The 45919-nt window shown below is 57.4% G+C and carries 40 protein-coding genes and 1 tRNA gene (1 of these 41 running past the window's edge); 17 read left to right on the top strand and 24 right to left on the bottom strand.

Translation table 11 applies throughout. The features are described 5' to 3' along the window. The 3 genes from D1841_RS18660 to D1841_RS03025 form a co-directional block, all read left to right on the top strand. A partial coding sequence (locus tag D1841_RS18660) for a hypothetical protein (protein ID WP_207709201.1) occupies positions 1-226 on the top strand: 226 nt, incomplete at its 5' end. A 201-nt stretch (positions 227-427) separates the two neighbouring features. Next, positions 428-1123, top strand: a complete 696-nt coding sequence (locus tag D1841_RS03030; RefSeq protein ID WP_160641931.1) for an HAD family hydrolase — start codon at positions 428-430, stop codon at positions 1121-1123. Next, the gene (locus tag D1841_RS03025) at positions 1120-1452 is read left to right on the top strand and encodes a nucleotide pyrophosphohydrolase (protein ID WP_160641930.1); all 333 of its coding nucleotides are present in this window, start codon (positions 1120-1122) and stop codon (positions 1450-1452) included. The genes D1841_RS03030 and D1841_RS03025 overlap by 4 nt, the downstream gene beginning before the upstream one ends. Positions 1453-1670: 218 nt before the next feature. On the opposite strand, the gene D1841_RS03020 is transcribed toward D1841_RS03025, so the two are convergent. Then, positions 1671-4241, bottom strand: coding sequence for an alpha-L-rhamnosidase (locus D1841_RS03020; RefSeq protein ID WP_160641919.1), 2571 nt, complete (start codon positions 4239-4241; stop codon positions 1671-1673). A gap of 180 nt (positions 4242-4421) precedes the next feature. Between D1841_RS03020 and D1841_RS03015 the strand changes: the two genes are divergently transcribed. Continuing rightward, the gene (locus D1841_RS03015) at positions 4422-5951 is read left to right on the top strand and encodes an alpha-N-arabinofuranosidase (RefSeq protein ID WP_160641918.1); all 1530 of its coding nucleotides are present in this window, start codon (positions 4422-4424) and stop codon (positions 5949-5951) included. A gap of 102 nt (positions 5952-6053) precedes the next feature. Here the strand turns inward: D1841_RS03015 and D1841_RS03010 are convergent, their stop codons facing one another. From D1841_RS03010 to D1841_RS02990, 5 genes are all read right to left on the bottom strand, one after another. Continuing rightward, positions 6054-6836, bottom strand: coding sequence for a hypothetical protein (locus D1841_RS03010; RefSeq protein WP_160641917.1), 783 nt, complete (start codon positions 6834-6836; stop codon positions 6054-6056). Positions 6837-6885: 49 nt separating this feature from the next. After that, positions 6886-7737 (bottom strand): ABC transporter ATP-binding protein, encoded by an 852-nt coding sequence (locus tag D1841_RS03005; protein ID WP_160641916.1) that lies wholly within the window; start codon positions 7735-7737, stop codon positions 6886-6888. Next, the gene (locus tag D1841_RS03000; protein WP_160641915.1) at positions 7727-8128 is read right to left on the bottom strand and encodes a GntR family transcriptional regulator; all 402 of its coding nucleotides are present in this window, start codon (positions 8126-8128) and stop codon (positions 7727-7729) included. The genes D1841_RS03005 and D1841_RS03000 overlap by 11 nt, the downstream gene beginning before the upstream one ends. A gap of 151 nt (positions 8129-8279) precedes the next feature. After that, entirely contained in the window at positions 8280-8768 is a 489-nt protein-coding gene (locus D1841_RS02995) for a GNAT family N-acetyltransferase (protein WP_160641914.1), read from the bottom strand. Between the two features lie 106 nt (positions 8769-8874). Further along, entirely contained in the window at positions 8875-9627 is a 753-nt protein-coding gene (locus D1841_RS02990) for a M15 family metallopeptidase (RefSeq protein ID WP_160641913.1), read from the bottom strand. A 142-nt stretch (positions 9628-9769) separates the two neighbouring features. On the opposite strand from D1841_RS02990, the gene D1841_RS02985 reads away from it, so the two are divergent. The 6 genes from D1841_RS02985 to D1841_RS02960 all read left to right on the top strand — a co-directional run bounded on the left by D1841_RS02985 (position 9770) and on the right by D1841_RS02960 (position 15111). Continuing rightward, on the top strand, positions 9770-10417 hold the full coding sequence (locus D1841_RS02985; RefSeq protein ID WP_160641912.1) for a gamma-glutamyl-gamma-aminobutyrate hydrolase family protein: 648 nt from the start codon (positions 9770-9772) through the stop codon (positions 10415-10417). Between the two features lie 155 nt (positions 10418-10572). Next, positions 10573-12348 (top strand): phosphoenolpyruvate carboxykinase (GTP), encoded by a 1776-nt coding sequence (locus tag D1841_RS02980; RefSeq protein ID WP_160641911.1) that lies wholly within the window; start codon positions 10573-10575, stop codon positions 12346-12348. Between the two features lie 293 nt (positions 12349-12641). Beyond that, on the top strand, positions 12642-13670 hold the full coding sequence (locus D1841_RS02975; RefSeq protein ID WP_160641910.1) for an aldo/keto reductase: 1029 nt from the start codon (positions 12642-12644) through the stop codon (positions 13668-13670). Between the two features lie 129 nt (positions 13671-13799). Then, a complete protein-coding gene (locus D1841_RS02970) occupies positions 13800-14444 on the top strand; it encodes a hypothetical protein (RefSeq protein WP_160641909.1) in 645 nt (214 codons plus the stop codon). Between the two features lie 25 nt (positions 14445-14469). Continuing rightward, a complete protein-coding gene (locus D1841_RS02965) occupies positions 14470-14730 on the top strand; it encodes a DUF4160 domain-containing protein (protein ID WP_160641908.1) in 261 nt (86 codons plus the stop codon). Positions 14731-14742: 12 nt separating this feature from the next. Further along, positions 14743-15111 (top strand): DUF2442 domain-containing protein, encoded by a 369-nt coding sequence (locus D1841_RS02960; RefSeq protein WP_160641907.1) that lies wholly within the window; start codon positions 14743-14745, stop codon positions 15109-15111. A gap of 73 nt (positions 15112-15184) precedes the next feature. Here the strand turns inward: D1841_RS02960 and alr are convergent, their stop codons facing one another. The 12 genes from alr to D1841_RS02900 all read right to left on the bottom strand — a co-directional run bounded on the left by alr (position 15185) and on the right by D1841_RS02900 (position 33830). Continuing rightward, positions 15185-16372: an alanine racemase gene (gene alr, locus D1841_RS02955; protein ID WP_160641906.1), complete on the bottom strand. Its 1188-nt coding sequence runs from the start codon at positions 16370-16372 to the stop codon at positions 15185-15187. Positions 16373-16637: 265 nt separating this feature from the next. Next, positions 16638-18869, bottom strand: coding sequence for a DNA topoisomerase (ATP-hydrolyzing) subunit A (locus D1841_RS02950; protein ID WP_160641905.1), 2232 nt, complete (start codon positions 18867-18869; stop codon positions 16638-16640). A gap of 255 nt (positions 18870-19124) precedes the next feature. Next, complete coding sequence (locus D1841_RS02945; protein ID WP_160641904.1) at positions 19125-21110, bottom strand: type IIA DNA topoisomerase subunit B; 1986 nt, start codon at positions 21108-21110, stop codon at positions 19125-19127. A gap of 250 nt (positions 21111-21360) precedes the next feature. Then, positions 21361-23307 carry an ATP-dependent zinc metalloprotease FtsH gene (gene ftsH, locus D1841_RS02940; protein ID WP_201751201.1) on the bottom strand — a complete coding sequence of 649 codons (1947 nt, stop codon included), beginning with the start codon at positions 23305-23307 and terminating at the stop codon, positions 21361-21363. A 93-nt stretch (positions 23308-23400) separates the two neighbouring features. Continuing rightward, positions 23401-23937, bottom strand: a complete 537-nt coding sequence (hpt, locus tag D1841_RS02935) for a hypoxanthine phosphoribosyltransferase (RefSeq protein WP_160641929.1) — start codon at positions 23935-23937, stop codon at positions 23401-23403. Positions 23938-23976: 39 nt separating this feature from the next. Then, the gene (gene tilS / locus D1841_RS02930; protein ID WP_160641902.1) at positions 23977-25329 is read right to left on the bottom strand and encodes a tRNA lysidine(34) synthetase TilS; all 1353 of its coding nucleotides are present in this window, start codon (positions 25327-25329) and stop codon (positions 23977-23979) included. Further along, on the bottom strand, positions 25322-26701 hold the full coding sequence (dnaB, locus tag D1841_RS02925; RefSeq protein ID WP_160641928.1) for a replicative DNA helicase: 1380 nt from the start codon (positions 26699-26701) through the stop codon (positions 25322-25324). Before dnaB ends, tilS begins: the two co-directional genes overlap by 8 nt. 433 nt (positions 26702-27134) lie before the next feature. Then, on the bottom strand, positions 27135-27584 hold the full coding sequence (rplI, locus tag D1841_RS02920; RefSeq protein WP_160641901.1) for a 50S ribosomal protein L9: 450 nt from the start codon (positions 27582-27584) through the stop codon (positions 27135-27137). A gap of 16 nt (positions 27585-27600) precedes the next feature. Further along, positions 27601-27849 carry a hypothetical protein gene (locus D1841_RS02915; protein WP_160641900.1) on the bottom strand — a complete coding sequence of 83 codons (249 nt, stop codon included), beginning with the start codon at positions 27847-27849 and terminating at the stop codon, positions 27601-27603. A 38-nt stretch (positions 27850-27887) separates the two neighbouring features. Further along, positions 27888-29861, bottom strand: a complete 1974-nt coding sequence (locus D1841_RS02910) for a DHH family phosphoesterase (RefSeq protein ID WP_371721340.1) — start codon at positions 29859-29861, stop codon at positions 27888-27890. Between the two features lie 423 nt (positions 29862-30284). Beyond that, on the bottom strand, positions 30285-32354 hold the full coding sequence (locus D1841_RS02905) for a ribonuclease J (RefSeq protein WP_371721338.1): 2070 nt from the start codon (positions 32352-32354) through the stop codon (positions 30285-30287). Between the two features lie 498 nt (positions 32355-32852). Beyond that, positions 32853-33830, bottom strand: coding sequence for an asparaginase (locus D1841_RS02900; protein WP_160641899.1), 978 nt, complete (start codon positions 33828-33830; stop codon positions 32853-32855). A gap of 307 nt (positions 33831-34137) precedes the next feature. Between D1841_RS02900 and D1841_RS02895 the strand changes: the two genes are divergently transcribed. After that, positions 34138-34428, top strand: a complete 291-nt coding sequence (locus D1841_RS02895; RefSeq protein ID WP_160641898.1) for an RNA polymerase sigma factor — start codon at positions 34138-34140, stop codon at positions 34426-34428. Positions 34429-34707: 279 nt separating this feature from the next. Here D1841_RS02895 and D1841_RS02890 read toward each other — a convergent pair whose 3' ends face one another. Beyond that, positions 34708-35574, bottom strand: coding sequence for a stage 0 sporulation family protein (locus D1841_RS02890; protein ID WP_160641897.1), 867 nt, complete (start codon positions 35572-35574; stop codon positions 34708-34710). Positions 35575-35828: 254 nt separating this feature from the next. After that, positions 35829-35915 (bottom strand) — tRNA-Leu (locus D1841_RS02885). A 179-nt stretch (positions 35916-36094) separates the two neighbouring features. Between D1841_RS02885 and D1841_RS02880 the strand changes: the two genes are divergently transcribed. From D1841_RS02880 to D1841_RS02870, 3 genes are all read left to right on the top strand, one after another. Further along, the gene (locus D1841_RS02880; protein WP_160641896.1) at positions 36095-36814 is read left to right on the top strand and encodes a 5'-methylthioadenosine/adenosylhomocysteine nucleosidase; all 720 of its coding nucleotides are present in this window, start codon (positions 36095-36097) and stop codon (positions 36812-36814) included. 249 nt (positions 36815-37063) lie between these two features. Next, positions 37064-37681 carry a TetR/AcrR family transcriptional regulator gene (locus tag D1841_RS02875; protein WP_160641895.1) on the top strand — a complete coding sequence of 206 codons (618 nt, stop codon included), beginning with the start codon at positions 37064-37066 and terminating at the stop codon, positions 37679-37681. Further along, on the top strand, positions 37678-38205 hold the full coding sequence (locus D1841_RS02870; protein ID WP_160641894.1) for a flavodoxin domain-containing protein: 528 nt from the start codon (positions 37678-37680) through the stop codon (positions 38203-38205). The genes D1841_RS02875 and D1841_RS02870 overlap by 4 nt, the downstream gene beginning before the upstream one ends. Before the next feature lie 70 nt (positions 38206-38275). Here D1841_RS02870 and lexA read toward each other — a convergent pair whose 3' ends face one another. Beyond that, positions 38276-38857 carry a transcriptional repressor LexA gene (gene lexA / locus D1841_RS02865; protein ID WP_160641893.1) on the bottom strand — a complete coding sequence of 194 codons (582 nt, stop codon included), beginning with the start codon at positions 38855-38857 and terminating at the stop codon, positions 38276-38278. Between the two features lie 508 nt (positions 38858-39365). On the opposite strand from lexA, the gene D1841_RS02860 reads away from it, so the two are divergent. Then, positions 39366-40190 (top strand): peptidoglycan DD-metalloendopeptidase family protein, encoded by an 825-nt coding sequence (locus tag D1841_RS02860; protein WP_160641892.1) that lies wholly within the window; start codon positions 39366-39368, stop codon positions 40188-40190. A 160-nt stretch (positions 40191-40350) separates the two neighbouring features. Here the strand turns inward: D1841_RS02860 and D1841_RS02855 are convergent, their stop codons facing one another. The 3 genes from D1841_RS02855 to dnaJ all read right to left on the bottom strand — a co-directional run bounded on the left by D1841_RS02855 (position 40351) and on the right by dnaJ (position 44734). Then, a complete protein-coding gene (locus D1841_RS02855) occupies positions 40351-41673 on the bottom strand; it encodes an alpha-glucosidase/alpha-galactosidase (RefSeq protein ID WP_160641891.1) in 1323 nt (440 codons plus the stop codon). A 338-nt stretch (positions 41674-42011) separates the two neighbouring features. Then, positions 42012-43400 (bottom strand): MATE family efflux transporter, encoded by a 1389-nt coding sequence (locus D1841_RS02850; RefSeq protein ID WP_237076171.1) that lies wholly within the window; start codon positions 43398-43400, stop codon positions 42012-42014. Positions 43401-43585: 185 nt separating this feature from the next. Further along, positions 43586-44734, bottom strand: coding sequence for a molecular chaperone DnaJ (dnaJ, locus tag D1841_RS02845; protein ID WP_160641890.1), 1149 nt, complete (start codon positions 44732-44734; stop codon positions 43586-43588). A 203-nt stretch (positions 44735-44937) separates the two neighbouring features. On the opposite strand from dnaJ, the gene D1841_RS02840 reads away from it, so the two are divergent. Both D1841_RS02840 and D1841_RS02835 read left to right on the top strand, forming a co-directional pair. Beyond that, on the top strand, positions 44938-45192 hold the full coding sequence (locus D1841_RS02840; protein ID WP_160641889.1) for a putative signal transducing protein: 255 nt from the start codon (positions 44938-44940) through the stop codon (positions 45190-45192). A 239-nt stretch (positions 45193-45431) separates the two neighbouring features. Further along, a protein-coding gene (locus D1841_RS02835) for a QueT transporter family protein (RefSeq protein ID WP_160641888.1) crosses the window boundary here: on the top strand, positions 45432-45919 show its 5' portion. 49 nt of this gene lie beyond the right edge of the window; 488 of the gene's 537 nt are visible here — the first part of the coding sequence; the start codon lies at positions 45432-45434; its stop codon lies beyond the right edge, outside the window.

Below are 45919 nucleotides of genomic sequence, written 5' to 3'. Positions count from 1 at the left end.
AGTTTTGACAGATAATCGGGCATTTTCCCTGTTTTTCTCGGCGTTTTCCTCTACGTCTATTCGTCTGGTCGTCAGAGGAGGAAGGGCGCGGCGACCTGTTGCGCTGGTACAAAATCTTATGATTTTGGCCTTGCACCCCTTTTGGGGAATTGACCCCCTGTGCAGAAAGGATGTGCATTTGTATCAGATTTGGCCACCTTTGCCACTCGAAACCCGCTTAACCTAGTGTTTAAGCGGGTTTTGTTGTCTTATTTTATCCTGATTGTAACGGAGAAACGCCAAGATTTGAGGTTCAAAAGGCCACCACGCCTCTCTTTTGCCCTGCCTGCCCCTTGATTTTCCGCCAGCCCCATGGCATAATAGAGACGGCAGTAAAATATAGCGGAAAGGAACGGTGGGGCGCTCTTCTTTGGAAAGCCCCTGCCGTATGACGATTCTTATGGAAACCACGCCTTATAAAGCCTGTCTTTTCGATTTAGACGGCACCCTGGTGGACACCCTTTTTTCCATCGCACATTTCGGCAACGGGGCCTTGGAAAGCTTCGGTCTGCCTGCCATTGCCCCCGCCGCTTACAAGCGGCTGGTGGGAAACGGGGCGGACGTGCTGATTCAGCGGATGCTGGAAACCGTGGGGGCAAGGCTCCGACCAGAGGACGTGAAAGCCCTGCGGGCGGAATACGACCGCCGGTATGAGGCGGATCCCCTGGCCCTGGCAGGGCCGTATCCCGGCTTGCCCGACGTGCTGGCGCGTTTGCACGAGAGGGGCGTCCTGCTGGGGGTGCTGTCCAATAAGCCGGATAACATGACCCAGTATATTGCCAGCGCCTTTTATGGCAAGGTGCTCAGCCAGGTGCGGGGCCAGCGGGAAGGCTCCCCCAAAAAGCCAGATCCCGCTGTGCCCCTGGAGATGGCGGCGGCCTGGGGGCTTTCCCCCGGGGAAATCCTGTACATAGGGGACAGCGGCGTGGACATGGAAACCGGGAAAAACGCCGGGATGGATGCCTGCGGCGTGCTGTGGGGCTTCCGGGACGAGGAAGAGCTGCGGCGCTGCGGGGCAGTGTACCTTGCGGGGGATCCGGCACAGCTTTTGCAGGCGGCGCTGGGGAAAGGGAGGAAAGCATGAGCAGCTTTGGCTTTGAGGAGATGCAGGCAATCCAGAAGGAATTGCAGGAAAAATATTTTGACAAGTGGGGCGGGCTAAACCCACAAAAGGGCCGGGACTCCCTTTTGTGGATGATGATAGAGGCCGGGGAGGCGGCGGATATCATCAAAAAGCAGGGCGACAAGGCCATCCTGGAAAACCCGGAAACCCGCCACGATTTCATTGAGGAAATGTGCGACGTGATGATGTATTTTAACGATGTCCTGCTGTGTTACTCCATCACCCCGGAGGAGCTGACAGAAATCTACCAGGCAAAGCACGAAAGAAACATGAAACGCTGGACAACCTGAGGACCATAAAAGAACTCCCCCGCTCTGGAGGCGGAGGAGTTCTTTTATGGTTTTTAGGGCGTGTTCACATAAGATGAACATGTGGATTTTTGAGCAGGTTTTTGGCAGAATCAAGTCAAAAATTCGCAGATGTACTTTGCGTACCTCAAGAATTTTTGGCAAAGAAGATGGCAAAAAACCGCCAAAAAGACGCTTGCAAGCGCTTATGTGAACAGGCCCTAGAAGCTGTGCCGCCCGGGGCCAAGCCTTTCTGTCCTGCCGTCGGGCAGCAACAGGTCGGCCTCGCAGTCAAAGGGCACTGTGATGGTATACCGCAGGGCCTCCCCGTCATACCGCCAGCACACCTCATACCGGCCCGCAGCCGTATCCATGCCCATTTCCACAAAGCGGATGCGGGGATCCGGCATGGGGCGGATAGCGGCCCGCTTATAGCCGGGGGCCTCCTCGCAGGGGCTGATCCCCGCCATGTTCCGGTACATCCAGTCCGCAATGGAGCCATAGGCATAGTGGTTCAGGCTGTTCATGCCTGTGCCGCTGATGGAGCCGTCAGGCAGGATGGAGTTCCACCGCTCCCAGATGGTGGTGGCCCCCATCTTCACTTCATACAGCCAGCTTGGGAAATCGTCATTTAAAAACAGGGTGTAGGCCACGTCGTTTGCGCCGTTGTCGGAAAGCACCCGGCACAGGAAGGGTGTGCCGCAGAAGCCGGTGTCCAAATGCCAGTTCTTCCCCTCAATCCGTTTAATAAGCTGGGCAAGCACCGCGTCTTTCTTCCCTTCCGGGAAAATGCCGAAATAGAGGCTCAGCACGCAGGCAGTCTGGGTGCCCTCCATCCTGAAGCTTCCGTCCGGGTTAAAGTATTCCCCTATAACAGCCGCTCTGATTTTCTCCGCCAAGGCTTCATAATCAGCGGCGTCCTCTGCATAGCCCAGGGCCTTGGCAGCCTTGGCTGTAAGGGACGTGGAATAATAGTAGAAGCAGGAGGCGGTATACTGCAAATCCGTAGCGCCGAAGGGATCCTGGTCGTGCTCCAAATCCGTCTTTTTGTCCAGGGCCAGCCAGTCCCCAAGCTGCTCTCCCCGCAGCCACAGGCCCCTGTCCCCGTCCAGCCTGTCGTCCTTCCGGATACGCTCCACCCAGTTTTTCATCACATCATATTCCCGGCGCAGCAGGTTTACGTCCCCGTAATTTTCATATACAGCCCAGGGCATCATGGTGGCCACGTCGCTCCAGATGGCGCAGCCCTTTTCGTTGTTGTTCACCCAGGACTGGGGCTTGTCCTCATGGGCCACCTTGGGGCTGGGCACAAAAAAGGGTACAGCCCCGCCGTATGCCTTTTCCTCATGGGCCAGGTTCACCACAAAATGGTGGAAGAAGGCGGGCATATAGATGTTCTTGCAGGCGGTGGCGCTGATAATCGCCGCGTCCCCTGTCCAGCCCAGGCGCTCGTCCCGCTGGGGGCAGTCGGTGGGCACGTCCAGGAAATTATCAAACTGGCCCCACATGGCGTTTTGGAACAACCGGTTTACCCGGGGGTTGTCCGTCTCCATGGAGCCGGTGGGATCGATGTCTGAACGGATATGGCATGCTGTAAAGTCTTGCGGCTTTACGTTTTGCACGCCCTCCACCTTTACAAACCGGAAGCCGTAGAAGGTGAAATGGGGCCGCGCCCGGGCGGGCTTCCCGCCGCTGATATAGGTATATTCGCATTTAGCCGAGCGCAGGTTGTCCCGATAGAAGCAGCCTTCCTGCATCACCTCGCTGTAGCTGAGCTTTATTTCCGTGCCCTCCGGCTCGTCCGCGTGAAACTCCACCCAGCCCGTCATGTTCTGCCCAAAATCCAGCACCGTTTCGCCCTTAGGGGTGGTGATAATCTCCACCGGGGCAAACTCCCGCTTTTTCACAATCTTCGGCCCGAACCGGGCCACTAAGGGCCTGCCCTCCTGCCGCACCTCCACGCCGGAGGAGGGCGCGGCACATGCCGCCTCTGCCCATTGGGGCACAGCCTTCCTAGCGTCAAACACCTCGCCGTCATAGATATTGGAAAACTCCACCGGGGAGGGAAGGCTTTCCCAGGTTTCATCGGAGTTTATCACAAGGGACGTGCCGTCTGTGAATTCTACATGCAGCTCGCAGATGGCCTGCATGGTGTCCCCGTACAAATCCTTGTAGCGGTCAAACACGATTTCCCCCTTGTACCACCCCGGCCCTAATGCCAGGCCCAAGGCGTTTTCCCCCTTTTGCAGCAGGGCGGTCACGTCAAAGGTCTGGTATTCCAAATTGGCGTCGTAGCAGTGATAGCCGGGCAGCAGGTATTCGTCCCCGGCCTTTTTCCCGTTGACATACAGCTCATAAATCCCCACGCCGCAGGCATATGCCCGGGCAGACTTCACCTCTCCCGACAGGGAGAAGGCCTTCCGCAGCAGAGGGTGCCGCTCCTTATCCATATCCGCGGCAATCCATTTGGCCTGCCAAGGCTCATCCTCCTTAGCCGTTTCAAACCAGGCGCCGGCTGTGGCGCTGTCTCCCCCGTCCCCCCACACGGTAACAGCCCACACATACCGGGTGCGGGGCAAAAGCTCTATAGGGGCCTCAAAGCCCAAAGAGGAAATGTCCCCCCGCCTGCCGCTGTCATACACCTTTGCGCCCTCCGAGGTGTGAACTGTAACCTGGGCGCTGTCCTGCTTTTTGTCGGGGGTGTCCTGTGCCACCCAGGAAAAAATGGGCCTGCCCAAAAAGTGGCCCAGAGGGGTGGTGAAATGGTTTACCCGGAGGTTTGTAAGCTTCATGCGCCTCACTCCTTAAAAAAATATTTTTTATTCCCGTTTGGAAATTTACATGGCGGATGATTTGTATTATACTGTAAGAGTAGCACAAATCCGGGGAAAAAGGAAGGACGAAGCTTGCAAAAAGCTGCGACCAAACTTTTCCAAGACGCGGAATAATTTCAGCAGGAGGGATTTTAAAACATGAAAAGTGGTAAAAAATTTGCGCGCATCACCCTGGACAAGGATTTCCAGATAAGCCCCGTTGACAAACGCATTTACGGATCGTTCATCGAGCACCTGGGCAGGGCGGTGTACGGCGGCATTTACCAGCCGGGCCACCCCTCGGCGGACGGGGAAGGCTTCCGCCAGGACGTGCTGGATTTGGTGAAGGAGCTGGGGGTGCCCATTGTGCGGTATCCCGGGGGCAACTTTGTCTCAAACTTTTACTGGGAGGACAGCGTCGGCCCTGTGGCGGACCGCCCCCGCCGCCTGGAGCTTGCCTGGCGCAGCACAGAGCCAAACCTCATCGGGGTAAACGAGTTTGCAAGCTGGGCCAAAAAAGCGGAAACCCAGGTGATGATGGCGGTGAACCTGGGCACCCGGGGGATTGAGGCCGCCTGCAACCTGCTGGAATACTGCAACCATCCTTCCGGCACCAAGTACAGCGACCTGCGGATAAGCCATGGGATAAAAAACCCCCACAGAATTAAAACCTGGTGCCTGGGCAACGAGATGGACGGCCCCTGGCAGACAGGCCACAAAACCGCCTATGAATACGGCCGCCTGGCAGACGAAACCGCCAAGGCCATGCGGCAGATTGACCCCTCCCTAGAGCTGGTGGCCTGCGGCAGTTCCAACACCAACATGCCCACCTACCCCCAGTGGGAGGCCACTGTCCTGGAGGAGGCCTACGACAGCGTAGACTTCATCTCCCTGCACACCTATTACGGCAACCGCTTCCACGATACCGCCAATTTCCTGGCTCAGTCCGATGACATGGATCATTTCATCAAGACCGTTATCGCCACCTGTGATTTTGTCAAGGCCAAGAAGCGCTCCAAAAAGGACATCATGCTCAGCTTTGACGAATGGAACGTGTGGTTCCACGCAAACGAGGCCGACGACGACACCATGAAGAACCGGCCCTGGTGTGTGGCCCCCCCTCTGCTGGAGGATCGGTACGACTTTGAGGACGCCCTGCTGGTGGGCCTGATGCTTATCACACTTTTAAAGCATTCCGACCGGGTGCGCATGGCCTGCATGGCCCAGCTTGTAAACGTTATCGCCCCCATTATGACCGAGGAAAACGGTCCGGCCTGGCGGCAGACCATCTATTATCCCTACCTCCACGCCTCGAAATACGGCAGGGGCATTGCCCTGGAAACGGCCCTGCGCTCCTCCAGGCACGACACCCTGGACTACACAGACGTAACCGACGTGGACGCCGCCGCTGTGTGGGACAACGAAGGGGAAGCCCTCACCATCTTCGCCGTAAACCGGGATCTGTCCGAGGATATCACCCTGGAAGCGGATCTGAGAAGCTTCCCCGGCTACCAGCTTTTGGAGCACCTGGTGCTGGAAAACCCGGACATGGGCGCCGTAAACACAGCGGAAAAGGAAGCGGTCTGTCCCCATGCCGCCACAGACAGAAACCAGCTTGCAGACGGCATTCTGCACGCAAAGCTGGCCCCCGCAAGCTGGAATGTCCTGCGCCTGAAAAAAAGCATATAGTAAACGCGCTTGAAAACCGGTATAGCCTGTTCCCAGCCCGCGCCCCGGCGCAGATCAAAAAAGCGGCCCGCCCCGAAGGGAGGCCGCTTTCCTAACAGGTTCTTATTTCACCGCCGCCCGGCGCATCACCAGCCAGGTAAGGCCGGAGAAAACCGCCGTAAGCGCCAGGCATGTAAAGCACAGCCTGGGCAGGCTGGAAAGGCACATCTGGCATAAGTTTAACAGCAAAGACAGAAGCGTTTTTTCCAGCCAGGGGTTCACCTCCAGAAGGGCGCTGCCGGCAATCAGCAGGCAGGGCCAGCCAGCCCAGAGGATGATTTTCCCCACCTTGCCCAGACGGTAGTTGAAGGCAGTAATCAAATAGCCGAAGGCATTCACCGCCAGCAGCACAAAAAAGCTGAACACAATGGACAGCACCGCGGAAGCCCCGGAGGTGGATACGGTATAGGTGAAATCAGAGCTTACCACTGACGTGACGTCAGTGCAATAGCATATCTCATAGAGGGAATGGGCAAAAAAGCTGTTGGGGAAGGGCAAGCTCAACAGGGAAATAAGCAGGGTGTAAATTTCATCCGCCACAGCCATCGCCCCGCAGACAGTAGCCATAGCCCCCATCCGGGCCAAAAACTGGCTGCGGCGGGAAATCCCATGCTGGATGTTCAGCAGGAAGCTGTCCTTAAAAGCGCAGAGGGAGAGGATAAAAGAGAACACCATGGTCACAGCGGTAATGCCGCTGGAAGTGATGGTAAGGTCTGCGTCCGCCGCGTTTGCAAAAGGGAGGAACAGCAGGCTCAGCAAAACCATGCCCACCATCACGCCATAAAACACCAGGATAGCCATACGCTGGTCGTGTACCTGATAGCGGTAAGAGGAAAGGAGCTTCATAGTAATACCTCGTTTCTGTGAAAAAATAAATGCAGCACGTGCGGGATTCTCAGGAATTTGTAAGCTGGATAAACAGCTTCTGCAGATCCATGGGGCCAAATTCCAGGTCTTTGGCAGCTTCCCTGCCCTTTTCCGGAGCGCCCAGCACATAGGCTGTGCGCAGGCCGCCCAAAGCGTCCATCCCTATCACCTTTTTGCCCTGGATGTAGGCGTCCACCGCCGCGGCCCCGCCGGATACGGTGTAGCCCCCGGCCAGCAGGCTTTCCCGGGATTCCTGCCGCAAAATCTCCCCTTCCTTAATAATCACCACGTCCTCCACCAAATTTGCCACCTCTTCAATCAAGTGGGTGGAGAGCACCACCGTGAAAGGGTTCTCCGCATACTTTTCCAGCAGCCGCTTGTAGAAAAGCTCCCGGTGGTTGGCGTCCAGGCCCAGCACAGGCTCATCCAGCAGCACATAAGGCACGTTTACGCAAAGGGCCAGCACCAGCTTGAAAATAGAGCGGTAGCCTGTGGACAGCCCAGAGATCTTCGCCCCGGGGTTCAGCCCGAAATCCCCCAAAAGCTTCTCCCCATAGCTTTCATCAAAGCTGGGGTAAAAAGCCTTTGCCCAGCGGAAGGCCCCCTTTACCCGCATACTCTCCGGGTGCAGGGTGGTTTCGCTCATCAAAAAGATTTTTGCCTGGGCCCCGTCGTTTTCCATCCCGTTTTCCCTGTCCACAAGCACTGTGCCCTCATCTGGGAAAACCCGGTTTGTCAAAATGTTCAGCAGGGTGGATTTCCCCGCGCCGTTGCGGCCCAGCAGGCCGTAAATCTTGTTCTCTTCAAACACAGCGCTCACCCCTTTCAGGGCCTGCACCTGTCCAAAGCTTTTGGAGATGCCCTTCAGTTCAATCGCCATTTTCTACCCTTCCTTTCTCCGCGCTGTCAAATTCCAGCGCCACCATATCCAGCAGTTCCTGCCGTCCGATTTCCAGCCGCCGCGCCTCTGAAACCATGGCTTCCACAAAGCGCTGGGAAAAGTCCCCCTGGCGCTTTTTTTGCAGCAAAGCCCTGGCCCCCTCTGCTACAAACATGCCCACGCCCCGTTTTTTATAGGCGGCCCCCTGATCCACCAGCAGGTTTATGCCCTTCAAGGCCGTAGCCGGGTTGATAGTATACTGTACGGAAAGCTCTGTGATGGAGGGAAGCTGCCCCCCTTCCGGCAAAGCGCCAGAGATCACGGCATCCTCCAGGCTCTCGGCAATTTGCAGGAAAATGGGCTTTTCCCCGCTGAAATCTACCTTTCGCATGTGCGCCTCCTTTCTTGTTTAGTTAGTTACTTGAGTAATTAACCATGACAGCAGTATACCACTGCTTTCCACCCCTGTCAAGGGGCTGGGCAAAATTTTTTCCAAACAAAAAGGCGGCCGGGTTTCCCCCGCCGCCCGTCCGCCTGCCATTTTACAAATTCTTCCGGTAATACAGCACCAATTCCCCCTCTTCCTCCTGGGCCATAACAAACTCCCTGTAGCCCCAGTGGAGATAGATGCCCAGGTTCCGGGTTTCCTTTGCGTCCACCCCAATAGTCAGGGCTTCCAGGCCCCGCTTCCTGGCATAGCCCTCTAAAACCCCCACCAGCCTGGACATGTGCCCCTGGCCTTCCCAGCGCTTTTCCATGCGCAGGGCATTCACGTTCCCAACAGACTTCCCATCCGCCAAAGCCAGCCTGCCTTCTATGGCCCCGCAGGCAGGGGACAGCAGCAGGGTGGCCTCCCCTACAGGCTCCCCCTCCAGCACAGCGGCAAAGGTTATGCCCATGCCATTTTCGTTATAGGCGGTATATTCCCTGGCCCACTTGGCCCAGCGGGGATCTGCCGGGTTGGCCAGGACGTTCTTTTCCCATAAACAGGCCAGTTCCTCTTTTGTTGCGGCATGATAAACAGCTTCCATGTGTGTACCTCCTTCTGCGGCAGCAAAGGGCCTGCCGTTCCCATTATGCCACCGCCGCCCGTCCTTGTCAAGCCGCCCCTTTTATGCCCCGCAGTTTAGGCACGCCTCACCGCACCCCCTGCTTTTGCAGGTATACCACATATTCCTCCAGGCACAGCCCCAGCCGCTTCATCTCCCCCGCGTGTTTGCGCCCCACATAGCGGTAGTGCCAGCTTTCCTTGTCAATGCCTGTGATGGAAGCCTTTTCCGCCTGATACCGTTCTATAAAGCCGTAATCGGCGCTGTGCTCCTGCAGCCAGGCATATGCCTTTGTCTTTTCAAAGGCGTCGCTCACCTCATTGAGGTCAATGGCAAGGCCCGTGTGGTGCTCGCTGCATCCGGGCTGGGCAATGGTGCGCAAGGCGTCCTCTTCCGCCTCCTTTTCCCCCATGCCGGCCTTCCGGTTCTCCTCTATGGCCCGGGCAAGCACTTCCTCCTGCTCCTCCACACTGCGGTAACCCGAGGCCACCCAGAACCACACGCCCTCCTTTTCCGCGGCCCTGCACATGGCGGCATAGTCCTCATACATCGCTATATCCACCAGTTCGTCATCCACCATCCGGGGCGTAACCTGCCAGCCCTCCGGCAGGGGCGTCTGGCCGTTCACCAGCACCAGCAGGGGATCGGAAAGCTGGCGGCAGCCCCCAAAAGGCCCTGCCTGCGCCCCGGCCTGCACCGTCTGCTGGGCCGCGTCCCGGGCAGCCCGCTCTGCCTCCCAGCCCCCCAGCATACTCACCGCCATGGTCAAAAGCAGCGCGGCAATGATGATAAAAGCCGCCACCGGCTCGGTCAGGTGTTTGTCCTTCTTGTCCTTTTTCAAAATCTGCTTCCCCCTTCTGCAAAGCATACTCCCCTCTATTTTCCCAGTCCCCCGCATACAGTATAATAGGAAAAATCCGGCACAGATTTTGTGGAATCCCGGAACTTTCCGAAAAAATTCTCTTATAGGAGCTGACAACCCCATGAAAAAAGTTTTCGCATACGCTGACGCCCACAAACAGTCCAACTACGCCGAAGCCCTTCAAAGCTGCGGCATGGAGCCTGTGTTCTCCTCCGATCTGAAAGCCGCCCGGGGCTGCCATGGCCTGCTGCTCTGCGGCGGCAGGGACATAGAGCCTTACCGGTACGGCCAGGAAAACAAAGGCAGCAAAAATTTCGAGCCGGAGCGGGACGAGGCAGAGTTCCATCTGGTAAAGCGGTTTATGGACGCTGGCCTGCCCATCTTAGGCATCTGCCGGGGCCTGCAGGTGCTGAACACAGCCCTGGGGGGCGCCCTGGTGCAGCACCTGCCCACAGCCCGCGCCCATGCCTGGGAGGAGGAAACCGGGGACAAACAGCACCTGGTGCAGGCCCTGCCCGGCAGTTTCCTTTTAAAGCTTTACGGGGAACGCTTCCCGGTAAACAGCGCCCACCACCAGGGAGCGGATAAAATCCCCCCTGCCCTGTCCTTAGCGGCCCAGGCGGAGGACGGCGTCCCAGAAGCCCTCCAGTGCCCGGAAAAGGGCATATACGCCGTCCAGTGGCACCCGGAGCGCATGATGCTCTCCCGCCGCCGGGCAGACGCCGTAGACGGCACGCTGGTGTTCCGGTTTTTCGCCGGGCTTCTGTAGCGGGAAACACCCCGCCATGGTTGTAGATAATTTAACAAAAACCCGTTGATTATTTCCAGAACCTGTGATAGAATGGAAGCTGGGCAACAAGCGCCCAGATAGTATTTGCTTTTTCTTAAAAATTTTTGCCCTGGCGGCGAAAGGAGTTAATGGCAATGACCCAAAATAAGTCCGTTTTAAGCTGGATCGAAGAGATGAAGGCCCTGGTCACACCGGACAACATGGTGTGGATCGATGGCTCTGAGGAGCAGATCGAGGCCCTTCGCAAGGAAGCCTGCAGCACCGGCGAGATGATGAAGCTCAACGAGGAGAAGCTCCCCGGCTGCTACTACCACCGCACCGCTGTAAACGATGTGGCCCGCGTGGAAGACCGTACCTTTATCTGCGCCAAGAAGGAAGAGGACGCAGGCCCCACCAACCACTGGATGGAGCCTGAAAAGGCCTACAAAATGCTGTTCGACATTGCCCGCGGCAGCTACAAGGGCCGCACCATGTATGTCATCCCCTATTCCATGGGTCCTGTAGGCTCCCCCCTTGCCAAAATCGGCGTGGAGCTGACCGACTCCATCTATGTTGTGCTGAACATGTGCATCATGACCCGCGTGGGCGACAAGGTTTGGGAAGCCCTGGGCGACAGCACCGACTGGGTGAAGGGCCTGCACTGCAAGTGCGAAATCGATGCTGAAAAGCGCTACATCTGCCATTTCCCCGAGGACAACTATATCATCAGCGTGAACTCCGGCTACGGCGGGAACGTGCTCCTGGGCAAGAAGTGCTTTGCCCTGCGCATCGCTTCCTTCCAGGCCAAGAACGAGGGCTGGATGGCCGAGCACATGCTCATTCTGGGCATTGAGAATCCCAAGGGCGAGGTCAAGTATGTCTGCGCCGCCTTCCCCTCTGCCTGCGGCAAGACCAACCTGGCCATGATGATCCCCCCCGAAGGCTACAAGGCCAAAGGCTACAAGGTTTGGACTGTGGGCGACGACATCTCCTGGATGCGTCCCGGCAAGGACGGCCGCCTCTATGCCATCAACCCCGAGAACGGCTTCTTCGGCGTGGCTCCCGGCACCAACATGAAGTCCAACCCCAATGCCCTTATCTCCACCCAGAAGGGCACCATCTTCACAAACGTCGGCCGCAACCTGGACGACAACACCGTCTGGTGGGAGAGCCTGGACAAGAATCCTCCCGTCAACGCCCAGGAGTGGAAGGGGGCCGAGGTCAACGGCCCCGAGTATATTGCCGAGGGCAACAAGCTGGCCCATCCCAACAGCCGCTTCACCGCCCCCGCACAGAACTGCCCCTGCCTCTCCAGCGAGTTTGAGAACACCCAGGGCGTGCCTGTGTCCGCCATCATCTTCGGCGGCCGCCGCCCCGACACTGTGCCTCTGGTATACCAGTCCCGTAGCTGGAACAACGGCGTGTTCATCGGCTCCATCACCGGCTCCGAGACAACCGCTGCCGCTGCTGGCGCTGTAGGCGTTGTCCGCCGCGATCCCATGGCCATGCTGCCCTTCTGCGGCTACCACATGGGCGACTACTTCCAGCACTGGATCGAGATGGGCGAGACTCTGGGCGACAAGGCTCCCAAGATCTTCAACGTCAACTGGTTCCGTGTAGACGAGGAAGGCCACTTCATTTGGCCCGGCTTCGGCGACAACCTGCGCGTGTTGGAGTGGATTATCAAGCGCTGCGAGAACGAGGTAGACGCTGTGGAGACTCCCATCGGCTTTGTACCCAAGCCCGAGGATATCAACCTGGAGGGCCTGGATGGCTTCGATATCGAAACCCTGAAGGGCATTCTGGAAGTGGACAAGCAGAAGTGGGCCAAGGAAGCCGAGGGTGTAGAGGAATTCTACACGAAGTTCGGCGACAAGCTGCCCGCCGCCCTGCGCGAGGAGCTTGCCACCCTGAAGAAGAACTGCGAATAAGCAGCGTAACGCTTCTTTCAAAACCCATGTCCAGGGCGCTTCTGGTTAGGCCCTGAAACCCTTGTTCCTTCTTTTCAACCTCTTATCATATTTTGGGGCGGCGCCTTTCCGGCGCCGCCCTTTTCCTTTGCAAAGAGGGCTTGACTTAACCCCCCGTACAGGTGATAATATAAGGTAAGAACACTTTCAGAAAATGATAGTGTGAAAAATACTGAAGAAAGGAACGATACCGGGCACAAAAAGCCGCGTTTTCATGGCTCTTTGTGCGAATTCTGTATCACATGGTGATTTGTATGTCAACTGTTACATTGGGACGCACCGGGATTGTGTCCAACAAGAATGCCTTCGGCGCCCTGCCCATCCAGCGGGTAAGCCCGGACTATGCGGGGAAGCTCCTGCGCAAAGCCTATGACGCGGGCATCACCTTCTTCGACACCGCCCGTTCCTACAGCGACAGCGAAGAAAAAATGGGCTTGGCCCTGTCCGATGTCCGGGATAAAATCGTAATCGCCACCAAGACCCCCTCCACTACTGTGGAAGGCTTCTGGAAGGATCTGGAAACCAGCCTGCGCCTTCTGAAAACCGACTATATCGACATCTACCAGTTCCATAACCCCTCCTTCTGCCCCAAGCCCGGAGACGGCACAGGACTCTATGAGGCCATGCTGGAGGCCAAAGCCCAGGGGAAAATCCGTTTCATCGGCCTTACCAACCACCGGCTCCATGTGGCCCAGGAGGCTGTGGAGTCCGGCCTGTACGACACCCTCCAGTTCCCCTTCTGCTACCTTGCCACAGACAAGGATATCGCCTTAGTAAACCTGTGTAAGGAGAAAAACGTGGGCTTCATCTGCATGAAGGGCCTTTCCGGCGGGCTTATCACCAACTCTGCCGCCGCTTACGCCTGGCAGGCCCAGTTTGACAACACCCTGCCCATCTGGGGGGTGCAGCGGGAAAACGAGCTGGACGAGTTTATCAGCTATATGGAAAACCCGCCTTCCATGGATGACCCCGCCATCAAAGCCGTCATCGACAAAGACCGCAAAGAGCTTATCGGCAACTTCTGCCGGGCCTGCGGCTACTGTATGCCCTGCCCTGTGGGCATCACCATCAACCAGTGCGCCCGTATGAGCCAGCTCATCCGCCGCAGCCCCTCCGCAAACTGGCTCACCCCGGAGTCCCAGGCCATGATGATGAAGGTGGAAGACTGCCTGGAGTGCGGCCAGTGCAAATCAAAGTGCCCCTACGGCCTGGACACCCCCACCCTCTTAAAGCAGAACCTCACAGACTACAAGGACATCCTCTCCGGCAAAACTGCCATCTAACCGCCAGCTTGGGCCGGGCAAGGGCTTGCCCAAAGGCGCGGCAAGCCCTCCGGCGCTGCCGCGCCGCCGCCATGCCAGGGGCACGGCGGTCCGGCCCCTCCCCCCACCATCCATACAAGGAGGCGCTCCATGCCAAACCTCATCTATTTCCCAAGCTGCAACTTCACCAAAGCCAGCCCTGAAGCCGCCAAGCGCCTGCGGGCCTATCTTACAAAAACCATGCCCGCGGCGGGCTGCTGCCGGGTGGACAAAACCCCGGTGACAGAGGAAACTATTGCCGTCTATTTCTGCCAGGCCTGCCGGGAAACCCTGGAGGCCCGGGAAACAAACCGCCCCTCCGTCCAGAACCTGTTCGTATATCTGGACGCCCTGCCAGACTTTCCCTTCCCCGATTACAGCGCCCTCACCGTAAACGTCCAGGATTGCTGGCGGGACAGGGAGCACCCGGAAATCGCGGACGCAGCCCGGAGCCTGCTCCAGAAAATGGGCGTGCAAATTGTGGAAATGGCGGAAAACCGGGAAAAATCTGTCTATTGCGGCAACCTGCACTTTGAGCCGAAGAAGGCGGAAAACATTGCCCTGCTGGCAAAATATCCAGGCATCCCCCTGTGGCAAATCCCAGAGGAAGCCCAAATCCCCCTGATGAAAGAGCAGCGCGAAAAGTACACCTGCCCTCTCACCGTCACCACCTGCAACCGCTGCACCCGGGGCATCGAGGCCACCGGCGGCAGCGCCGTCCACCTGGTAGAACTGCTTATGGGTACATATAGTTAAGGCAACCCCAAAAAGGAGGAATTCTATGCCCACAATCTGCATGTTCCGAGGCATTAAAATCTATATCAATTGGCGGGAACACCAGCCTCCCCACTTCCATGCCACCTATGGCGGACAGGAGGTCATCGTCTCCATTCGGGATTTAGAAGCTATAGAGGGCGGGCTTCCAAACAAGCAGTTAAAAATGCTGCTGGGCTGGGCCGCGTTCCACCAGGAAGAACTGATGGAAAACTGGCTTCTGGCAGAAAAGCAGCAGGAACTGTTCCCCATTGAGCCTTTACGCTGAGGAGGTGCTTTTATGGCGCATACTGACGCTGCTTTTTCCAAAAGGGTAGAAGAATACCTGGATAGAGGTTTTGACCGCCGAAGCGCAGAATACTTTGCCAGTGGGCGGAAACGCATTGCCGCAGTCAAGGCCAACGATGATTTTTCCCTCACCATATCCTTTGACAGCCAGGAAACCCGCCTTCTGGACTGCAAGCCTTTTTTAAAGCCTGGAACTGTCTTTGCCCCATTCCTGGATCTGGAACGGTTCAAGAAGGTCTATGTGGATAGCGAGCACTGCATCGCCTGGGATATCAACCCGGAAATTGACAGTGAAAAGGTATGGTCAAACAAGGTGGAGTTATGCCCGGATGCCTGCTACATGGACAGCCAGCCCATCTGAAGAGAACATCCCCACAAAACAACTGCCCCCGGCAGCCTTCCGGCTGCCGGGGGTTTTGCGCTTCAACAAGCTTCTACACAAGCTGGTTATACACGCTGTCAATCTTCCCGCCCTTTATGTACACCCGGGGCACCCGCTTGGACAGGGCGCACACCACCTCGTAATTGATAGTGCCCTCCCATGCGGCCAGGTCCTCAGCCGTCACGGCGCCGTCCCCGTCCCGCCCAATAAGGGTGACAATGTCCCCGGGCTTCACAGAGGGCAGGGCGGAAACATCCGCCACCATCTGATCCATGCAGATCCGCCCGATAATGGGGCACCGCACGCCGCGAATGAGCACCTGCGCCCCGCCGGGGGACAAAAGCCTGGGATAGCCGTCGGCATAGCCCACAGGGATGGTGGCGGCCCGCAGCTCCCTGTCCGCCGTAAAGTCCCTGCCGTAGCTGACAGTGGCCCCAGGATACACGGTTTTCACATGGGACACCACCGACCGCAAAGACAGCACCGGCTTAAGGGCAGGCCGCCTGCGCACCTCCCCGGAGGGGTACAAGCCATAGAGAATCACCCCTGCCCGCACCATGTCCAAATGGGAAAGGGGATAGTCCAAAACAGCCCCGGAGTTGGCGCAGTGGCGCAGATCAAAGGAAACCCCCTCCCGCAGAAGGGCTTCCAGCAGCTCCTTAAAGCAGCCAAACTGCCGCATGGTAAAGGCATCGCCTCCCGCCCCCTCGTCGGCAGAGGCAAAGTGGGTGAAGGCTCCCTGGGGATACAGCCCCGGCAGGGTGCAGGCCTCTTTAATCTCCGCCACAGCGCCGCTGTCCCGCTGAAAATCCTGATAGCAGAACCCCAGCCGCCCCATGCCTGTATCCACCTTAATATGGATTTTCACCACAGCCCCGGCCCGCTGGGCATACAGCGACAGCTCCCTGGCATAGTCCAGGGAGAACACGCACTGGGAAATGTCAAACCGGGCCAAGGCCCCGGCCTCCTCCGCCGGGGTGAACCCCAGCACCAGCACCGGCTTTTTAATCCCGCTGTTGCGAAGCTGCAAAGCCTCCTCCATGTTGGAAACGGCAAACCAGTCCGCCCCCAGGGCTTCAAACTCCCGGGCCATGCGCACCGCCCCGTGTCCGTAAGCGTCGGCCTTAATCACGCAGCAAAGCTGGGCGCCTTCCCCGGCGCAGGCCCGCACTGCCTGGAAATCCGCCGCCAGCGCGTCCAAATCAATCTCCGCCCACGTCCGCCTGAGTATCTCCTTCATAGCCTTCAACCGCCCTCCTAAGACCTCGGAACTCCGTTCCGAACCTTGCAAGCCCTTTTGAAAAAGGGCTTGAGCCTAAAACTAATTTTTTATACTATATCTTATGGATATCTTTTGGGCGCTCTCTTTGAATAGCCGCCCTGGAATGTAATGAGACAAACCTCATCACCGAGTCCCACGCCGTCCACGCCATTTTGCACGTTAGTTTTTGGATCAAACCTTTTTTTAAAAAGGTTTGTGGGGTTTGGGGCAAAGCCCCAAGGCCTTACATGCTAAGCTGCTCCCCGCCGGTTTCCTCCCCGTCGGGCAGCGCCCCCAAAGCAGGCAGCTTTTTCCGGTAGCGGCCGGGGTTCTGCAAATCCCCCTCCGCAAAGGGGGCGCAGGAAAGCACCCGCTGGCCCTTTTTCAGGTTCATGGCCTGGACGCCCTGGGTGTTCTTGGTGGTCTTGGAAGCAATAAGCCCGGTGTGGAACAAAAGCATCCTGCCGGAAGAGGCGGTCATCAGCACCTCCCTGTCCTCCGGAAGATACAGCGCGCACACCAGCGGGGACTTATCCGAGTAAGCGTTTAAAAGCTTCCTGCGGTTTGTCTTGGTCTGATAGGCGGAAAGCTCCACCTTGGCGGCCTTGCCGTTTTCAAACACAAACAGCACAAAGCCGCTGTAATCCTTTGTCACCACCATGGCGGCAGTGCGCTCCCCCTCGTCCATCTGGGCCTTTGCCGGAATGTAATCCCCCAGGACGCTGGCCTTGGTGTCGTCGAAGTCAGAGGCCCGCAGCTTATACACCTGGGCCTTGTCAGAGAAGAACAGCAGCTCCGCGGCGTTGCTTGACTCCACCTGCCGGGCAATAGCGTCCCCCTCCTTCAGCTTCTGCTCCCCGCTCATGCGCAAAGATTGGGGCGTAATCTTCTTGAAATACCCCTCCTGGGTGAAAAACAGGTGTACCGGGTAATCGGGTATTTCCTCGGAAATTTCCGCCTCCTCCACCTCGTCTGCGTACAGCAGCATGGTGCGCCGGGGCTTGCCATATTTTTTGGCGATTTCCGTCAGTTCCGCGATGATAATGTTCCTCACCTTGGTTTTCGAGCCTAAAATCCCTTCCAGCTCCTGAATGTCCTTTTCAAGCTGGCTGGTTTCCTCTGTGCGCTTTAAAATATATTCCCGGTTCAGGTGGCGCAGACGGATTTCCGCCACATATTCCGCCTGCATCTGGTCAATGCCAAAGCCTATCATCAGGTTGGGCACCACCTCGGCCTCCTCCTCCGTCTCCCGCACAATTCGGATGGCCTTGTCAATGTCCAGCAAAATGGCCTGCAATCCCAAAAGCAGGTGCAGCTTTTCCTTTTTCTTCCGCAGGTCAAAGTGGGTGCGCCTGCGCACGCATTCCACCCGGAAGGCTGTCCATTCCTCCAAAAGGGCGCGCACCCCCAGCACCCTGGGGGCGCCGGCAATCAACACGTTAAAGTTGCAGGCAAAGCTGTCCTCCAGGGCTGTCATCTTGTAAAGCTTTGCCATCAGCTTGTCCGGATCCGTCCCCCTTTTCAGGTCTATGGTAATCTTCAAACCCTCCAGGTCGCTTTCGTCCCGGATGTCCCCAATCTCCTTGAGCTTCCCCTGCTTCACCAATTCCACCACCTTCTCCACAATCACCTCAATGGTGGCGGTGGGGGGAATCTGGGTCACGTCAATGCAGTTCTGCCCCTTGTCATAGGCATAGCGGCTGCGCACCTTAAAGCTGCCCCGGCCCGTCTCATAGATTTTCTCCATCTGGGCCTTGTCAAACACCAGCAGCCCGCCCCCGGGGAAATCCGGGGCCTGCAGGGTTTCAAACAAGTCCGCCTGGGGATCCCGCAGCAGGGCAATGGCGGTTTTGCACACCTCCGTAAGGTTAAAGGGGCAGATGTTGCTGGCCATGCCCACAGCAATGCCTGTGTTGGCGTTCACCAGCACTGTGGGGAACCCCACAGGCAGCAGCACAGGCTCCTGCATGGTGCTGTCATAGTTGTCCACAAAATCCACAGTGTCCCGGTCAATGTCCTTGAAAAGCTCGCGGCTCACATCGTCCAACCTTGCCTCTGTATACCGGGGGGCGGCCCAGGCCATGTCCCGGGAATAAAACTTGCCAAAGTTTCCCTTGGAGTCCACAAAGGGGTGCAAAAGCGCTTCATAGCCCCGGGAAAGCCGCACCATGGTGTCGTAAATGGCGGTGTCCCCGTGGGGGTTCAGCTTCATCACCTCGCCCACAATGGTGGCGCTTTTTTTCCGGCCCGGCCCCAAAAGCCCCATCTTATACATGGTGTATAAAATCTTCCGGTGGGAGGGCTTAAACCCGTCAATCTCCGGGATGGCCCGGCTTAAAATCACGCTCATGGCGTAGGGCATAAAGTTTTTCCGCAGGGTTTCCCCCACGTCCTGCTCCACAATCTCCCCCGCCCCGGCAATATACCCCTTTGCCTTCGGCGCTTTAGGCTGCTTTTTCTCTCTCTTTCCTGCCATCTTCTTCCTCCTTTGGGTTGGGCTGCCGCCCAAACCCGCTTTAAGAAACTTTTTTAAGGAAAGAAGTTCAAAAGATTGCCTTTGGCAACTTTCCTAAAAAATCTTCAAAAACCTTTCTGGGGCTGGCGCCATATATTGAACCCCCCAGCGCGCCTCCAGCCCCGCCCGCAAACCGGCGGTTCCTCCGGAACCGCCGCTGCCGCGGCCCAAGGCCGCGCAGGCGTGGGCTTCGTCCCCGCGTTTGCGGGCGGCGCTTCAGCTCACATCCAAATCATCCAAATACTCCGCCCCGTGCCGCTCAATATACTCCTTGCGCCCGTCCAAATCATTGCCCAGCAGCATGTCAAACATCTGGGCCGTATAGGCCGCCTCCCCGGGGTTCACCTTAATCAGCCGCCGGGTTGCGGGGTTCATGGTGGTCAGGCTCATCATGTCCGGCTCGTTCTCGCCCAGGCCCTTGCTGCGCTGGATAACCACCTTTTTCCCCTCCAGCTTCTTCAAAAACTGTGCCTTCTCCTGCTCGTCATAGGCAAAATACGTCTCGTCCTTGGCGGTAATCTCATATAGGGGCGACTCCACAATATACACCTTCCCCGCCTCAATCAGCGCCGGGGTCAGCCTGTAGAGCATGGTCAGCACCAGGGTGCGGATCTGGAAGCCGTCCACATCCGCGTCCGTGCAGATAATCACCTTGGACCACCGCAGGCTGTCCATGTCGAACACCCCCAGGTTCTTGTTGGCCTTGGATTTCACCTGCACCCCGCAGCCCAGCACCTTAATCAGGTCTGTAATAATCTCGCTTTTAAAAATCCTGTCATAGTCTGCCTTCAGGCAGTTGAGGATTTTCCCCCTGATAGGCATAATGGCCTGAAAGTTGGAGTCCCTGGCCTGCTTCACAGAGCCTAAGGCCGAGTCGCCCTCCACAATGAAAAGCTCCCGCTCATGCACGTCCTTCGAGCGGCAGTCCACAAACTTCGCCACCCGCCCGGTAATGTCCATCTTGCCGGTCAGCTTGCTCTTGATGTTCAGCCTGGTCTTTTCCGCGTCCTCCCGGCTGCGCTTGTTAATCAGCACCTGGCTGCAAATCTTCTCCGCGTCCAGGGGGTTCTCAATGAAATAAACCTCCAGATTGTGCCGCAGCATCTCCACCATAGCCTCCTGGATGCCCTTGTTGGTAATGGCCTTCTTGGTCTGGTTCTCATAGGAGGTCTGGGTGGAGAAGGAGGAAATCACAATCACCAGGCAGTCCTCCACGTCCTGATAGGTAATCTTCCCCTCGCTTTTGTTATACTTGCCGTTCTGCTTCAAATAAGCGTCAATCTGGTACACAAAAGCGTTGCGCACCGCCTTGTCCGGCACGCCCCCATGCTCCAGCCAGCTTGAGTTGTGGTAATATTCCGTCACATGCACCTGGTTGGAAAAGGCCGCCGCCACGTTGATCTTCGTGTTGTACAGGGGCATGTCCTCCCTGTCCCGCACCTTTTTCTCGCTCTGCCAAAGCTGCACCTGGGTCAGGCCGTTGTCTCCCAGCAGCTCCCGGGCATGATCCAAAATGCCGTTTTCATAGCAGAAATCCGTCTCCTCAAACACCCCAGGGGCCGTCTCATTGCGGAAATGGAAGGTAACCCCGGCGTTCACAACAGCCTGCCGCTTTAAAATGTCCCTATAATAGTCGGCGGAAATGTTAATGTCCGTAAACACCTGCAGATCCGGCTTCCATCTGATAATGGATCCTGTGTCCTTCTTCTTGTAAGGCTCCTTCTGCAGGCCCCCCACATTCTCGCCCTTCTCAAAGTGAAGGGTATAGCGGAAGCCGTCATAGCGGATATCCGCGTCCATATATTCCGAGGCATACTGGGTGGCGCACAGCCCCAGGCCGTTTAGCCCCAAAGAAAAGTCATAGTTCCCCCCGTCGTCGTTGTTGTTATATTTTCCCCCGGCATACAGCTCGCAGAACACCAGCTCCCAGTTATATTTCTCTTCTTTTTTGTTATAATCCACCGGGATGCCCCGGCCATGATCCTCAATCTGCACCCCATAGTCCAGAAACCGGGTAACCGTAATCTCCGAGCCATAGCCCTGCCGGGCCTCGTCAATGGCGTTGGAGAGGATTTCAAACACCGAGTGCTGGCACCCGTCAATGCCGTCCGAGCCGAAAATCACCGCGGGGCGCAGCCGCACCCGGTCGGCCCCCTTCAGGCTCTGTATGCTGTCGTTGCCATAGGCTGGTTTTTTCGCCATGCCAGTAAACCTCCTGTCCCGCAAGAAAAGCCTGCTGCAAAGCCAGAAGCTCTGCAACAGGTCGTTTTCCTACCGCTATTTTCAGGGTGTTCCGTCCGGGCCGGCGGGGCTTCGCCCCACACCCCACAAGCCCTTTTTCAAAAGGGCTTGACCCTAAAAAAATCTGGAATTTCCAAAGCCCGCCTGTCCTTCTGCCATAGGCCCAGCAGGCAACCTAAAAGCAGGCAGCACGTTGGGGGTGCAGGGGAAATTATTCCCCCTGCCCAGGTTCGAGGTCTTGCCCTTCCTCCCCGCCGCCTTCCCCATCAGGGGCAGGCAGGGCCTCAGGCTCTTCCTCCGGCTCCTCCAAGGCAGGCTCGGCAGAGCCGCCGGGCAGCAGGTTTCCGGACATAACCTCCAAAAACGCTTCCGCGTCCAGCTTTTCCTGCTCAAACAGCACGCCTGCCAGCCTGTGCAGCTCATCCATATGCTCCTTGAGGATTTCCTCTGTCTGCTGGTAAGCAGTGGAAATAATCCGCTGGATCTCCCCGTCTATCTCCGAAGCGGTCTGCTCGGAATAATTGCTCACATGGCCCATTTCCTTGCCCAGGAAGGGGTTAGAGCCGTCCTGGCCATAGGTGATAGGCCCAAGCTTGTCGCTCATGCCATACTTTGTTACCATGGCCCGCACAATCTTGGTGGCCCGCTCAATGTCGTTAGACGCCCCGGTGGAAATGTCGTCCAGCACCAGGGCTTCCGCCACCCGGCCGCCCAGAAGGACAATCAGCTCTTCCAACATTTCGTTGCGGCTCTTATACGATCTGTCCTCTGTAGGCAGGTGCATGGTATAGCCCCCTGCCATGCCTCGGGGGATAATGGAAATCTGGTGTACAGGATCCTGAGTCTTGCAGTAGTAGGAAGCAATGGCGTGGCCTGCCTCATGATAGGCGGTCAGCTTCTTTTCCTTCTCCGTCATCACCCGGCTCTTTTTCTCTGTGCCCACCACCACCTTGATGGTGGCCTCCTCAATCTCCTCCATGGTAATGGCCTTGCGGTTCTTCCTGGCGGAAAGGAGGGCCGCTTCATTTAACAGGTTCTCCAAATCAGCCCCTGTAAAGCCAGCGGTAGACTTGGCAATGGTGGAAAGCACCACGTCCGGGGCCAAAGGCTTGCCCTTGGCGTGTACCCGCAAAATCTCCTCCCGGCCCTTAATGTCCGGAGAGCCTACCATCACCTGCCGGTCAAAGCGGCCCGGCCGCATCAGGGCCGGATCCAGGATGTCCGGGCGGTTGGTGGCGGCAATCATAATCACGCCTTCGTTGGCGCCGAAGCCGTCCATCTCCACCAGAAGCTGGTTCAAAGTCTGCTCCCGCTCGTCATGACCGCCGCCCAGGCCCGCGCCCCGCTGGCGACCTACCGCGTCAATCTCGTCAATGAAGATAATGCAGGGCCGGTTCTTCTTGGCCTTGTCAAACAGATCCCGGACGCGGGAAGCGCCCACGCCCACGAACATCTCCACAAAATCAGAGCCGGAAATGGAGAAGAAGGGAACCCCTGCCTCCCCTGCCACCGCCCGGGCCAGCAGGGTTTTGCCTGTGCCCGGAGGGCCAACCAGCAGCACGCCCTTGGGGATCCGCGCCCCCAGGGTGTTATACTTTGCAGGGTTCTTCAAAAACTCCACAATTTCCCTAAGCTCTTCCTTTTCCTCGTCGGCCCCGGCCACGTCGGCAAAGGTGGTCTTGCGCTTCTCGTCGCTCATCTGCTTGACCTTGGCCTTGCCGAAGTTCATCTGCTTGTCGCCGCCGCCCATGCCCCCCAGGTGCCGCATCATGAACACCCAGAAGAAAATCAGCGCGCCGAACAAGAGCAGGGTGGGCAGAAGGCTTATCAGCCAGCTTGTTTCCGCCGGGCGGATAATGTCCTGCACCATCTTCTTGTCCGGGTGGGCCGCGTTATAGGCGGCAATGTCGTCGCTGGCGTCCCGGTAGAACAAATCCACGCTGGGCAAAGCAAAGCCCACCTTGGTGGGGTTGTTTCCCTCCAGGGTCAAAAGCATCTCCCCAGTACCCAGGTTCAACTGGTACTCCGCCACCTGCCCCCTCTCAAAGAGATCCAGAATGTCGGAATACTTGTAGGTTTCCTGCTGGCTCCCGCTGTTTCTGAACAGGAAGAAGATGATAAAGAGTACCACCACCGGAATCCCCGCGTACAGCAGCATGTTGCGCAGCCTTCTCTTGTTACCGTCCAAAGCTCGTCCTCCTAAGTTACTAAACTTTCATTGCAAATGTTTCTATATAATATGCCCCCTGCCTTATTCGTACACCTGGGGTTTTAAAACCCCCACAAAAGGCAGGTTGCGGTATTTTTCCGCGTAATCCAGCCCGTAGCCCACAATAAAGGCGTCGGGTATCACCGAACCCACATAGCTTGCCTGCACGTCCACCTCCCGGCGGTCGGGCTTGTCGAAGAGGGTGCATACCCGGATGCTGTTGGGGTTCCGGCCTTCCAGCAGTTCCATCAGGTAGTGCAGGGTTTTGCCGCTGTCCAGAATGTCCTCCACCACAACAATATCATACCCCTCCAAGGGCAAGTTCAAATCCATGTTAATTTTTACCACCCCAGAGGTTTTCACGCCGGAGCCATAGCTGGACACTGCCATAAAGTCAATGCGGGCCGGGATGGAAATCGACCGCATCAAATCCGCCATGAACACCACAGAGCCTTTTAAAACGCTTATCAGCAAAAGGTTTTTGCCCTTATAGTCCCGGCTGATCTCCTGGCCGATGCGCTCCACCATCACGGCGATCTGCCGCTCGGTAAACAATACGTCCTCAATATCCTCCAGCATTTCCAGTCTTTCCTTCATTTTCCCTCTCCCCTTTTCCCGTCACGCCTTAACAGCAACCATCAGCGCGTCTTTTCCTCTTTCTGCACCAAAGCCCTCCGCCGGGCCTATGCCCTCGCAGAACACGATCTGCCCGGAAAGCTCCAGCAAAAGAACCCTGTCCCTGGCCCAGGGCGGCACGCCCTTTTCCCGCAGCACCTGCTTCAAGGGCTTGGAAAGCCCCCGGCCCCTGGGGGAAAACCTGTCCCCCGGCTTTCTGGTGCGCACGAAAAGCTGCCCGGCCTGGCCTTTAGGGTATATTGTAGCATAGTCCAGCCCGTTTTTGAATAACAAATTTTGAATTTTTCCGCTGTTTTGGCTGTTTTCGCCGGAAATTTTTGTGAGAACCAGCCCTTTCCCCCCGGGCAGCGGGGTTTTCCCCAGTCCCGCGGGCAGGGAAAAGCCCTCCGTCCCTGCCAAATCCCCCGCAAAAAAAAGCCCCAGCCCGCTAACAGCCTGCACGCCCCCGGGCAGGGAAAGCCCCCCGGCACAGGCAAGCAGCTTTTCCGCCAGGGCCACATGCTTTTCCTCCAGGTCATGGCACCCTGCCGCTGTGAGATACTGCCGCAGCGCCCGGCTTCTCAGGCTCTCATGGGCGCAAAGCAAAGCCTCGCAGCACAGCCCAAAAGGCCTTCTGGCTTCCTCCAAAAGCTTTGCGGCCTCCCCCTCCAGAAAATCCCTGTCCAGGGAAAGCTGCTCCATGGCCCTGCCGCAGGCCTCCAGGAACCGGGGGTTCAGCTCCTTCAAAACAGGCACCGCCTGGCGCCGCACCCGGTTGCGGGCATAGTCCAGTGAGAGGTTGCTGCTGTCCGTCACAAAGCTTAGGCCATGCCTTTCGCAGTACGCCTCCACCTCCCGGCGGCTCACTCCCAAAAGGGGCCGGATAACCTTCCCCCGCCTTTTGGGTATGCCGCACAGCCCGGCGAGGGAAGTCCCCCGGCACAGGTGCAAAAGCAATGTTTCCGCGTTGTCGTCCGCTGTGTGGGCGGTGCAGATGCAGTCCTGCGCCCCTGGTGCCAGGGAATCAAAAAAAGCATACCGAACCTGGCGGCCGCATTCCTCCAGCCCCAGGCCCCTTTCCCGGGCAAGCTTCCCCACATCCGCCTGCAAAACCCGGATTTCCACCCCCATCTCCCGGGCAAAGTCCCGGGCAAAGGCTTCGTCCCCGTCGCTTTCCGCCCCCCGCAGGCCGTGGTTCACATGGGCTAAAAGCAGGCGCTCCCGCCCCACCCGCCCCAAAAGCCAGTGGGCCAGGGCCGTAGAGTCCGCCCCCCCGGAAAAGCCCGCCACCACCCGGCCCTGTAAGGGCAGCAGGGCCGGGTCGGCCTGCCGCAAGGATGTTTCCGCCTTATTCATGCCGGATAACCTCCCGGGCCGTAAAGCGCATAAATTCGCCCTGCCAGTGGGTGAGGATGGTTTTCGTCTCCCCGTGGCGGTTTTTCGCCACAATAATCTGGCACTCATTCTGGTCCGCGTTCTCGTCCGGCACATCCATGCCGGTCTGGTAATAGTTTTCCCTGTGGAACAAAAGCACAATGTCCGCGTCCTGTTCAATAGAGCCGGAGTCCCGCAGATCCGACAGCATGGGGGTCTTGTCGGCCCGCTGGGTGTTGGCCCGGGAAAGCTGCGCCATAGCCACCACCGGGATGTTCAAATCCTTTGCCATCAGCTTTAAGCTTCTGGTAATCTCTGAAATCTCCTGCACCCGGTTGTCAATCCGCTTGGGGCTGTTCATAAGCTGCAGATAGTCCACAATAATAATGTCCACATCTTTCAGCCGCCGCACCTTGGCTTTCATCTCCGGCACCGTAATACCGGGAGCGTCGTCAAAATAGAGGTTTGCTTTGCTCAAAATGTCCCCGGCCTCAATGAGCCTGGCCCATTCCTCGTTTGTCAGCTCCCCTGTGCGCAGCTTGCTGCCCTCCACCCGGGCCTCTGAGGAAAGCAGCCGGGCCGCAAGCTGTTCCTTGCCCATTTCCAGGGAAAAGAAGGCCACCCGCCGCCCTGCCGCCACAGAGATATGCCGGGAGATGTTCAGGCCAAAGCTGGTTTTGCCCATGCCGGGCCTTGCCGCCAGAATAATCAGATCCGAGCGGTTCAGCCCGGTAATCACGGTGTCCAGCTCCCCAATGCCTGTGGGCAGCCCCTTATATTTGTCCTTGTCCGCGGAATTAAGCTGGTCAAGCCTGTCAAAGGTGTCTAAAAGGATTTCCCGCACAGGCTGAAGCCCGATGGTGCTTTTCCCCTGGCGGATGTCGAAAATACGCTGCTCGGCGGCGTCCAGCAAAATGGAGGACTCCTCCGCCCCTTCGCTGGCGTCGTCCAGAATCCGCCTTGCCGCCTGCATCAGGGTGCGCACGTCGAACTTGTCCCGCACAATTTTGGCGTATGCCTCCACGTTGCTGATAGAGGGCACAATCTGCACAAGCTGCGCCAGATACACCTTCCCCGTATCCTCGTCGAACCCCTCATATTCGTGAAGCTTTTCCAGCACCGTCACAAAGTCCACCGGCTGGCCTAAGGTAAACATCTCCAGCACAGTTTCATAAATCTGCCGGTTCGTCTCCCCGTAGAAAAACTCCGCCCTGGGCAGAATCTCCGCCACTGTCGGCAGGCAGGAGGAATCCAGCAGCACCGCCCCTAAAACGCTCTGCTCCGCCTCCAGGCTAAAGGGCACCCGCAGCCCCGGCTGGGCCTGTGTGTCCAGATATCCCGTCTCAAAATCCATGCGCCCCTCCAAGGTCGCGGGGCTTTGCCCCACACCCTACAACCCCTTTTAAAAAAGGGGTTGACCCTAAAACTAATTTCACTATCTTCATTTATTTCCCTGTCCTTTGGGTACAGCCAATTCCCATCAGGAACATCCATCCCAAAACCGCCGTACCATGCACAGCGGGAACCGCAGCCATTTCCGCCCGGTTCCCACCCTGTAAATCTTTTTCTACACGCCGTCTCCGGAATCACCCAGGGTGCGCGACGGCCCGCCTGAAAAACTCTCCTCTCACGTTCCCCGCATCTCAGGTCAAGCGTCACGCTTGCCGGGAGCAACCCAAAGCACGCGGCATCCCATTAAGCGCGGTACAACGTAACGCAGCGAACTCATTCCGCAAACCAGCGCGCAGCGTATGCGTCGCGCGCGTCCCCGCGTCTCGGATGCAACGTCACGTTGCCTCGCAGACGGCGACGCTCATGGTGGCGGAAATGCCGTTATAAAACTTCACATCGAAGTTATACGTACCAAAGGCTTTGATGTCGCCCTCCAGCACAATCTTCTTTTTGTCCACCTCCACATGAAGCTGCCTGCCAATCTCCTGGGCAATCTCCCTGGCTGTGACGGAACCGAAAATCTTCCCGCCCTGGCCTGCCTTGGCATAGATTTTAACGGTCTTGCCTTTTATGGCATCCGCGTTCTTCTTTGCCTGCTCTGTCTCCGTCTTGATTTTATACTCCTTGGCAGCTTCCGCGTTCTTCAGCTCGTTCATAGCCTGGGCGTTTGCCTCCTTGGCAAGCTTCCGGGGCAGCAGGAAATTCCTGGCATACCCGTCAGACACATTGCAAAGCTCGCCCTTCTTCCCAATGGACTTCACGTCCTGCAATAAAACTACCTTCATCTTCTGTCTCTCCCTCCTATGTCTCTAAACCGCGTCCCGGCAACCCCGCGCCTTTGCCCCTGCCTCTGGGGGCTTCGCCCCCAGGCCCCGGCTTCCGGCCTGCCCGCCCTGGCTGCGCCCGGGCGGGCAGGGGCCTCTCCGGGCACAGCCGCGCTTCTTTCATCATACCGCAAAATTCCCCTGCCGTCAATTCCCGCAGGGCAGAAACCACCGCCCGGCCCCGGAAATGCCCGGAAAACACAGCGTCCCGCGTCTTAGGGTGCAAAAACGCATTGCTCCGCAAAGCGTTTCGTCACGCTTCCGTCACGCTTGGCTTACTTCTGAAAGCTTCTGATCCAGCGCCCGCAGCAGGGAACGCTTGGCGTCCTGCATACTGATATTTTTAATCTGCGCCCCGGCCATGGTCAAGTGCCCGCCGCCGCCGAATTCCTCTAAAATAAGCTGCACGTTCACATCCCCCAGGCTCCGGGCGGAAATGCTCACGTCCGACCCCACCTTGTACAGCACAAAGGAAGCCCGCACCCCTAAGATGGTCAAAAGCTCGTCTGCGGCCTGGGCCGCCGCCACCCGCAAATCTTCATATTCCCAGGTGGAGGTGGCAATGGCGCAGCCCATGTAAATCTCCGCCCCGGACACAAGCTGGGCCTTCTGCTTGTAGTTGTCCAGGGTGCTGGAAAACAGCTTTTTCACTGCCACTGTGTCCGCCCCCCGCCTGCGCAGGTAAGCGGAGGCTTCAAAGGTACGCACGCCGGTTTTCAGCACAAAGTTCTTGGTGTCCAGCATAATGCCGGATAAAAGCGCCTCCGCGTCCACCCCGTCAATGGCGGAACCTTTGATATACTGCACCAGCTCCGTCACCATCTCCGAGGCAGAGCTGGCATAAGGCTCGTGGTAGAAAATCAGCGCGTTTTTAATGTGGGAAACCATCATCCTGTGATGGTCAATCACCACCACCCGCATGGCCCGCTGCAAAAGCTCGTGGCTCTCCACAAAGTTTACGGAATGGGTGTCCACCACAATCAGCAGCGACTTGTCCGTAACCGACTGCAGGGCTTCCAGGGGGCTGATAAACACATCCTCCTCCGGGTAAGCGTCCGCCACCATGTCTGCCACCGGGGCCGCCAGAGTGCGCGCCCTGTCAATGACAATATGCACCGGCTTCTCCAGGCCTTTTCTGATAACGGCCCACATGCCCACAGCCGCGCCCACGCTGTCCAAATCAGAATTCTTGTGGCCCATGACAAACACCTTGTCGCTGGCCCGCACATGATCCGTCAGCGTGGCGGCAATCACCCTGGTGCGCACCTTGTCCCGCTTCTCCACGCCCTTTGACAGCCCGCCGAAGAACTCGTATGTATCGCCCTCCGAACGCACTGCCACCTGGTCGCCGCCCCGGCCCAAAGCCATGTCCAGGGCCTGCCTTGCCCAGCGCTCGCTTTGGGCAATGTCAGAGGCCCCCCGGCCCACGCCGATGGAAACCGTGGCGCTCATATTGTTCTTGCTGTTTTTCACTTCCCGCACCTCGTCCAGCACCCGGAAGCGCTTCTTTTTCGCCTCCTCGATGTGGGCGTCGTCGGTTAAAAACAGATACCGCCCGTTGCTCAGGCGCCGGATAAAGCCGCCCATCTCCCCGGAAACCCACACGCGCAGGGCAGACTCCACCCCGGCGGTAATGCGGGACTCCTCGTCCCCTAGGCTGTCCCGGATAAGCTCATCCCGGTTGTCAAAGGCGGCAAGGCACACCACCGGCCGTTTCTCCCGGTATTCCTTGTTCACAGCCTTAAAATAGGTGTCGTCCACAAAGTACAGAAGATACCCTTCCTCCGCCCTTGCGCCATACACCGTATACTCCCGGCCCCGGTAGGCCACAGCCGCGCCCCGTTCCCCCATCACCTGCCGGAAGGTCTTGGGGTAGATATACTTTAAAACATTCTCCCCCTGGTAGGCCCCGCCCCGGCAGAGGGACTGCACAAAGGCGGCGTTTGCCCACACGATATCCCCCGCCGGGGCCACCACAGCCACAGGCAGGGCAAATTCCTGGAAAGCCCGCTCCTCCTCGGCAGACAGCACTCGCTTCACGCTGCGCACCGTTGTGGTGATGTTCCGGCGGTACAGATAGTCGGAAACGGCCACCGCCAAAACGGAAACCGCCGCCGCTGTACCCTCAATGATAAACAGCACCCTGCTGTGGGGCAGGCTTAAAAACGCCATCACCCCCATAGCCGCCGCCATCAGGTAGAACAGCGGCGATATAACCCAAACTTTTTTCCTCCGCACCTTCCTCCGCCCTCCTTCAGATGGCCCTCAAGCTTTGGGGGCTTCCAGGCTCTCGCCGCACAAGACCGTGGGACTCCGTCCCACCCCCTGCAAACCTTTTTGAAAAAAGGTTTGATCCAAAAACTAACCTTCCTGTTTTCTTAAAAACTGTGTGCTGTATACATTGGCTCCCCGAATTGCCCGCCCGTCGGCGGGCGGGCACAGTCCCGCACCCAAACACAAAGTTTTTTGAAGATTCTTAAGAAACGTTTTTACAAAAAAGTTTCTTAAGCCGCCGGAGGCTAAAACCAACGGCAGCTTTGCATAAAACGCGCTGGCTCGTGTAAGCCGCGAAAACTCTTTTCGCGGCGAATGGCCTACACCTAGCAGTGAGCAGCGAATGCGCTGCGAACGTCCCCGCGTCACAGATGCAACGTTACGTTGCTATACCTCCATCAAAATGGGCAGGATCATGGGGCTGCGCTGGGTCTTGCGGTACACATACCGGGAAAGCTCATCCTTCACGTTCTGCTTGAGGGTGCCCCAGTCCCGCACATGGCGGTCGGCGCAGTCCTCCAGCACCCGCTCCACCAACTTGCGGGCCTCCTCCATCATGGCTTCCGATTCCCGCACATACACAAAGCCTCTGGAGACAATGTCCGGCCCCGCGGCCACATGGCCCGTCTCCGCCTCCAGGGAGCACACCGCCACAATCAGGCCGTCCTCCGCCAGGTGCTTCCGGTCCCGCAGCACAATGCTGCCCACATCGCCCACGCCCAGGCCGTCCACCATCACGTCCCCGGCAGGCACGTCCCCAATCTGCCGCATGTAGTCCTCGTGGATTTCCAAAGCGTTGCCGATGTTGCCGATAAAGATATTTTCCTTGGGCATACCCATGGAAACCGCCAGCCCCGCGTGCTTCTGCAGGTGCTTTTGCTCCCCATGGACGGGGATGAAAAATTTCGGCTTTGTCAGGGCCTGCATCATCTTCAGTTCTTCCTGGCAGGCGTGGCCTGAAACATGCACCTCATACATTGTCTCATAAATCACCGTGCAGCCCTGCTTTAACAGTTCGTCCACCACTGTGCCCACAGTCTTTTCGTTGCCGGGGATGGGCCGGGCCGACAGGATAATAAAGTCATTGGGGTTAATGGAAACCTGCCTGTGGTCGGAAAAAGCCATGCGGGTTAAAGCCGACATCGGCTCCCCCTGGCTGCCTGTGGTAATCAGTACAATCTGCCCCGCCTCATAGCGGTTTATCATGCTGATGTCAATCAGCACCCCGGCAGGCACGTCCAGATACCCCAGCTCGCTGGCAATGCCAATGACGTTTATCATGCTGCGGCCGGAAAGGGCCACCTTCCTGCCATATTTCACCGCGCAGTTGATAATCATCTGCACCCGGCTGATGGAGGAGGCAAATGTGGCCACAATAATCCGCTTGCCCTCGGCCCGCATGAACAGGGAATCCAGGGAGTTGTTCACCGTCTGCTCTGTCTGGGTATACCCCGGGCGCTCAGCGTTGGTAGAGTCTGCCAGCAGGGCCAGCACCCCTTCCTTTCCCAGCTCCGCGAACCGGGCCAAATCGATCATAGCCCCCTCGGCAGGGGTAAAGTCAATCTTAAAGTCCCCTGTATGCACCAGCACCCCCGCCGGGCTGTGGATAGCCAGGGCCACCGCGTCGGCAATGGAGTGGTTCACGTGTATCAGCTCCACCCGCATACAGCCCATGGGAATATGGGAGCCTGCCGGGGTCACGTGAAGCTGGGCAGAGCCAGTCAGCCCATGCTCCTTCAGCTTCCCCTCAATCAGCCCGATGGTAAGCGCCGTGCCGTATACGGGGACGTTCAACTTTTTCAGCAGGTAGGGCACCGCGCCAATGTGATCCTCGTGCCCGTGGGTAATCACCACGCCCCGGATTTTGTCCCGGTTCTTCTCCACAAAGGTGAAGTCCGGAATCACCATGTCAATGCCCAGCATTTCCTCGTCCGGGAAAGAAAGCCCGCAGTCCACAATGAACATGTCCTCCTGGCACTCGTAAAGGGTGAAGTTCTTGCCAATCTCGTTCAGCCCGCCCAAAAAGTATGCCCGGATGGCAGGCTTCTGGGAGCGCCTGCCCCGCCCGTTCCGGCTTCCCCGCTTGTTCTGCTGGGGAGGCGGGAAAGCTTTTGCCGCCCCCTGCTGCTGCGAGAGGGCAATAGGCGCGCTGCCAATGGAGGGCCGCTTTGCCTTGCCCCGGGCCTCGCCCTTGGGCCTGGCTTCGTTCTTGGGCCGCGGGTCGTTTTTCGGCCGGGCCTCTCCCTTCGGCCTGGCTTCCCCTTTGGATCGTGCTTCTGTTTTCCGCTGATCCGCCTTCTGCCGCCCCCTGCCGGGCCACCAGTTTTTCTGCCCCTCCTGCTGCTGGGGCCTTCTGGGGCCTGCTATCTTTCCAATGCGGGGCGTTTCCCCCGTCCCGCCCGAAGCCTTCTCCGCCTTGGGCAGGGGCCTGTTATTCTTTTTTCCGTTTTCTGCCACTTCTTTTCCTCCTAATTATCATGCTCAAGCGGTTTCTCATCAGCAAGCGGCTTTGCCGCCGGTTCCAAAGGGGTTTTCCGCCCCTTTGCGTACCGCGCCGGCTGTTACGCCAGCCTGCCCTGGAAATACGCTTACCGTAACAGGGCTTTTCAGTATCTTTCCGCCCTTTGCGTCTGCGGATGCACGGAAGGATGTCGGCGCAAAAACCTCTCGCGCGCATAAAAAAGGAAGCACAAAACCGGGGCCTGCCCTCCCTGCCTGCAAGCAGGGACAGAAGCGGGCCGAAAAGCCGCCTTTTCACCTGATCGCCCCGCCCGGGGCCATCCTTCACGTTTTCCGTATCTATACACATGCGGCAGCAGCCGCAGTCATGCCGTTTCCATGCAGGGAAATCCTGCCACTATTCTTATTGTACCCTATCCCGGGCCTTCCTGTCAAGCGCCCTGCCCTCTGCAATACAGCATAGGCGGCTCCCCCGGGTTTTATGCGGGACAAACCCTAAAACAGCAGATCATAATTCACCGGGGTGTAAAACAGCCGGCGCGCCTCCTCCGGGTCGGCGGTCTGGCCCAGCACCCACATCAGCTTTGTCACCGTGGATTCCAGCGTCATGTCATAAGGCTCCAGCAGGCGGTAGCGCTCCTTCACCCTGTGCCCCACCTGATACACAGAAAGGTCGCTGCCCTCTTGGGGCACCTGGGTGGCCAGCACCACCGTCTTGCCCGCTTTCACCAGCATGTCAAGCTGCTGGAGGTACGCGTCCGGAATGCCCCCCACCCCATAGCTTTCGATAATCAGCCCGTCGCACCAGGCCCCCAGGGCGGAAAAAGCCTCTGGAGAAAGGCCGGGAATCAGCTTCAGCAGGGCCACCCGGTCATTCAGCTTCTTTGTAAACACAGGCTTCCCCGTCTCCCCGCAGGGCAAAAAGCGCACCACCCGGCTGTCCCGTATCTCCGCCAAATCGGGAAAATTGATGCTGGAAAAAGCGTTATAGCTTTTTGTCCTGGTTTTCCTGGCCCGCGTCCCGGCAATCACATGGCCCCCAAAGACAATGCACACCCCGCTGTCCCCGCAGCTTGCAAACCGCAGGCTGTCCAGCAGGTTCTGCCTGGCGTCGGTATCCTCCCGGTCAATGGGCTTCTGGGCGCCGGTGAGCACAATGGGCTTGCGGGTGCCCTGGATGAGGTAGGACAAAGCCGCGCCGGAGTATGCCAGGGTGTCGGTGCCGTGGCAAATTACAAACCCGTCGTAGCGGTGATAGTTTTCTTCCACCACCCCCGCCAGCTCCAGCCAATGGCTGGGAGCGATATTGGTGCTGTCAAGGTTCATGGGCTGAACCGCGTCCACCTGGCAGAACGTCCTGGCGTCCGGCACCCGGCCCAGCAGCTCCTCTGGCGGCAGGCCCGGTGCCAGCCCCCCTTCTGTTTTTGTGGAGGCGATAGTGCCCCCTGTGGCAATCAGCAAAAGCTTTTTCATACTTGCGCCTTTCCCCATATTATTATATAGTATGGTGCGGGGCAGTCATTTCCTAAAAGTTACAATAGGTTACAGAGATGACAATTCGTTTACAAAACGCCCCTCTTTTTCCAAAAAATCGACCGATTTTACCATTATTCACAATTTGTTCACAACCTGTTTTGCAGGATTTTTTGTGCCATCCTGCATTTTGCCTGTCTGCCCAGAAGAAACCTCAAACCCGAATTTTTGTTCCAGACCCTCTTGCGCTTTCCCCTTTCATCTGCTATACTGAAAACAGAACATCTGTTTGAAAGGAGATCCTGCCATGGAAACAAAGCGTATCCCCTGGGAAAAGGCCCAGTTTTTTTTGACAGAGGGCGGCGGCCTCCCCCAGGACAGCCCGCCCCCGGAAGCCGCCCTCCGGCTGCTGCGGCTGGCTGTCCGGCAGGAGCTGACCCCCCGGCAGCGGCAGTGCGTGGAACTGTATTTTTTCCAAGGCATGACCATGGAGGAAACGGGCAAAGCCCTGGGCATCGGCAAGGCCACAGTGTGCAGGCATTTGCAAAAGTCCAAAAAGCGCCTGGGCCGCGCCCTGTCCTATAGCAAACGCACTTGAAAATCCCGAAAAACGGCCCATGCGCCCGCAGGCCAGCCGGGTACATGGGTCGCAATATCATTATGAAATCTTCAAAGAAGCATTTATTTGAGAAGAATCAATATAGTACAGTTTCAATAAATCAAAAGTTTTGTCCACTTTTTCAAAATGTGGGCAAACGCAAACGCTGCGCGTTAGCGTCGCTTCAGGGTTCTTAGGAGTTGCTGTGCCCCGGTGGGGCGCAGCAACCGACCGAGCCGACAGGCGAGAAGAAGTCCCCTTCCCCGCCGGAGGCCAGCCTCAGTTTTCCAGATCCTTCAGCTCCTCAATCTCCTTTTTGTCCACCTTCACCCTGCCGTCCCGCAGCACCTTCACCTGGTCGGCGTGGAACACCTTGGGCGCCGCGTCCGGATCCTTGTCCAGCCGCACAGTGAGCTTCCGGGTCAGCAGGTTCGTGTCTATCACAACGCCCTTGCCGTCCGGGGTGGACACCAAAGCATTCACCTTGGGGGTGGTGCGCAGCAGATCCTGGTAGGCCTCCTGCTCATATTTCAGGCAGCACATCAGCCGCCCGCAGGTGCCGGAAATCTTCACCGGGTTCAGGGACAGGCCCTGTTCCTTTGCCATTTTAATGGAAACAGGCTGGAAGCCGCCTAAAAAGGAGCCGCAGCAGAAGGGCCTGCCACAGATCCCCATGCCCCCCAGCATTTTGGCCTCGTCCCGCACGCCAATCTGCCGCAGTTCAATGCGGGTGTGGAACATCCCCGCCAAATCCTTCACCAGCTCCCGGAAATCCACCCGCCCGTCGGCGGTAAAATAGAACAGGATTTTGCTGTTGTCAAAGGTGTATTCCACGTCCACCAGCTTCATCTCCAGCCCCCGGCTGGCAATGCGCCTTTCGCATGCCTTAAAGGCAGACTTCTCCTTTTTCCGGTTCTCCATCACCCGCTGGATGTCCTCCCGGGTGGCCTTGCGCACCATCTGGCGCAAGGGCTGCACAATGGATTCGTCGCTGATTTCCCGGTTCCCCATGGCAACCTCGCCGCACTCCACGCCCCGGGCTGTCTCCACAATGGCCATGTCGCCCTTTTCCAGGCGCTCCTGGCCTGGGTCAAAATAATATACCTTGCCTGTATTTTTAAAGCGTACCCCGATTACCTCGGCCATACACAGCTTCCCCTTTCCAAAGGGCCAAAGCCCTCCTAATATGCCCCGCCCCAAAGGGAAAGCAGGCCATATCACTTTACCAATATTGTAGCCGCCTGTCCGCCGCCTATCCCTCTCCAGGAGAGAATAAGCCGCCGCGCCCCCAAAGCCAAAGGGCTTTCTCGAAGAAAGCAGGCCCCAGCCAAAGGAACCGCTTGCTGAAAGCTACAGAAAATAAAGAAAACCTGCGGTGCGCCTATCGCCCACCGCAGGTTTGGTGCAGGTAACAGGACTTGAACCTGCATGAACTTGCGCTCATATGGACCTGAACCATACGCGTCTGCCAATTCCGCCATACCTGCATACCATATTCATCTGCGCCCTTTCCTGAGCGCTTGTTTATTATAGCACCTGCCGGTATAAAAGTCAACAGCTTTTGCAAATTTTTTTCGACTGCTTCCCCCCTTTTCCCCTGGCGCGATTTATGGTATACTGAGACGAAACGATTTTATGAACTAATTTATAAGGAGGATTATTTCCTATGGCTGAAAAACCTATCGGCATTATCGGCGCCATGGCGGCAGAAGTGGAGGCCCTGCTTGCTGCCATGCAGGAAAAAAAGGTGGAGGAATTTTCCGGGCTTGCCTTTCACAGCGGCACCCTGGAGGGCGTGGCCTGCGTGGTGGCGGAATGCGGCCCCGGCAAGGTGAACGCCGCCGTATGCGCCCAGACTATGGTGCTGCGGTACAGCCCCCGGCTTGTTATCAACGTGGGCGTGGCGGGAGGCGTGGGCCCTCAGGTACACATTGGGGATCTGGTGGTGGCTGCTGCCTGCGTGCAGTATGATTTCGACACCACTGCCATGGGCGATCCCCTGGGCACCCTGTTTATCCGCCACGCAAGCGGGGAAAACGAGGACATCCTGCTGCTGCCCTGTTGCGAGGAAGCTGCCGGGCTGCTGCTGGAGGAAGCCCGCAGTATTTATGGCGGCGCGCACTTCGGAGTCATCTGCACTGGGGATGTCTTTGTGGCTGACGCGGAAAAGAACCAGTTCCTGCAGGAAAAATTTGAGGCCCATGCTGTGGAGATGGAGGGCGGGGCTATTGCCCAGGTGTGCTATATGAACGGCGTGCCCTGCGCGGTGCTCCGGGCCATTTCCGATTGCGCCAACGACGATTCTCCTATGGATTTCCCAGCTTTCACCAAAATGGCCGCAGAAAAGACCGGAAAACTGCTGGGCGCGGTGCTGCCAAGGCTGTAAAGGCGCGTTACTTGTCGGGTTTTACATGTAAAGCCAAGGCCTTTACTGCATAAAAATCGTGTAAAGTTATATACCTTGTCATACTAGCTTGAAATATGGCAGGCAGGTTCTAAAGAGGGTGGCTGGTGCCGCTCTCTTTTTTTGCAGGCGCTCTATCTTCAAACATGCCCTAGCCCTTTGACAAAACGAACAATCGTTAGTATAATAATAGAAACTAACGGTTGTTCGTTTGGAGGGATGCGTTTGCAGATGAAAGAAAAAATTTTGTGGGAGGCACTGGGGCTTTTCTCCCAGCGGGGCTATGACGCAGTATCAGTGCGGGAGCTGGCAAGGGCTGTGGGCATTCGGGAAAGCTCGCTGTACCACTATTTTCCCGGCAAACAGGCCATTTTTGACAGCTTGGTGGAGTTATGCTGGGAAAAGGCCCAGGAATATTTCCAGGCACAGGGTCTGCCCTTCTCCGCCGAGGATGATCTTTCCATCTTCGGGCAGTCCAGCCTTGCCCCGCTGGGAGAAACCCTTGCCGGAATATTCCGGTATTTCTTTGAGGATCCCTGGAATAGCCAGTTCCGCCGGCTGCTGGTGGTGAGCCAATATGCCCACGAGCAGGCTGGGGCTGTGTATCAAAAACTGTATAGGGATTATCCTTTACAGGTGGAGGAAGAGATTTTCCGGCGGCTGATGGCAGAAGGCAAGTGCCCCCAGGGAGATCCTGCCGCCATGGCGCTGGGCTTTTACGGCGGGGTGTTTTTGCTGCTGCACACCTGTGAAAGCTGGGAGGAAGCCCAGCCCCGCTTTATGGCACATTTGCGGCAATTCACCCGGCAGCAGGGCTTTGCCGCCGGAACGGAGGAGGAAAACCTATGAAAACCCTGATACTTTACCACTCAAAAACAGGCTTTACCGCCCAATATGCCCAGTGGCTGGCCCAAGACTTGAGCTGCGCGTGTGTTCCCTACAAAAGCCGTAAAGCCATATCCCTTGACACATTTGACGCCATTGCCTTTGGCAGCGGCCTGCGGGCTGGGATTATTCCTGGAGCCAAGTGGTTTTTCAGCCAAGTGCCAAAGCTGGAGGGGAAACGCCTGGCTTTATTCTTTACTGGTGCCATGCCTCCGGATCCGGCGGGGATTGAACGGGCTGTCCAGCAAAATGTCCCTCCAGAGGCGAGGGAGCGGGTGCCTGTCTTTTATCTGTGGGGCGGGCTGCATTATGAAAAAATGGGCTTTGTGGACAAGGCCATGATGGCTGCTTTCCGCAAGATGCTTAGCGCAAAGAAAAACCCCACGCCAGAGGATCAGGAAGCCATCCGGATGGTGGCTTCTTCCTTCAGCAAGGCAGAGCGGGAAAACCTGCGGGAGCTGGAAGCCTATTTGCGGGTGGGCAGATAGCGGCTATACATGACAAGGCGTGATGCTTTACACAAGCATCACGCCTTGTCTGTTTGAAAGCTATTTCCCTTTACAGATACCGTATCACGGCAATAACCTTTCCCAGCAGGGAAACGTCTTTGGCGTAGATGGGGGAGAAATCCGGATTTTCCGGCTGCAAGCGGACGCGGCCCTCCTCCCGGTACAGGGTTTTTACGGTGGCCTCATCCTCCAGCAGGGCCACCACAATGTCCCCGTCCTCTGCTGTGGGCACCCGTTCCGCAATTACGTAATCCCCGTCCAGGATGCCTGCGTCCCGCATACTCAGGCCGCTGACATGGAGGGCAAAAAGCTCCTTGCCGGTTTTCTGGGGGAAGGGGATGTAGCCCTCTATGTCCTCCACTGCCAGGATGGGCAGCCCTGCCGTTACTTTGCCCATAATGGGCACCTGTACGGCGGCTTCGCTGCCTTCAATGCGGATGGAGCGGTTCAGCCCGGCTTCCCGGGTGATGTAGCCCAGCTTTTCCAGGGTTTTCAGATGGGCGTGGACTGTGGAGGTGGAGCGCAAGCCTGTGGCGTTGCAGATCTCCCGCACAGTGGGGGGGATGCCGGAGGGCATTTGCTCCCGTAAAAAATCAAAAACTTTTTGCTGGCTTTTCGTTAAGGGTTCCATAGCCATGCCTCCTGTGGAAAATGGGCAGGGGAAAGCGCCCGGATTATACGAGGGGTATAGCCCTATGAGAGGCCACACCAGGATTTCTTATTTGTATTATATCATATGTTCTCTGAAAATGAAACGTTTGTTTGAAAAGTTTTCAAAATTTTTCTGGTGCTTTTTCGACAACTTTCGGGAAAATTCACAAATCCGGCAGAATTTCTTTAAGGTTTATTCACAAGGCTGTAACAACTCTTTGGAAAAAAGGTTTATAATAGAGGCGTACTCAAAAGAAATGGACCGCACCTTTTCTTGAGATACATGTTCTATAGTGAACGCGCCCCAAAAGAGGCTGCCTCTTTTAGGCCGCGTGAACTAACCCTCCTCAATAATACCCCTCAAGCAAAAGGAAGAAAGGCCGAAAGTTTCTCGGCCTTTCTTCCTTTTGTGTATATTTCCTTTTTGGGCGGGCCAGAATACAGTTGCCATGCAAAATGTATTTTACTCCGAAAGGAATGGAACCACCATGAATGGAAAACGATTTTCAGAAGGTAAGGCAAGGCGCAACGGCTTTTATCTGGCCCTGGCTGTTTGTCTGGTGGCGGTGGGCATTGCCGCCTGGAGCACCTTTGACGCGGTGCAGGACTATCTTGGCCCGGAGGACGCCTCTACAGATCCCGCGCTGGTTGAGCAGCAGGAAGAGGACGTGCGCAGCGGCCAGAACGTCCTGAAAGACGACGATCCGGAAGCGGCTAAAAAGGAAAGCGCCAGCTCTTCCGTCCCCTCCGGGAAAACCTCCTCCGCTGCCTCGGCCGGGGCGAAGTTAGCCGGCAGCACGCCTAAGAAAATTACCCCCACCAAAAGCCCATCTCCCACTCCCGCGCCTGAGGAGAGCGAGGCTTCCCAGGTGCCCGCTACGGCCCCGCTCTATGAGATCAGCACGGAAATGCTGTATCCGGTGGCCTCCAAGCAGATTGACAAGGCCTACAGCTCCGGGGCGCCTATGTACTCTGAAACTATGAAGGATTGGCGCGTCCACGCTGGGTGCGACATTGCCGCTGAAAGCGGGGAGCAGGTGCTGGCCTGCGGCAACGGCATTGTGAAGGAGACGTATACGGACAGTATGCTGGGCAATGTCATTGTTGTGGAACATGGGGACTATATGTTTTACTACTGCGGCGTGGGAGAGGAATTCCTGGTGCAGCCGGAGGACGTAGTGTCCATGGGCCAGGCTATCGGCACCATCACCGCTGTGCCTGAGGAAGCTGCCCAGCAGCCCCACCTCCACCTGGAGGTGCGCCGGGACGGGGCCTGCATGGATCCCCGCAGCGTGCTGGAGGGAAAGAACTAGCTTTTGCTTCCGGGGTTTGCCTTTGGGGTTTTGCCTCCGGCGGCTTAAGGGGTGTTTTTGAAAAACACCCCTTAAGAATCCCCAAAAACTTTTAAGACGCACAAAACGGCAGGAAACAGCGGCGCATGCTGCCCGGTTCCCTGCCGTTTTACTGTGGTTTTTAGTGGTACTGGGGAAGCCAGCTTCCGTGGGTTTCGATTAAGTCATCCACCATTTTGATGATGGTGTCTATATCCAGCTCGCTGCCGGTGTGGGGATCCAGCATGGCGGCCTGGTAGATGTGCTCTTTCTTCCCGGTGACAGCGGCCTCGATGGTGAGAAGCTGCACGTTGATGTTGGTCATGTTCATAGCGGCGCACTGCACAGGCAGCCGGCCTACCCGGCAGGGGTGTATGCCCATGCCGTCTACAAGACAGGGCACCTCCACGCAGGCATCCTGGGGCAGGTTTTCGATTAAGCCCCCGGTGTTCAGCACGTTGCCGCCGATTTGGTAGGGATTCCCGGTGACGATGGCTTCCATGATGTGGGAAGCATACTCCCGGGAACGCTGGTGCTGAAGCTGGTGGTTTTGGCGCAGCTCGTCCCGCTGCTTGGCCCACTTCTCAATCTGATCCACGCAGCGGCGGGGGTATTCGTCCAGGGGGATCTGGAAGCGGCCGATAAGCTCGGGATATTTTGACTTGATGTAGAACATGTTGTACTCTGCGTTGTGCTCGCTGGACTCGGTGCAATAATAGCCGAACTTGTCGATGTAGTCAAAGCGCACCATGTCCTTGTGCTGTTCCTTTGCGTTCTTCTCCTTAGCCCGGCGGCGGATTTCCGGGTACAGATCATTCCCGTCCTTATCCTTGATTTCAAGCAGCCAGCCCATGTGGTTGATGCCGGCGATAAGCTCCTTGCGGCCCGGAAGCTTATCCTCCATATCCAGGGCCTTGAGAAGCCCTTCGCTGCACACCTGGACACTGTGGCACAGGCCTATGGTTTTGACATTTGTATAGCGCTGCATGTAGCCGGAGAGCATGGCCATGGGATTGGTGTAGTTTAAGAACCAGGCGTCCGGGCACACCTCTTCCATATCCCGGGCAAAGTCCGCCATTACGGGGATGGTGCGCAGGGTGCGCATGATGCCGCCAATGCCCAGGGTGTCGCCAATGGTCTGGCGCAGGCCGTACTTTTTAGGCACCTCAAAGTCGATGATGGTGCAGGGATCGTACAGCCCCACCTGGATGGCGTTGACCACAAAGGACGCGCCCCGCAGGGCTTCCTTCCGGTTTTCCACCCCCAGGTAGGTGGTGATTTTCCCATGGCCCCCCAGGGTTTCGTTCATGGCCCCTAAAATTTCCGCGCTTTCCGAAAGCCGCACGCCGTCGATGTCATAGAGGGCAAACTCCCAGTCCCGCAGAACCTCGCTGCACATGCAGTCTCCCAGCACATTCCGGGCGAACACTGTGCTTCCAGCGCCCATAAAGGTGATTTTTTTCATCTGCGTTTTTTCAGTCCTTTCCCGCGGCTTATAGTAAACGCACTTGAAAATCGGTAGATCCCGATTTTCAAGTTGAACGGCTGAGCCGCCTGGTTCAAAAGAGGTAGAATACCTCTTTTGAACTGCGTTAACTATAGCCGCTGTTTCCAACTGTCCTGACTATACCACACTCAAAGAAAAAGGGCAAGGCTGTTTTGACAAAAAGCGCTAAAACTCAAAACCCCGGAGACTGCCATCTCCGGGGTTCCGCTTTTGGGCGGGCACTTTATTTGGTTTTTGGATCAAACCTTTTTTCAAAAAAGGTTTGCAGGGTGTGGGTATGGAATCCCACGGCCTTGTTACAGCTTCAGCTTTGTCCACTGGCCCTTGCGGAAACGCACAAAGCTCATGAGGAACCGCACGCACTGGTCGCAGAAGGTGCCCAGCCACGCGCCGACAAGCCCCAGGCCCAGGGGATAGCACAGCAGCCAGCTTATGCCCGGGCGGATGCAGGTGACGCTTATGAGGGACACCATGGCGGTGAAGCGGGTGTCTCCCGCCCCGCGCAGGCAGCCGAACTGCACCACCTGCAGGATTTGGAAGAAGAGCATAACGCTTAAGACGCGCATAATCGTTGCGCCATAATCCAGGATGACCTGCTCGTTTGAGAACAGCAGGAACAGGGATTTGCCAAAGAAGAAATAAAACACCGCCACAACAAAAGCGCAGATCAGGCCGATTTTCTGGGCCACGCTGCCGTATATCTTGGCCATGTCCGGGCGCTTGCGCCCCAGGCTTTGGCCGATGAGGGTGACCGAGGCTACGGACAGCCCGTCTCCAAAGGTGAAAGACATGTGCATCATGTTCATGCCGATTTGGTGGGCCGCCAGCTCTGTGGTGCCCAGATGGGCCACAGTCATGGAGAAAAGCAGGAAGCCAATGCGCAGGCACACCTGCTCTACAAAAGCGCTGGATCCAACGCTTAAAAGGGAGCGGACGCTGAGCTTGTCTGCCAGCCAGCCTTTTACCGCGCCCAGGTAGACGAAGCCGTTCCTATGTAATACGGAGCAGATGCTGAGCACGCAGGCGCAGATGGTGCCAATCACTGTGGCTAAGGCCGCGCCCCGCACCCCCAGGGCCGGGAAGCCGAAGTTGCCGCCGATGAGCAGGTAGTTGAACAGCACGTTTACAATGTTGGAAATCAGGTTTGTGACCATGGCGATACGGGTGTTCCCCGCCCCCCGCTGGGCGGCGTTTAAAACCAGGGACACAGTGGAGAAAATCTGCCCGCCCATGATGATGCGCAGATAGTCCACCGCGTATTCGTGGGTGTCCGGCTGGGAGCCGACCATGGCTACAATGGGGCTTGCAAACGCCACAAAGGCCGCGCTTATCACTGCCGTAAGCAGGACGGTGATGAGCAGCACCATGCGCACCACCCTGTTGGCGCTTTCCCGGTCGTTTTCCCCCTTGCGCCGGGCCACAATGGCAGAAACCGCCACGTTCATGGACAGGAAAAGGGCCAGGCCTAAGAATTTCGGCTGGGTGGTGAGGCCCACCGCGGCAATGGCGTAAGACCCCAGCGCGCCTACCATGATGGTGTCCACCATGCCCGCAAGGCCTACGAAAAAGGACTCCAGCACCGAGGGCCAGGCCACATGGAGCACGTCCCGGATAATGGTTTTCTCCGGGGGCACCTCCCCCATTTCCATTCCCCTGCACACACGCTGGGCATTTACAAAATGCAACGCTCTCACTCCTAAAATAGTTTTATCTGCAACTATTATACCATCCCTTCATAGGGTTTGCAAGCCCCCCGCGTTAAGGGGAGCGTCCTTTTATACCTCAGGGGGCCAGGAGGATTTTTTATAGGAAAAGCCCCCGCAGGCATAAATCCGCGGGGGCCGGGAAGCCGGGAAATTTCAAAGCCGTTTTAGATGCCGTCCTCAAAAAGGCCCTTAAGCTTTGAGAAGAAGTTTTTGCGCTTCTGGTAATTCTTGTCGTCGGAAGCCTTATCCAGCTCTGCCAGCAGCTCCTTCTGGCGCTTGGAAAGGTTTTTAGGCACTTCTACGGTTACGGTGACGTACTGATCCCCCCGGGAGCGCCCGTTCAGGCTTTGGATGCCCTTGCCCTTTAGGCGGAACACATCCCCGGGCTGGGTGCCCTCATGGATATGGTAGCTTACCCTGCCGTCCAGGGTGGGCACTTCCACGTCTGCGCCCAGGGCTGCCTGGGTGAAGGTGACAGGCATATCGCACAGCACGTCTGTGCCCCGGCGCTGGAAAATGGGATGGGGCCGCACAGAGACATATACATGGAGATCCCCGTTAGGCCCGCCGTTCGCCCCGGCGTTGCCCCTGCCGCCCACGTTCAGAATCTGCTCGTCATCTATGCCGGCAGGGATGCTTATCTCCACCGACTTCTTCCGGCGCACGCGGCCCTTGCCGTCGCAGGTTTTGCAGGGGGTTTCAACCAGCTTGCCTGTGCCCCGGCAGCGGTCGCAGGTTTGGGAGGACTGCACCACCCCAAAGGGGGTGCGCTGGTTGATGCGCACCTGGCCTGTGCCGCTGCAGTGGGGGCAGGTTTTGGGGGTGGTGCCTGCCGCCGCGCCTGTGCCATGGCAGTCGCCGCAGGTTTCAATCTGCTGGTATTCTACGGTTTTCTTCACACCCTTTGCCGCTTCCTCAAAGGAGACGGCCACACTTGCCTGCACGTCTGTGCCCCGGCGGGGGGCGTTGGGGTTCTGGCGGCGGGCGCCGCCAAAGCCCCCGCCAAAGAAGCTGTCGAAAATATCGGTGAAATCGAAGCCGCCGCCCTGGAAGGGGTTCCCCCCCGCGCCGCCGCCAAAGTTGGGGTCTACCCCCGCATGGCCGAACTGATCGTACCGGGCGCGCTTGTCGCCGTCGGACAGCACCTCGTATGCCTCGTTTACCTCTTTGAATTTCGTCTCGGCCTGGGCGTCCCCAGGGTTCAGGTCGGGATGGTATTTTTTTGCCAGCTTCCGGTATGCCTTCTTGATTTCGTCCTCGGACGCGCCCTTCTGCACGCCCAGCACTTCATAAAAATCCCTTTTGTCCGCCAAGCTGTCTCGCCCTCTCTTAACATATAATATCGTTATCCCATATTATAGCAAATCCCGCGCCGCCCGTCAAATGGGAAAAAAGAATTCCGTTTCCGCTCCCCTTGCTTTAGGGGGGCCGCGGTGTTATAATTAAAATAAAGACGGCATTAGAATCTGGAATTCGACAGGAAGCGGCTGAAACGCCGTTTGGAAAGGAGTTTGTTATGGAGAACAAGAGTTTTTCCGGCACAGGCTATGAGTTTCTTTCTGAGAAAGAAGCCATGTGGGCAGAAATGCTGATGCAGGCCTTAAAGGAAAATGGCATTCCCTGCACGTCTTTGCCTGTGCATGGCGCTGGGTTTGTCATGCGGACGGGGATTATGGAGCGGCTACAAGTTTTTGTTCCCGCAGAGAAAAAGCCTCAGGCAGAGGAAATCCTGGAGGAACTTTTTTCCCATGCTGGTTCTGAAAATCCATAGATGCCGTAAAGCAAAGGAGGCCAGGCGGCTTCCTTTTTTTGTATAAGGGTGGAAAGGGCGGGCCACGCAAAACCACAAGAAAAAGGCCCAAAGTTCTTGCATTTTCCCCGGAAAAGGTGTATCCTACCCATGCGGCTCCTTTTGGGGCCGGGTCAGTCGGGAGATCCTGACCTAAAACAAAACTAGGGGGCGGGGCCTGCTTCCAGGCTTCAGCCCTCGGAACAGAGAGGAAGAAATCTATGAAAAACAACGAGAAAACACGGTTCTTAGCCCAGAGCGCCATGATCTGCGCCCTGTATACGGTGCTGACCTACGCGGCGGCAAGCCTGAACCTGGCCTATGGCCCGGTGCAGTTCCGCTTCTCCGAGGCCCTCACCGTGCTGCCCGCCTTTACCCCGGCGGCTGTGCCGGGCCTTGCCCTGGGCTGCTTTTTGTCAAACCTTTTAAGCCCCCTGGGGATTGTGGACTGGGTGTTCGGCACCTGCGCCACCCTGCTGGCGGCTTTGGGCACCCGGATGCTTTCCGGCGTGCAGGTGCGGGGGATTCCTGTGCTGGCCCCCCTGCCCCCTGTGGTGCTGAACGCGCTCATTGTGGGGCTGGAGGTTTCCTGCCTTTCAGAGGCCGGGGCCTTCTCCTGGGGGAACTTCTCCCCCGCCGCTTTCGGGGCCGGGGCTTTGTCTGTGGGGCTGGGAGAGCTGGTGGTCTGCACCCTGCTGGGCTATCCGCT

The sequence above is a fragment of the Neglectibacter sp. X4 genome, from assembly GCF_009917365.1.
Classification (GTDB): Bacteria; Bacillota; Clostridia; order Oscillospirales; family Acutalibacteraceae; genus Acutalibacter.
Note: the sequence above shows the minus strand (reverse complement) of the source record. Positions and strands in the feature narration are given on the sequence as shown.

Excerpts from the sequence above, each read along its gene's own strand:
- D1841_RS02975 (WP_160641910.1), top strand. The coding sequence starts at position 12,642 with ATGTCAACTGTTACATTGGGACGCACCGGGATTGTGTCCAACAAGAAT.
- D1841_RS02995 (WP_160641914.1), bottom strand. The coding sequence starts at position 8,768 with ATGGAAGCTGTTTATCATGCCGCAACAAAAGAGGAACTGGCCTGTTTA.
- D1841_RS02880 (WP_160641896.1), top strand. The coding sequence starts at position 36,095 with ATGGCTGAAAAACCTATCGGCATTATCGGCGCCATGGCGGCAGAAGTG.
- rplI (WP_160641901.1), bottom strand. The coding sequence starts at position 27,584 with ATGAAGGTAGTTTTATTGCAGGACGTGAAGTCCATTGGGAAGAAGGGC.
- D1841_RS02980 (WP_160641911.1), top strand. The coding sequence starts at position 10,573 with ATGACCCAAAATAAGTCCGTTTTAAGCTGGATCGAAGAGATGAAGGCC.
- D1841_RS02950 (WP_160641905.1), bottom strand. The coding sequence starts at position 18,869 with ATGGCAGGAAAGAGAGAGAAAAAGCAGCCTAAAGCGCCGAAGGCAAAG.
- D1841_RS02855 (WP_160641891.1), bottom strand. The coding sequence starts at position 41,673 with ATGAAAAAAATCACCTTTATGGGCGCTGGAAGCACAGTGTTCGCCCGG.
- dnaB (WP_160641928.1), bottom strand. The coding sequence starts at position 26,701 with ATGGATTTTGAGACGGGATATCTGGACACACAGGCCCAGCCGGGGCTG.
- ftsH (WP_201751201.1), bottom strand. The coding sequence starts at position 23,307 with ATGCTGCTGTACGCGGGGATTCCGGTGGTGGTACTCTTTATCATCTTC.
- D1841_RS02860 (WP_160641892.1), top strand. The coding sequence starts at position 39,366 with ATGAATGGAAAACGATTTTCAGAAGGTAAGGCAAGGCGCAACGGCTTT.
- D1841_RS02840 (WP_160641889.1), top strand. The coding sequence starts at position 44,938 with ATGGAGAACAAGAGTTTTTCCGGCACAGGCTATGAGTTTCTTTCTGAG.
- D1841_RS03020 (WP_160641919.1), bottom strand. The coding sequence starts at position 4,241 with ATGAAGCTTACAAACCTCCGGGTAAACCATTTCACCACCCCTCTGGGC.
- D1841_RS02965 (WP_160641908.1), top strand. The coding sequence starts at position 14,470 with ATGCCCACAATCTGCATGTTCCGAGGCATTAAAATCTATATCAATTGG.
- tilS (WP_160641902.1), bottom strand. The coding sequence starts at position 25,329 with ATGAATAAGGCGGAAACATCCTTGCGGCAGGCCGACCCGGCCCTGCTG.
- D1841_RS03010 (WP_160641917.1), bottom strand. The coding sequence starts at position 6,836 with ATGAAGCTCCTTTCCTCTTACCGCTATCAGGTACACGACCAGCGTATG.
- D1841_RS03025 (WP_160641930.1), top strand. The coding sequence starts at position 1,120 with ATGAGCAGCTTTGGCTTTGAGGAGATGCAGGCAATCCAGAAGGAATTG.
- lexA (WP_160641893.1), bottom strand. The coding sequence starts at position 38,857 with ATGGAACCCTTAACGAAAAGCCAGCAAAAAGTTTTTGATTTTTTACGG.
- D1841_RS02900 (WP_160641899.1), bottom strand. The coding sequence starts at position 33,830 with ATGAAAAAGCTTTTGCTGATTGCCACAGGGGGCACTATCGCCTCCACA.
- D1841_RS03015 (WP_160641918.1), top strand. The coding sequence starts at position 4,422 with ATGAAAAGTGGTAAAAAATTTGCGCGCATCACCCTGGACAAGGATTTC.
- D1841_RS02985 (WP_160641912.1), top strand. The coding sequence starts at position 9,770 with ATGAAAAAAGTTTTCGCATACGCTGACGCCCACAAACAGTCCAACTAC.
- hpt (WP_160641929.1), bottom strand. The coding sequence starts at position 23,937 with ATGCTGGAGGATATTGAGGACGTATTGTTTACCGAGCGGCAGATCGCC.
- D1841_RS03030 (WP_160641931.1), top strand. The coding sequence starts at position 428 with ATGACGATTCTTATGGAAACCACGCCTTATAAAGCCTGTCTTTTCGAT.
- D1841_RS03005 (WP_160641916.1), bottom strand. The coding sequence starts at position 7,737 with ATGGCGATTGAACTGAAGGGCATCTCCAAAAGCTTTGGACAGGTGCAG.
- alr (WP_160641906.1), bottom strand. The coding sequence starts at position 16,372 with ATGAAGGAGATACTCAGGCGGACGTGGGCGGAGATTGATTTGGACGCG.
- D1841_RS02870 (WP_160641894.1), top strand. The coding sequence starts at position 37,678 with ATGAAAACCCTGATACTTTACCACTCAAAAACAGGCTTTACCGCCCAA.
- D1841_RS02895 (WP_160641898.1), top strand. The coding sequence starts at position 34,138 with ATGGAAACAAAGCGTATCCCCTGGGAAAAGGCCCAGTTTTTTTTGACA.
- D1841_RS02970 (WP_160641909.1), top strand. The coding sequence starts at position 13,800 with ATGCCAAACCTCATCTATTTCCCAAGCTGCAACTTCACCAAAGCCAGC.
- D1841_RS02945 (WP_160641904.1), bottom strand. The coding sequence starts at position 21,110 with ATGGCGAAAAAACCAGCCTATGGCAACGACAGCATACAGAGCCTGAAG.
- D1841_RS02890 (WP_160641897.1), bottom strand. The coding sequence starts at position 35,574 with ATGGCCGAGGTAATCGGGGTACGCTTTAAAAATACAGGCAAGGTATAT.
- D1841_RS03000 (WP_160641915.1), bottom strand. The coding sequence starts at position 8,128 with ATGCGAAAGGTAGATTTCAGCGGGGAAAAGCCCATTTTCCTGCAAATT.
- D1841_RS02875 (WP_160641895.1), top strand. The coding sequence starts at position 37,064 with ATGAAAGAAAAAATTTTGTGGGAGGCACTGGGGCTTTTCTCCCAGCGG.
- D1841_RS02960 (WP_160641907.1), top strand. The coding sequence starts at position 14,743 with ATGGCGCATACTGACGCTGCTTTTTCCAAAAGGGTAGAAGAATACCTG.